Below are 57671 nucleotides of genomic sequence, written 5' to 3' on the forward strand. Positions count from 1 at the left end.
GCCCGTGTGACGCAGCCGGAATGGAACAGCTGATTTGAGAAACAGAGCGGCAAATGTTTGAGGGCAACAGCCCGAGTTTTTGCCGTTCCTCAAAGCAGCTGTGAAATGAAGGGAACCTGTAGGGCAAGGAGTTCGGGTGCCTTTTTCTGCTCACTCTGTTGTGGCATGACAAAAGAGTGAGGCGTCGGGCGGGGTCGCAACCCCGCGACCTGGTTGTTATCAAACTAGATCCCCGCGAAACCCTCAGAAAAGCGATGCAATATAAGCAAAGAGTCCCGACTCTTTAACCTTGGCATAAAGCACAATAGCGACCGCCAATGGTGTAATGTAACGAATCATAAAATGCCAGAGAGAGTAAACCCATGCCGGGCTAGCTGCCAGCATCTCTTTTTTATCCTGCTCATTTTTCCAAAACCATCCGACGTAGATCGAAATGAGCAACCCCGAAATGGGGAGCATATAATTGGAAGCAACAAGATCGATGGAATCGAAAAAAGCCCTATCCCCCAGTGGTGTCCAGCTTCCGAGCATGTTGTATGAGAGCGCTGACGGAATACCGACGATAAAGCAGAGGATTGCCAGAGTTGTCGTCGCCGCCTTACGGTTCCAGCCTCTTTCATCAATAAGATAAGCCACCTGTGCTTCCATCAGGGAAATGGTGCTCGTCAATGCAGCAAAGGCAATCAGGAGAAAAAAGAGAATGGCAAGAAAATAGCCACCGGGAATTTTGGAGAAAACAATCGGAATGGTCTTGAAAACCAATCCAGGGCCAGCCGCAGGCTGCATGCCGACGGCAAAAACAACAGAAAAGATAGCGAGACCGGCGATCAAGGCAATTGCGGTATCGAGCAATGCAACACGCAGGCTGGCACCGACGATATTTGATCCCTTGCTGAGGTAAGAGCCATAGGTCACAATGATCGCCATCCCAAGCGATAGCGTATAAAAAGAGTGTCCCATAGCTTCGAGAACGGAAACCGGGGTCAATTTGCTAAAATCAGGGTAAAACATGAAGTGCAGAGATTCAGCCGCCCCAGCACTAAGCATCCCGTTGATAAACAATAACAGCAACAGACCAAAAAGAATCGGCATCAAAATTTTACTCCAGCGCTCGATACCTTTATGGACTCCACCAATGACAATTCCCAGACTTAAAGCAATGAAGGCAAAGTGACAAATAACCTGTCGGGTTCCGTCACCAATCAGGCCACCGAACATCCCCTCAATCGCTTCTGGGGATTGTCCAACAAAGGCCCCCTGCAAGGCACGCCAGACATACTCAAGGGTCCAGCCAGCAACAACAGAATAATAGGACAAAATGATAAAGGCAGCAGCGACGCTGAACCAGCCGGCAAGTCTCCAGGGAGAACGTTTTCCTTCAAGGAAGGTAAAGGCACCGACGGCATCTTTCTGGGTGTGAGCACCAATCATCAGCTCTGAAATCATGATCGGCAAGCCGACAATAGCGATACAAAACAGATAAACCAAGACAAAGGCGCCACCACCATTTTGCCCCGCAATGTAAGGAAATTTCCAAATATTACCAAGTCCAACAGCGCTCCCTGCAGCTGCCAGAATAAAACCGATCCGCGTCGCCCATTGCCCACGCGGTTGTACGTTGTTCATGGTGCTTCCTTTCTTCTGTTCAGAGGTTCAATTTTCTTGTTGTTACAATCATTCAACGGGTTAATAGTGACACAGTGATAAAACTCAGGCCGCAAAAAAGGGGAGATAGTCTCCTCGTGCAAGACTGTCTCCCCCTGAAATACATGATGTGAAACAATACAACTCAAAAGCGGTAGGGTCAATTATAGAATTGTTTTCAAGGTAAGCATGATGGGGAACAGAAGTTTTTTGTCGTCAATTCCCGTGTGACGCAGCCGAAATGGAATAGCTGATTTGAGAAACAGAGCGGCAAATGTCTGAGGGCTTCAGCCCGAGTTTTTGCCGCTCCTCAAAGCAGCTGTGGAATGGAGGGTACCCGCAGGGCAAGGAGTTCAGGTGCCTTTTTTTGCTGACTTTTTTGTGGCACGACAAAAAAGCCAGGCGTCGGGCGGGGCCGCAACCCCGCGACCTTAAGGGGTATTATTTAAGAATCTAAGAAGAACCGGCGGGTCTCGTCCCGCCAGACGAGTGACTTTTCTATCACGACATAGAAAAGGCACCAAAAGAGGTCGCCCCAATACCAGCGCCTGCCAAGGCAGGTTCCTTCCGCTACGCAAACCAGCGATGCGCTCGCAAAACTCGGGGGTTTCACCCCCTCAAACATTCCTCGCTTATCTCATCGCTGTTTTGCTCCGCTCCAGCGCGGGCATCAGGGGGGAAATGCACTTTGGTAGTCAATTCCCGTGTGACACAGCCGGAATGGAACAGCTGATTTGAGAAGCAGAGCGGCAAATGTCTGAGGGCGACAGCCCGAGTTTTGCCGCTCTTCAAAGCAGCTGAGGAATGGAGGGAACCCATAGGGCAAGGAGCTCGGGTGCCTTTTTCTGCTCACTCTTTTGTGGCATGACAAAAGAGTGAGGCGTCGAGCGGGGTCGCAACCCCGCGACCTTAGAGGTTAGTTCTAGCGATCCAAGAGAACCGGCAGGGTTCGTCTCATCAAACGAGAGTCAAAACACAAACTTAATGCAAATCACACCATCTGCAGTTTTTTACTCTCCAAATCAATCTTGCGATAAAAACAGGTCTCACGGGTTTTTCCAGTTTCAGGATCTTTAGTGTGGCAGGAACCGCCACCTTGGGGAATAACTCGGTAAATAATCGCATCCTGATCACAATCGAGCAAAACTTCAACAATCTTGAGAAAATCCCCGGAAGTTTCCCCCTTGGTCCAGAGTGCGTTGCGTGAAGTCGACCAGAAGGTTGCCATCCTCTTTGACAACGAGGCCTCCAGTGCCAGCTCATTGACATAAGCCACCATCAAAATCCTGCCGTCAGCGACATCCTGAACCACGGCTGGTATCAGTCCACCCCGCTTTGCAAAATCAATCAGCAACTCTGTCCCCTCTTCCAACTCTTTGTTCGCCATTCTTCTCTCCAATATCTATTTACGCTTAAAAACGTTTGTTGTCGCCGTTCAGATGTGCGGCATTTTGCCAACTGGAGGGAGAAACATCAATAGCAGTTTTATCTTCGCCAAATAAAAAGGGCGCAAGACCCTAAGATCTTCCGCCCTTTGTTTATTTGAACAGGATATAACCGAATGATTAATTTCCAGCCATGATCGCAGCAACATCTTCTTTGACGTCACCAGTCGCCTTAATATCGAACTTCTCGACCAGCACTTTGGCAACATTTGGAGACAAGAATGCTGGCAATGTTGGCCCCAGGCGGATGTGTTTGACACCCAGTGCGAGGAGTGCGAGCAGAACGATCACCGCTTTTTGCTCATACCAGGCGATATCATAGGAAATCGGCAGGTCGTTGATATCATCCAGACCGAAAACTTCCTTCAATTGCAGCGCAATATATGCGAGTGAATAGGAATCGTTACATTGACCGGCATCAAGTACCCGTGGAATTCCACCAATATCGCCGAGATCCAGCTTGTTATAACGGAACTTGGCACAACCAGCTGTAAGGATAACGGTATCATCAGGGAGCTCTTTGGCAACGTCAGTAAAGTAATTCCGGCTGGCTTGACGACCATCACAACCGCCCATGACGACGAAGCGTTTCAGCGCACCGGACTTCACCGCGTCGACCACTTTATCAGCTAGCGCCATCACCTGAGCATGAGCGAAACCACCAACGATTTCACCTGTTTCAATTTCGACTGGGGGTTCACAGGTTTTAGCCTTCTCAATAATTTGCGAGAAATCCTTGTGGCCACCTTCAGGACGATCAGCAATATGGATAGCTCCTGGCCAACCAGCCATACCAGTCGTGTAGAAACGATCTTTGTAAGCTTCTTTAACCGGGGTAATACAGTTGGTTGTCATCAGAATCGGGCCATTAAATGAAGCAAATTCTTTATCTTGATGCCACCATGAATCACCGTAGTTACCAACAAAATGCTCATATTTTTTAAATTCTGGATAATAGTTAGCGGGCAACATTTCACAATGAGTATAAACGTCAACACCAGTGCCTTCAGTCTGCTTGAGCAGCTCTTCCATATCTTTCAGATCATGTCCGGAGATAAGGATTCCGGGATTTTTACCAACGCCAATATTCACTTTGGTAATTTCAGGATTACCATAGGTTGTCGTGTTAGCTTCATCCAGCAATGCCATCGCAGTGACAGCGGTTTCCCCACATTTCATCACCATGCCGACCATTTCATCAACACTCAGATCCTGTGTTGTTGACACCAGAGCATCCACCATAAAGTCATAAATTTCGCTCTTCTCAAAACCAAGCATCGCCGCATGATCGGTATAGGCAGCCATCCCCTTCAGACCGTAAATCAGCAATTCACGTAAGGAGCGAACATCTTCGTTAGGTTGTGACAAGACACCAACTTCTGCAGCTTTAGCAGCAAAATCAGCTTCAGCGCCATTCCAATTGGCGACATCGGCATCACTACTGAAACCAATCGCAGCTTTCAACCCGTCACGTTTGGCAATGGTGGCCTTAATCAATTCAACAAATCGGGCATTATCAAAGTTAGCATTGGTAATCGTTGCAAACAGTCCCTGGGAAATAAACAAACCGATCGATTTGTCCAATTTACCCTGCTTTTTAGCTTCGTCAGCAACAACGGCCAACCCTTTCAGGGTAAAAACCAAAAGATCCTGCAAATTAGCGGTATCCTCTTTTTTTCCACAGACGCCGGCAATAGTGCAGCCAGTATTTTTAGCCGTTTCCTGACACTGAAAACAAAACATACTCATGTTGGTTGACTCCTTTAGTTTGGGTGATTGGGACGCAATTTCTTTGTGCTGGAAAATGCCACAACCGCGACATTAAAAAATTGACGCAAATCAAAAAACAACAAAAATAGTCATGTTTCTTTCAATTGCCATTGAATTTCGAGTATAACAGGCAAACAAAAAGATGCCAGCATCCCCACTATTTAAATCAACAACCAGACAAAATAATCCCCGCACTCAATTGTTGATGATTTTAGTTATATTTATTGATTTGCATCAATTTATCTTGCGGCACTTTCAGTTATGCTCCGTTCCAGATAATCAATCGACACTCAAAACATGGAGAGACAATAATGACAACGGCCCTACTGAATAAAGATATGACGGTTAAGGACGTTCTTGATCGCTGGCCTGAAACCTTGGAAGTGTTTGTTGCCAATGGCTTTGCAAATTTTCGTGATGAGAAACAACGCAACGCTGTCGGTGCTTTTCTGAAACTGGAACGGGCCGCGCAGACGAAAAAGTATGATCTGGATAATTTTCTGAATCTGTTGCAAGCCAGAATCGATGAGGAGTTGCATCAGGTTGATGTCACTATGAAGACAACTGAGAAAGCTGACAGTCAGGTCAACGTCTCTGGCCTGCTCCCCTGCCCGGTACGGTTACCACTCCTGGAGGGGTTTGACGCTTTTATAGAGAAGTATACTGCAGAAACCGGCAATAGTGTCAGCTATAAGTTGGAAGCAGCATCGGTCGGTGCAAGCTGGATCGAAGAGAATATTCAGGGGATTGAAAACGTCAACGACCTCCCAGATATCTTCCTCTCTGCCGGATTTGAAACCTTCTTTGATCAGAAAACCATCGGTCGGTTCAAAGATCAGAAGGTCTTTACCGATATCACCGCGACAGCGGTTAATCCTGACTTTGCGGGCATTGATATTAAAGATCCGAAACAGGACTATTCAATTATTGCTGCGGTTCCTGCGGTATTTATGGTCAATCATGATGTCCTTGGTGATCTACCGATTCCACGCCGCTGGTCTGACTTATTGAAACCTGAATATCAAGAAAAAGTTGCCCTACCTGTGGGTGATTTCGACCTGTTTAACGCAATTCTTCTTGCTATTCATAAAGAACATGGGGATGCCGGGGTCAAAAAACTCGGCCGCTGTATGCTCAAGTCGATGCACCCATCACAGATGGTCAAGAATGCGCAGCGGGTTGCAGAAGAAAAACCCCTGATCACGATCATGCCTTACTTTTTCACTAAAATGGCACGTATGGTGAAGAGTTTAGAGATCATCTGGCCCGAAGATGGAGCGGTGGTCAGTCCTATTTTTATGCTGACCAAGCGTGATTGTCTAAATAAAGTCAGGCCCATTGCTGAATTTTTGTCCAGTAAAGCGGTTGGAGAAATTCTGGCACAAAAAGGGTTATTCCCCTCACTGCACCCTGATGTTGACAATCAACTCTCTGGCCAACACCCATGGAAGTGGATTGGCTGGGACTACATCTACCAAAATGACATTGGTGCCTTGATTCAGCGCACGACACAAATTTTTGAAGCTTCAATGAACGAACTATAAAGGAATTGACATGCGTTTTTTAACCATATCCGGTCCCCCATCATCGGGAAAGACATCTGTTATTTTAAGAGTGATTGAAGCGTTGCAAACGCGGCAGCAGAAGATTGGTGTGGTCAAGTTTGACTGCCTGCTGACAGACGATGACAAGCTCTACGCCAAGAAAGGGGTGCTGGTCAAAAAAGGACTTTCCGGCGCACTCTGCCCTGATCACTATTTTGTCAGCAATATCGAATCCTGCGTCACCTGGGGACACGAAAATGGCTGCGAATATCTGATCAGTGAAAGTGCTGGACTCTGTAATCGTTGTTCGCCACATATCAAAGAGATTACCGCTGTCTGTGTGATCGACAATCTCAGCGGCATCAATACCCCGAAAAAAATTGGGCCGATGTTAAAGTCAGCCGATATTGTTGTTATTACCAAAGGGGATATCGTCTCCCAAGCAGAACGGGAAGTTTTTGCCTCGCGGGTGAGACAGGTCAACCCCGGAGCCATTATTATGAATGTTAACGGAATCACCGGACAGGGCGCCTTTGAGCTGACCAGCCTGTTTGAGGATGCTTCAGATATTGAAACGTTGAAGGGTAAAGTCTTACGTTTTTCCATGCCTTCAGCGCTCTGCTCCTACTGTCTGGGGGAAACCCGGATCGGTGAAGAGCATCAGACAGGGAACATCCGCAAGATGGATCTCCAGGAAGGATCAGCCTGATGAAAGCCACAACATTATTGTCTCAACCGCTGACAGAAACCTTGGTTGAACATCCCTATATCGAAGATTTTATGACCTCCTTTGGTCTGGTGATCAAACCTGACAGCAACAGCTTACAACATTATCTTGATCACCTGGATCCTGATGCATTGGAGGATCTTGGCATCAGTAGCGAACAACTACGACAAAGTCTTGACAGTTTTCTTGCTGGCATGTTGGCGCTATCAGACCCGATGGATAAAGTTGAATCGCTGACAATTGTTGGCGGGGTTGATAAATCGGGAAAAGCGGAAAATCTGCAATTGACTTTGAAACCTGGCGAAGTCATCTGTATCGTCGGTCCGACTGGATCAGGGAAAAGCCGCCTGCTAGCTGACATTGAGTGGGTTGCCCAAGGCGACACTCCGACCAAAAGAAAAATTCTCATCAACGATCAGGTGCCTGATAGTAAATGGCGGTTTTCGACCGAGCATAAGTTGGTAGCCCAATTGTCACAGAATATGAACTTTGTGATGGATCTGTCAGCGGAAGAATTTATCCGCATGCATGCAGAGAGCCGCTTGGTCACTGACCCGGAAGCAAAAGTTGCCCAGATCCTGCTACAGGCCAACGAACTGGCCGGAGAGACATTTGCTCCTGATACGCCGGTGACATCTTTAAGCGGCGGGCAATCCCGTGCATTGATGATTGCCGATATGGCGATTCTGAGCAAATCACCGATTGCGTTGATTGATGAAATCGAGAACGCCGGAATTGATCGTAAAAAAGCCCTGGAGCTGCTCGTTCAAGAAGAAAAAATCATCCTCATGGCAACTCACGATCCAATTCTTGCCTTGATGGGCGATCGACGGGTGGTGATTAAAAACGGTGGTATTGAGAAGATTATTGAGTCGAGTGAAGCAGAACGCAAAAACCTGGTCACTTTGGAGGCCCTCGACAACAAACTACTCGCGCTAAGAAATAGAATCCGAACCGGGGATACCCTGGAAAATCTCTAAACCCACAAAAGGGAGACTGAAATGCACGACGGCTGTAGTGGAAGTTTTGGCAATGGTGAGCAAATTGTCAACAAATTAAGGCAGATGGGATTCAGCAGTTATGCTATGCCGATACCCATTGAGATTAAATGTACCAGCTGTGAGACAACTTTCACCATGGAAACAATGGAAGACAAGTGTGACAGTTGCGGCATGACCTATGGTGTCACACCCTGCCATGCAACAGATCCCGGAAGCATCCAACCGGCAGGTATCAACTATTAAGTCAATCGCGGGCGAACCGCTTCGTTCGCCCGCCTTGAACCACAATCGGGGCTACGACTCAAACTTTTCACAACAGCTCCTCGCTGGCAGAGGTAGAAATGTATTGCCATAACACGGCCCGATCAGCACTCTTCAGCGGGTAAAACTTAATCCCGACGTTATGTTTGGCATGCTGAGCCTCTTTAGCTTTTTCAGTCCAGCAAACCTGTCCGGTGACAAAAATAACACTTTCATCTCCCGGCAGAGAAAATTCCAGCGCGATCTCCTCCCGAACCTTTGGTAACGGGTTTGATCCCGGCACTTCCACCCGTGCACCCTCCATACTTAAGTTATAAAAGTTACAGCTGCAGGCGTTTTTGCCGTAACAAACTTCGACCCGAAAAGGGGTTGAAAACTGTAATCGAAAGTTGTCCCGAGCTCCGGTCATCATCCCTTGCAGAATCGTCAAAAACTGCTTGATGCTCTTCTTGCTTTCAGCCGAGCTACGACCATTTTCCGCCATCGAATTATTCTCGTCAATCACTTCATCGAGGAGTTTTCGATAGCGAAAAAAACGTTTCAGCAGATCCTGCCGGTCGAAAGTAAAACCGTTGGATGAAACCAGGACATTATTAACGGCAACTTCAGCGCCGCAGTGTTCGCATACAATTGTCTGAATTTCTGCCAACAGCGCAGATTTAATATATTTACTGCATTTTGGACATTTCATTATCAACATAACTGAGCCTCGTATTTGATCTTTAAGACTGTCCACGCTGTCGGCACGAAACGGTCATAACCTATTAATTATGATAGGTTTCTTCATCGAGATAACGTTCTTTAATTTCAAGAATTTCTGCCAAATTTTCAATGAACAGGTCAACCATGACAGGTTCGAAATGTTTACCCGATTCCGCTTTCAGCAAGGCGATAGTCTTTTCCACCGACCACGCTTTCTTATAGGGTCGTTCTGAGGTTAACGCATCAAAAACATCACTGATTGCCGCGATTCTGGCAGAAATAGGGATCTCCTCACCAGAAATTCCCCGCGGATATCCGCTCCCATCCCACTTTTCATGATGGTAAAGAGCGGTTTCACGAGCAAGAACAATCAACTTGGAATCATTATCACCAATGATCTTGGCCCCTATTTCTGGATGATGTTGCATGACTTTCCACTCTTCTGGAGAGAGCTTCCCAGGCTTAAGCAAAATACTGTCCGGGATACCAATCTTACCGACATCATGCATGGTACTGGCATAAAGCAACTGTTCGGCATAATCTTTTCCCAAGCCACGCTTAAGTGCCAAAAGACTGCAAGTGTGACTCATCCGATTGACATGGGCTCCGGTTTCATTATCGCGTAGTTCGCCGGCGGCTCCCAGACGCTTGACGATCTCAAACTGGGTCGCAAGGATTTCACGCGTCCGTTTACGTACCTCTTGTTCCAGAATATCAGCACGTACGACCTGACGAGTATAATACAAACGTGTCTGCAGGGTATTTTCGATCCGTAACAGGACTTCCCAATCTTCAAAGGGTTTGGTAATAAAGTCCTTGGCCCCAGCTTCCAACGCCTGCTGACGGGTTTCTTGATCGGTTTGAGCGGTCAGGACAATGACGGGTAGAAATTCGTCCCGAGTGACCTCTTTAAGTTGTTGTAAGACCTCAATCCCTGACATTTTCGGCATACGGATATCGAGCAGAAGCAAATCAAAGGTATGTTCCCGATACAAAGAAAGGACCTGGGTTGGATCCGTGGTAGAGTAAATATTCTCGTATTCTTCTTCGTCTAAAACCGCCTCAAGGAGAGCGACATTTGATGGGTTGTCGTCAACAATCAAAATCTTTGCATCGTGTATATCTGCGAGTGCAGAGCCCACAGAGAGATCGGTTAAATCAAGAGCCATGTTCATGTTCAATCCTTCAAAAGGTCCGTCATCGTTGTATAGAGTAAATCGACATCAATCGGTTTTGGTATATAGCTATTAAACCCTTGCGTATGGACCCTCTTAATAGTTTTCTCCATAGCATCAGCACTCACAGCAAGAACCGGAACACTTGTTAATTCAGGGTTTTTCTTTATCCGACGCAGCGCTTGAAAGCCATCGATATCGGGTAAATCAAGATCCATCAGAATCAAGTCTGGTCGATTTTCTGAGGCCATGGAAACACCCTCTTCGCCAGTAGAAGCCACGACTAAACGTAAGTTTTCTAACTCGAGAAAAAGGTCCTGCATAAAAATAATATTGGTTGGATCGTCTTCAACATACAATACCAGCTTCTGCTGTCGGCTGGCGACCGGTGTTGCCTCATTATTGCTGACCTCAAGACTGTTCACCCCTTTCACGATGAAACTTTCTTGATCCACCGGCAAAGTAAACCAGAAGAGGCTACCTTGATTCAACTCACTCTGAAAACCAATTTCTCCACCCATTTTTTCAACTAACTGCCTGGTAATCGTCATGCCAATCCCAGTTCCTTCAATCTTGCTGGCATTTTCTACAGCACGAGTAAACGGGACAAACAGATCTTTCTGTTTCTCTTGCGCAATACCAATGCCGGTATCTTCAATAACAAAACGCAAAAATTCAGGGTTCTCGGTTTCAATGTCTATAGTGACCGTGCCGCTCTCTCGGTTGTATTTGATCGCATTCGATAGAATATTTAACACAACTTGTTTCATCCGTGTCAGATCGGCCTTCACTAACGGCAGGTCTTTACCTGCATACCGACAGGTCATGGAAATCGATTTTTCGTTAGCCATAGCAGCCGTCAGAGATAGACAGTCGTCAATAACAATATGTGGTTCTAGCGACTCTAAAGCGAGGGCAAATTCTCCTGATTCTATCCGTGCCAAATCAAGAATTTCATTGATCAGTTGCAGCAAGTGTTGACCGGCAGTATGAATCTGCGCCGTCATATTCCGCTGTTTTTCATTTAAAGGATTCTTTTTACTCTTCAGCATCAGCTGAGAAAATCCATTAATGGCATTCAACGGCGTCCTTAGTTCGTGACTCATATGAGAGAGAAAGTTGGATTTAGCCTGATTGGCCATCTCTGCTTGTTCTTGCGCTTTCTTTAATTCGGTAATATTTTCTTTAACGGCAACGAAATGGGTTATCTCTTCCTGAGTGTTTCTTATCGGAATAACCAACACACTCTCATCATAGAGTTCTCCATTTTTTTTCTTATTGATAAACTCACCCTGCCAAATTTTACCCGCTTTGATCGTTGACCACAGCTGTTTAAAAAGCAACTTTGGAGTAAAACCCGATTGCAGAATCCGCGGATTCAATCCAACGGCCTCAGCAAAACTGTATCCAGTGATTTCCTCAAAGGCAGGGTTAACATATTCAATAATCCCATCAACGTCAGTAATAACGACACTACTGGGTGACTGCTCCACCACCATTTTTAATTTACGCGTCTCTTCCTCCGAGACTTTCCTGATGGTGATATCACGAGAAGAGAGGATATAAGCATCACGACCATCATCCTGTTGAAATTTCTGAATCAGTGATTCTATGACATGGATACTGCCCCTTCTATCTTTGAGTCGGTACTCCATGGGAACAGACCCTTTATAGGCTTCATATAGGGCAGAGATACCCAGGTGTTTTAAATCTTCGGGGAGAACTAAATCACTCACATGCATTCCGACCAATTTCTCCGCCGCGATCCCCAATAGTTTTTCTACCGCAGGACTGGTGTAGAGAATACGACCATCAACATCCAAGATGGTCATAATATCGGAAATATTTTCTATCAATCGCCGGAAATGTCTCTCACTCTTAATCAGCGTTAATTGGGCCTTCTTACGTTGTAGAATTTGTTCTTCAAGTTCCTTGGTCCGTCTTTCAACAGTCTCTTCGAGATGGGTATTGAGTTGTTTTAGAGCTTTTTCGGCGTTCCTTTTTGTGCTGATATCCTGCCGATATTCAATCATCTGGATCAGTTTCCCGTCACGATCAAAAACCGGATAGCCGTGCACCTCAATAGCAACCTCTTCACCCTGAAGGTTGATATAACTATGCTCAACAACGACAGGAGCTTGCGATTGCTTGACTTGCTGCAAAGCACAAGGAAGACCTGGACCCGTGCAAGGCTTGTCACGATCATGAGTGAGGGCATAGCAGGTTGTACAGGTGCGATTGGCACTGTTGCGAGCCGCCGAGTTTGCCAGCACGATTGCGTAATTTTCGACATCAATGACATAAAATGGGTGGACCAATGACTCAATAACATTGTTGAGAAAATCTGCGTCTTGCTTAATTTGCAGTTGCGCGCTTTTCCGCTCGGATATCTCTTGATTTAATGATGCTGTTCGCTGTTGGACAATCTTTTCCAGATTCTCGTTGGTATTTTGCAGTTCCTGTTGGTAGCTGTCTCGTTCGTGAAGAATTCTTTTGATCGATCGCAGAACCACCCACCCCATCAGCAAAATGAAAGCGACGACACAAAAGGATAAAATGCTTTCAACCCTGGTGTAGGTTTGGCTTAAACGGTTATAAATTCCCTGAATCCGCTCCATTTCTTTTTGACTTGAAAAGTGGATACGGTTGGAATTCTCCACAATTTGCGAAAAAAGAAGCTCAATACCCTTGAAATAGTCCCTGACCTCGCGATCGGACCCAACAATTTCAAAAAGATCTCTGTTTTGCAGGATGGCAATCTTCGTTGCCACAACAGCTTTAAAGTTAACAATAATCTGATCGAGATCTTCCAGCTTTGCCTTGAGTTCAATTATTTCGCGATCAATACGGAGGTGCCCCACATTGCTATAGTTCAACTTTTTTGAAGCGATTTCTTCATTGCCGAAGTTCACGGTATAGGTCAGGGTCTTTTCACCCTCCAATTCGAGCACCGCCAATATATTCAAAATTTCCTTCTGGTAACCATGCAAAAGAGTCAAAACAGTCTCTATCTCAGAAACAGATTCGGCATTTGACATCTGGTGAAGTTTAACATCGACTGCTAACAGGTTTTTTTGCAAAAGGTATGAAAGTTCTAATTTCTGCTGCTCATTATTCAACAATAAATGCAGATGATCACGACGCTGGTCGAGAAGACTGTGCCCAAACATCTGCACAGCGTAACTGACCAAAAGGAGACAGAGCAGAAGGGTAATCTGAGCAATAATATTGCGATGGAATAATTTGAGAATATTGCTCATTAACCTAAAAATCCATATTTACGGAAAACATTCTGACCAAAATCTAAGCTAGCCAACGGAAAAAACTTGCAGCCTAAATCATGATTTTACCTAAGATTGAAACTCTTCATGACCAAGGGTTATTTCTGACTGAATTCTGCTCCGAGCAAAATAAAGTCCATCATCTCATCATAAACACCAGTCTTAACGACAATATTCTCGCTCTCCCAACTCACAGCTACGACTTCAGCGAAACCAATAACATTTTAAACGTCAGAGCAAGATTGAACATTGCCACAATCATTGTCATGTCACTAGAAATAAAAATAGTGGAATTATCCTCATCTTCTGCTTCTAAATCTGCGTGCAAGTCACAGGCGCACAAAAAAAGAGGCTAAATGAAACCAATGAAAATTTTCATCTACCCCCCTTTTTCATTATTAGATATTATCAATTAATAATATGTCATACAATAAGATATTGCAAGTGTAATGATCAATAAAAGATGAGCGAACAAAAACATACCACACAATAACCGTCAAGATGCTTCCGGACAAACACAGTCTGAGGATGTCACGATCAATCAGGGCCGAAAATACGCTAGTGAAAGGATAGAGAAACTGGACAATTTCATGAGATTTGGACATCCATTATTTTATCGATGGGGACGAACAAGACAACTCTATGGGGAAATAGAGAGAGAAACGGACTTTAGATTGGGGCCATGACAACTTATGAAAAAATGTAAATAGGACGACAGATTCGACTCTATCGTCCTATTTTTGTCCCACAAAACATAAAAACTATGTAAATCTATGCTTCTTCTTCAGCAATAACAGTGACTTTCAATTCAGCAACAACACCAACATCTAACTTAACTGAAACAATATGTTCACCAAGAGACTTGATGGCTTCACCAAGTTGAATTTTCTTTCGATCAATATCGACACCGGCGTCTTTGAGCTTAGCTTCGAGATCCATAGAAGTCACCGAACCAAACAACTTACCTTCTTCACTGGCACGTTGAGTAAATTCACAACTAACTTTTTCAATCCGAGCCTTGATGCCTTCAGCATCCTTGGTCGCTTTTTCAAGTTTACGAGCTAATTGACGTTTCTGATGATCTAGCTCTTTGACATTTTTTTCATTGGCCGCGCTGGCCAAACCTTTGGGGATCAAGTAATTTCTGGCATAACCAGCCTTGACCGACACCACATCACCGATGATCCCAAGACCATCGATATTCTCTTTTAAAATAATGTTGTTATTCATGTCTCTCCTCCGTATTGGATCGAGTTTATATGTTCTTTTGTCTGGGGCGGCGAAAATCAATCCACAGATCAAAGACACCGGCACAGGTAATAATTATTGGTAATGGGTTCAATATCAACAAAAGAAAATAGATCAGCCCTTTTACCAGAGGTGGATAAGTTTTTTTCTGTAAAAAACTGTTCACGACTGCCATCCCCTGTAAAAAGTACAGGGGTAACAAGACCACCAACAGATTTCTACCAATCAGCGATACGGCCTCAAGCGGCAGTAGCAAGAAAAAACCTGCGACAATCAGCACCCAGATCAACCCAGGTGGCAAACGCCAACGTGAAAACGCTATTCCCGCAATATGGTAATGCTGCCCTTTTAACCGCTGTAACAACAACAAGCATAAGGACTGAATTGCCAGCAACGATGCAAAATAGAGCCCATAGAAGTTCTTGCCGATAAAATCACTCAGACCATCGACAACTTGTTGCATATTTTGCAGTTGGTCATCACTGAAGCCACTAGCGCGATAAACTTGCATAGCCTGATCAACTTCGGATTGCAGCATTTGATCAATCAGGGTCTGAAGGTTGACTCCACTAACGAGGACAGTGAACAGGATCATTAATGCCGTAGCGACTGCCGATCCTGCCGTTGCATACAAAACTGACCGATCCCAAGACCGCTGCTGGCGTAAAAAAAAGGGCAGTAATAGCGAACCAACACCAAAAACTCCTAAATAGGCAGCCAAAGTGTAAGTTGTTGCCAATTGTAGCAATAATGCGCTGGTAACAATAACGATGACTAAACTTGAGCGTAAACCAAAACGCATACCCAAGTATGCTGCAGCAAGGGGAGTTAAGAGATTCAGAAACCCACCGGCCGGACCTATCCAACTGACCCCAAGTAAGCAGATCAGAGTGGCTCCGATACCAACTACAGTATAAAGTGCCGACTGCCCTTTCATCTTTATATCAACAAAACCTCACCTTAAAGAGAGTGCGATGACGTATAGGGTAACAGTGCAACCTGCCGAGCATTTTTAATCGCTTCCGCAATTTGTCGCTGGTGCGCAGCGCAGGTCCCGGAAATACGTCGAGGAACGATTTTACCGCGTTCTGACAAGTAATATTTCAAGTTATTAACATCTTTGTAGTCGATCGTCTGTTTTTTATCTGCACAATAGCGACAAACTTTACGTCTGCCAAAGCGACGCCGTGGTGGTGCCGATGATGGACGAGATGGTCTTTCATAAGCCATAAATCATTCTCCTAAGTTGTCATCATCCGGAAGGTTCTGGACGGTGACCTGATAATTGTTATTTATTTTTCTTCGCTGATCTCTACGACTTCGGTCACGACTTCGGTCACGACTTCGGTCACGACTTCGGTCTCTTCAGTAGCAGTCTCTGTTGCCTCAACAACGGGTTCAGCTTCAACCACAGCAGGAAATTCACCTTCAAATCGAACCGTCAAAAACCGGAGGATTTGTTCATCGAGACGCAGACGTCGCTCAAATTCAGCGATAACTTTTGGCTCAGCAGAGAAGAGGGTCTGAACATAGTTGCCACGTTCAACCTTTTTAATCGGGTACGCTAGCTTCCGTGTTCCCCAGTTATCAACCTTGTTAATTTCAGCGGACTGATCTGTAAGTGCCGCCTTGAATTTTTCCACCTTAGCTGTCAGCTCTTCGCCAACGACATCAGGATGGATGATGTAGAGTGATTCGTAATTTCTCATCAATGGAACTCCTTTAGGATTAGCAGCCCCGGAACAACCCGGAGCAAGGATATGCTCAATCCCCCATGGAATTGAGCGAAACAATGGTTTCTATCATAGTCTAATGTTTGGTTCAAGTCTTTTCCCCAGAGCAACTGGAGATGAAACGAATATACGTAAAGATCGAATCGATCCTTCTACCGTGATGGAGAGCACCAAATTCATACCACTAAAGCCGCTATCAACCCGGACTAAACGTTAAACCGAAAATGCATAACATCACCATCAACGACGCGGTATTCTTTTCCCTCAAGTCGCAGCAGGCCTTTCTCTTTAGCGCCGGCTTCACCACCAGAGGAAACATAATCATCATAGGCGATAACTTCTGCGCGGATAAATCCTTTTTCAAAATCGGTATGAATGACTCCAGCAGCCTGAGGAGCGAGGGCACCATCGGTCACGGTCCATGCACGAACCTCTTTGGGGCCCGCAGTGAAGTACGTAATCAAGCCTAGCAAGCGGTAACCGGCATGGATCATCCGTTCAAGTCCAGCTTCCTCAAGACCCAATTCCTGCAAAAATTCTTTTTTTTCTTCACTGTCCAGTTCGGCGACTTCGGACTCTATCTTGCCACAGATGGTGACCATTTCAGCCCCTTCGGACAGGGCATGGTCTCGTACTTTCTGGACAAAAGGATGGGAGCCACCAAGATCATCCTCGGCAACATTAGCGACATAGAGAACTGGCTTCATTGTAATCAAGTGAACACCTGAGATCGCACTTAGTTCTTCTGCGTCAAGAGAGACAGCGCGCGCGGGCAGACCGTCATTGAGCGCAGTCGCTAATTTTTCCAGAACCCGAAGTTCTGCCTGTAACTGCTTATCACCACCCCGAACAAGCTTCTGACTACGAAGAATCCTCTTGTCGATACTGTCTAAATCGGCAAGGTTCAATTCTGTCTGGATCACCTCAATATCCCGGACAGGATCAACATTGCCATCGACATGAACCACATTTTCGTCTTCGAAACAACGAACAATATGGGCAATAGCATCGACCTGACGGATATGACCGAGAAACTGATTACCCAATCCTTCGCCCTGGCTGGCGCCACGAACCAATCCAGCAATATCTACAAATTCCATCGCCGTCGGCAGAATATCTTTGGGATGGACGAGACTGGCGAGAACTTCCATGCGCGAATCAGGGACCGAAACGACACCAACATTTGGTTCAATGGTGCAAAAAGGGTAGTTCGCTGACTCTGCCCCTGCCGAAGTAATAGCATTAAAGATAGTTGATTTCCCAACATTAGGAAGGCCGACTATTCCACACTTAAAACCCATAATTCACCCTGTAAAATAAAGATAGCCGGAGCATAAACTCCGGCTATCAGGTTAATCAAATTATGCTCCTAGCTATCAAACAAGTAGCGGAGCAATAACAAGTGCGACAACACTCATCAGCTTGATGAGGATATTCATTGCCGGACCAGAAGTATCTTTGAAGGGGTCACCAACAGTATCACCAATAACAGCAGCAGCGTGGGCATCGCCCCCTTTGCTTTCACCTTCAAGTTGACCGCTCTCAATATATTTTTTGGCATTATCCCAAGCACCACCACCATTTGACATCATCAAAGCAAGCAGTACCCCGGCAACAGTCGCTCCGGCAAGCATGCCACCCAAGGCTTCTTTGCCAAGCAATAATCCAATCAAAACGGGAGCGGCTACGGCGATGACACCGGGAAGAACCATCTCTCTCAAAGCAGCTTTTGCGGAGATATCAACACAGCGTTGGGAATCAGGCTTAACCCCTTCCCGTCCTTCCAATAATCCGGGAGTATCGCGGAATTGTCGACGAATCTCATCAACCATAGCTCCGGCAGCCTTGCCAACACTGGTCATAGTGAGAGCGCCCATAAAGAAAGGTAGCGCGCCACCGATCAACAGCCCGATAACAACCATTGGATTGATCAGGTTGATAACTTCCAGTTGAACCGTTGTTGCGTAAGCAGAGAACAGTGCCAGTGCAGTCAGAGCAGCTGAACCAATAGCAAAACCTTTACCAATTGCTGCAGTGGTATTGCCGATAGCATCCAGACCGTCGGTGATTTTTCTGACATCAGGCCCCAAGCCAGCCATCTCAGAGATACCACCCGCATTATCAGCAACAGGACCGTAAGCGTCGACGGTCATGGTAACCCCAACTGTTGCTAACATACCAACCGCTGCGATACCAATACCATAGAGACCAGCACAGTAATTCGCAATAAAGATACTGATACAAATAATAATAATAGGCAGTGCCGTTGACTCAAGACCAACAGCTAATCCGTGGATAATATTGGTCGCTGGTCCCGTTTTACTGGCTTCAGCAATCCTTGCGACAGGACCGTGAGCAGTATAGTATTCGGTGATTTGCCCGATAGCAATCCCGGCCAGAGTACCAGCGAGAATAGCCCAGAAAATTCCAGTATTTAACCCAGCAAATTGAATATAGATAAAGGCAGCAATCAAGAAACCACCGGCAGCGACAAAAGTCGTATAATGTAATGCCTTGGCAGGATCCATCCCTTTGAGCAGTTTCATCGAACCAATACCGATAAAGGAGAACAACAGCCCAATCATAGCCAGAGCTAAAGGCAACAACATCGTACTGGCTTGCACATCGGCACCCACGCCCAGTTTGGCCAACAGTTCAGGACCAGCAGCAGCAGCAATAGCAACGGTAGCGATAATAGATCCAACATAGGATTCAAAGATATCGGCACCCATCCCCGCAGTATCACCGACACAATCCCCAACATTATCAGCGATAACGCCTGGGTTGCGTGGATCATCTTCAGGGATACCAGCTTCAACCTTACCAACAAGGTCAGCGCCGACGTCAGCAGCTTTGGTATAAATACCGCCACCAACACGTGCAAACAAAGCGATTGAAGAAGCTCCCATGGCGAAACCATTGATATATTTAGCTGTTTCAGGATCACCACCAAAGAAAATATAGCCAACACCAACCCCGACTAATCCCAAAGATGCGACAGCCAGCCCCATAACAGCACCGCCGTTAAAAGAGACTTCCAACGCTTTAGCTTGCCCATGAGCCCTGGCAGCTTCGCAGGTTCTGACATTCGCACGGGTCGCGGCTTTCATGCCAATGAAACCACAGGTCATGGAGCAAATAGCACCACCCAGAAAGGCGAGTGCAGTCTGAATCGCCATAGCGGCTGCAATCAGAATAAATACGACAACAATGAAGATCGCTAACACTCGGTACTCGCGTCCGAGAAAAGCCATCGCTCCAGCATGAATATCATCTGAAATTTCACGCATTTTTTCATTTCCGACCGGTTGTGCCTTGACTACATTGTAGAGCACAATCGCGATCACAAATCCGATTACCCCTAAGATAGGAGCCCACATTTGCAGTTGCATTGGTTCTTCACCTCTCTGAGTTTGTGTTAGTGTTCATCTAGTAGGTTATAATTATTAAAAGTATTCATTGCTTCTGTGACACCACTTGAAAGAATTCTCTCAACGGCATCAGCTGCAGTAGCAATTAATTCAGGGAGCAATTGTTTTTCTTTCGGGGCAAAACCGCTCAACACATGGCTGGTGATATCACCTCGTTCTGGCCGACCGATACCAATTCGTAAACGGATAAATTCCTTACACCCTAATACGGCAATAATATCTCTCAGGCCGTTATGACCGCCATGGCCACCTTCGCCCTTAATCCGTAAACGCCCAAAAGGGAGATCGAGATCGTCGCAGATGACAATCAAATCCCCCGGGTCAATTCCGAGGGATCGATAAGCAGCGTTGACACTTGCACCGCTGCAATTCATATAAGTCTGAGGCAAAAGAATCGTCGCTTCACTGATTGCTATTCGACCCACTCCATAACAACCTTGATAACCTTTTTTCTTCAGCGTAATCCGTTGCCGTTGTGCAACTTGCTCTGCAACCTGAAAACCGATGTTGTGCCGTGTTCCAGTATATTTATCCCCAGGGTTCCCGAGGCCAACAACTAACTTCACGTTATATCCAGTCGCAGATCTTATTCAGCCGCAGCCTCATCACCTTCAGCAGCAACTGCACCTTCAACATCCTCGAGCTCTTCGTCTTCGCTAACCTCAACCTCTTCTTTAACGATATGTAAAGTCAACACCGTAAAGTTAACATCATGGACAAGCTCGACACCAGCAGGAACAGGAACTTGATCGATATGGACATTATCACCAATAGCAAGATCGGTGACATCAATATCGATGGACTGTGGAACCTGAGTCGGCAGACAAAGAACTTCTAATTCATTCCGTACCACTTGCAGTGTTCCGCCTTCTTTCTGACCAATAGCTGTGCCAACAACATTAACCGGCACCATAAAGAGGGCTTTTTCAGTAAGATTAATCGCATGAAAATCAGCGCTGATCATATCGCGACTCAATGGATGGATATCAGCATTTTTCAGAATCACAACCTTACCTGCAAGTTCTGCAGCACCTTTTAAGGTGATCAGGGTGTTCATTCCAGCTTCACCAGAGATAGCCGCTTCCAACTCTTTAGGATCAACAACAATAGCTGTTGACTCAAGGTCCTTACCATAAACAACGGCAGGCAATTTTCCCGCCATTCTCAGTTTACGAGCAACACCTTTGCCACTTTTCTCACGAACATCTACACTTAATTCCGCTTGTTCCATCTATCTATCCTCCATCAGTAAGGAAACTAATTTTTATACAAACAATGAGCTGACCGATTCAGCGTTATGAGTCCGGCGGATCGCTTCCGCCAACAGATGACTGACCGAAAGACTCTGTAAAGTACCACACTGGTTCTGTTTATCGTGTGTTGGAATCGTATCAGTAATAAAAACTTTTTTCAGCGGACTCTCAGAAATCCGTTGTAACGCAGGGCCAGAAAGCACACCATGAGTCGCACAGGCATAAATATCGATCGCACCTTGATCTTGCAATGCCGTCGCAGCGGCACAGAGAGTTCCCGCAGTATCAATCATATCATCAATGATGACACAGTTTTTTCCTTGAACATCACCGAGGATATGCATCACTTCGGCAACATTCGGTCCGCTACGGCGTTTGTCGATGATCGCCAGTCCAGCATTAAGTCGCTTAGCAAAAGCCCGTGCCCGCTCCGTACCACCAGCGTCAGGAGAGACAACCATCAAGTCGGTAATGTTCTGGCGCCTGATCTCATCAAGCATTACGGGGGCTGCATATAGGTGATCTACCGGGATGTCAAAAAACCCCTGAATCTGGCCCGCATGTAAATCCATTGTCAACAGACGATCAATTCCGGCCACAGACATCAAATCGGCGACAAGCTTGGCAGTAATCGGCGCCCGTGGGGCGACTTTACGGTCCTGACGAGCATATCCAAAATAGGGAACCACGGCATTAATCCGCGCAGCAGACGCCCGTTTAAGCGCATCGACCATAACCAGTAACTCCATCAGATTATCATTCGCTGGAGATGAGGTTGACTGAACCACGTAAGCATCACGTCCACGAACGTTTTCACCGATTTCGACTAATACTTCACCATCGGAAAAAGTCCTCACTTTTGCATCTCCCAAAGAGACATTGAGATGCTGACAAAGATCACGAGCCAATGGCTGGTTCGAGTTACCGGCAAAAATTTTAATCATCCCCACAGATCATACACCTTTTCTGGCTGGAAGAACGCAAAATGGCTGAATCATGCCAGCTGCACAACTCAACCAACCCATCTGCAGACTTATATGCGCTGATGCACCAGTGAATCAGCGTTCATTCCGCTTTGGTTCCCTTCAAAATTATGTATTTTATAAACTAAAATGATTGGCACAGGGAATCACCAAATTGTCTACTGACATTACGTCATCGCCTGCACTGTCTATCGTTTTCGCTGATGCGGACACCCCACTTACATTTTCCGACAAACAATGTCCGACAAGCACTGTCAGTACTGACTTCGCTTCGACTTTCGTTAAAGTCCAGCATCTATGTAAATGGCTGGGGCGCCAGGAATCGAACCTGGGAATGCCGGAATCAAAATCCGGTGCCTTACCGCTTGGCGACGCCCCATTAAGAATTCAAACCACAACTCATATCTAGCAAAAGTACCGAACCGGCAGGTTTTACCCAAGATACTTTCTTCTGTCAACAGGTTAATTCGAATTCAAAGTCGACTAAAGTGGATGAACAGGGAACACCAGCCAATCATCCTGAGCCGCGAAGACATCTCCTGCCCGTCTCGCTGTTTCAAAGTCGTCAAAAACACCAAAAACCGTTGACCCGCTGCCTGACATCAGCGCCCCAAGAGCCCCCGCTGCAAGGAGCCGCTGTTTAATCTCTGCAATCACCGGATATTGTTGCAAAGTCACTGACTCCAGATCGTTATACAATGCCTTCTGGAGATCAATTTTAGTCACGACAGAAAACCTCGGAAGGTTAGCCAGTTCCCCCCCTTTTGTCAACCGTAAACTTCGGTAAACATCAGCTGTCGAGACAGTTATTCTTGGATTTATCAGCAGGTAGGCAACGGCCGGCAAAACAGGAAGAGGCTCAAGAGTGGTCCCCACCCCTGTCGCCCATGCCGGTTGCCCAAAGACAAAGAAAGGAACGTCAGCACCAAGCTCACCACCTAACGCCAACAACTGCGCGACACTGGCGGGACAACCTAACATCTCATTCAAGCCAAGCAACACTGTCGCAGCATCTGAAGAGCCGCCTCCTAAGCCCGCCGCAACCGGTATTTTTTTATCAATACAAATATCAACGCCAACGTCAATACCGGCCAGATCTAACAGTGCCCGTGCAGCCCGCGCTGCTATGTTCTCACCACCTGCGGGAAGATCAACCCCGGCACACTCAACACGCACCCCAAGCTCGTTACCAACACGAATACTGATAGTATCGTAAAGATCAACCCTTTGCATCGCCATAGCAAGTTCATGATACCCACTGGGCAATCGCCCTAGAACATGCAAACAAAGATTAATTTTAGCTGGTGCCTTAAAAGTTTTTTGCAAAATTCAAATAACTCCTTTTTTTCAAGAACACTCTGGAATAAACGACAAAGACAGTCAAGCCCATAAAGAGACAATCCCTGCCAACATTTAAACTATCGATACCCCAGTATTTTGACCATTTTCCACCAAATATGGCCTTTTTCAGCCATATGTTGCGGCGATCCATGGATGATAAAAAACGAAAGAAATTGATTAAAAGGCAAACCCATGCTATTTATGTGCGTATTAAACAAACATCATTCTAAAATGGCATTGTTATTGCTGATACCTACGGCAATTGCATCACGCACATCAACTGCCATAATTCTTTAGAAAAGCGAGGATAAAATGGTTAACCTTAATTTCAAAACATCAGTATAAAATCATGATGTTTATTTTCTATAAAATCGACAAGTTACATTATTTATACGCTCCATAGCATCACTTTCCATTAACCGTACAAAAGGAGGTTGTAAGATGAAAAACATTGTTAGGTTTTTCTCACTATTAATCGTGGCGTCTTTCACATTGGCCGTTCCGGCGATCGCTAAAGACCGCATCGTTTTTGGTGGTGGTCCAGCCGGTGGGACCTTTCAGACCGTTGCTAATGCCATTCAGGTTTATGGTCCCGTAAAAGCAATGGACTTCAGCCTGAAAGCACAATCTTCAGCTGGCTCGGTTGAGAATCTACGTAAAACTAATGCTGGCAGAATGGATTTCAGTGTTGTTTATTCCGGTCATGCTTATCTTGGAGCAAACGGTCTGATGAAAAACGATGCCAATAAATATGAAGACATAAGGGCCGTTTCCTTCCTCTACGGTGCACCTGCTCAGTTGGTGGTCCGTAAGGATTCCGGTATCAAATCAACCAAAGATCTAGCTGGCAAGAAAGTCGGGGTTGGCAATGCTGGCTCTGGCGCCTTTGCTAACTGTGAACTCTTCTTCAATCACATGGGCATTTGGGACAATATCGAGCGTAACGCCATGGGCTACAACGATGCAGCTGCAGCATTTGGTAACAATCAACTCGATGCTTTCTGGATCTTCGCCGGTCACCCAGTTGGTGCCATCATTATGGCTGCCCAAACCAACGATATTGATCTAATCAACCTTGGGGCTGATGCTGAAGCCGCCAGTTTCTTTAAAAAATATCCCTACTTTTCAAAGCTCAACATCCCCGCAGGAACCTACAAAGGAGTCGATGTTGAAACGCCAACCTTTCAAGATTCAGCTCTTTGGGTAGCCAACAAAGATGTTCCTGATGAGGTTGTCTATCAACTCCTCTCTGCCATCTACACTGACGAAGGGTTAGCACACATGGTTGCCCAAAAGAAAACCTTTAAAACCATGTCTATAAAAAGTGGTGTTGACGGTATTGTTACCCCAATGCATCCAGGTGCTATTAAGTTCTGGAAAGAGAAAGGCGTTCTCTAACCCCCTGACTCCTTTTAGATTTTCAAGCCAGAGCTAAACGCTCTGGCTTGAACTTTTACCGTGCATTCTTTTTAAACTCAGGATCAGAGACAACAAATAGTCACGTTTAACAATATATACCGTATCACTGGATGGAATCATCAAACTCAAACTCAATTGAGGTCTCTTGTGTACAATGAATTAAATCGATTTGAGCAGATTATGTTTGACATCTGCGCCCTATCCTTGCTGTTGTTCTACTCCTATGCCGCCATAATCTCTCCGGCATCGACCCAACTCCATCGGGGTGTTTACGTCATCATCACTTATCTCCTGGTTTTCCTGATATATAAGAGTAAATCAGTCTTGATGCGTATTGTCGACTACATCCTGATGATTGCTTCGGCTACAACCATCACCTATTGGATACTTAATTTCGAGGCAATCAATTACCGAACCGGGGCCGAAACGACAACAGACACATACATTGCCATGGTTGGTGTGCTTATCAGTATTGAACTGGCAAGAAGGGTAGTCGGTAATGTTTTTGTCATTATTGGTATTGCTATGTTGGCCTATGGGGTTTATGGCGATATCATGCCCGACCTTTTCTCTCATGCCGGGGCAACGTTCCCAGAACTTTGTGTTTCGATTTTTTACAAAAGCGACGGTATCTTCGGGATCATGGCCAATGTTTTGGCCACCTATATCATCCTCTTTGTTTTATTTGGCGCCTTCCTGGAAAAAAGTGGCGCACAGAAATTCTTTATCGACTTCCCACTGGCAGCCGTGGGGCATAAGGTTGGTGGTCCCGGCAAGGTTGCTATCATTGCCTCTGGTCTCTTCGGCTCCATTTCAGGAAGTGCCATCGCAAACGTTGTCTCAACTGGCGCATTTACGATACCGATGATGAAAAAGGCAGGCTTCAAACCACATGTAGCTGGTGGCATTGAGCCGGCCGCTTCAATTGGCGGAATGTTTATGCCACCCATCATGGGCGCTGGCGGATTTATCATGGCTGAACTCACTGGACAACCCTATTCGAGAATCATGCTTGTCGCACTGTTTCCTGCATTCATGTATTTTTTCAGTGTTTTTGTCATGGTTCACTATGTCGCCAAAAAAGACAATGTCATTGGTGAGAAGTCAGAACACAGTGCCATGGAAATTTTCAAAAAAGAGTGGTTCTATACAATCCCCCTCATCACGATTACAATTTTTATGCTCTATGGTTATTCTCCGGGCTACTCTGCAATTCTTGGATTGATTTCTTGTATTGTCATCTCCTGGGTTCGAAAAGAGACACGTATTGGACCAAAGCAATTCCTGGAAGCTGCTCGCAAAGGAACAGAGAGTAGTCTCAAGATTGGTGCCACCGTCGGCGTTATTGGCATCATCATCGGGGTATTAACTTACAGCGGTCTCGTCTTAACATTTGCAGATATCGTCATTGGCCTTGCTGGAGGATCGCTACTTTTAACTATCGCTTTGATTGCCTTAGCTTCTCTGGTCTTAGGTATGGGGGTTCCGGTTACAGCAGCCTACCTGATTACAGCTGTGGTTGCCGTCCCAGCCCTCACCCATCTGGGGGTCAATGAACTTGCAGCACATATGATTGTTTATTGGCTTTCCCAGGATTCCAACATTACACCACCAGTTTGTATCGCTGCCTTCGCTGGAGCGACTATCGCTGGTGCCAACATGTGGAAAACAGCATTTTCAGCATTCAAATTTGCAAAATTTCTTTACCTTGGCCCGCTACTATTCGGTTATGTTCCTGGCTTCGCCCTTAATGGTTCAGCAACGGACATCATTAAAGCCTTTATTTTTATCATCATTGGTACCTGGCTCTATTCTTACATCCTTAGTGGTATCTGGTTAAAAACCTGGCTAAGTTTTGGCAAAAACGAGACCGCCTAGACGATCAGCATTAGAAAACCGAAGGACAGAACCTCTAATTCTACAAACGGTTCTGCCCTTCGGTTAATTTTCACACAATTCTAAAACACCATCCTGAAAACCATAAATAACAATAACAATAACCGTAAATATAAAAAATAACTCGGTTATGAAGCCATGCATCAACCGCAACAAATAGGCCATTTTTCGCCACAGAATGCTAAGAATAGCCAGAAGAACCCCACCAACAAAACCCAAGCTGATGGCATCTAATCCTTAAGAGGCCGTTTTTACACACTTACAAACATGATTTTAAAAATGGCACCATCATTGCTAATCGTCCACTCGTAGTCGATTTAAAATGGTATTTGAATTTCCATGTAATGAATTTTTAAAACCATTTCAAATGTCACCATGGTGGTGACAATGCAAACTAATTTTATTAAGGAGAGAGCAATGAAGAGAAACAAACTAGTCCTTGCAGGACTGCTAGTAGCAGTGGCCTTTATGGCATCCGTTACGATTGCATCGGCAGCACCGATTGTCATCAAGTTTTCCCACGTTGTTGCAGAAAATACCCCTAAAGGACAGATGGCTAACAAATTTAAGCAACTGGTTGATGAACGCTTGGCGGGCAAGGTTGTTGTCGAAGTCTTCCCTAACTCTCAACTCTTTGGTGACAACAATGTTCTTGAAGCCATGCTTCTTGGTGATGTTCAGCTAGCGGCTCCATCCTTATCTAAATTTGAAAAGTACACCAAGTCGCTACAAATTTTTGACCTTCCCTTCCTCTTCAAAGATATGGAAGCGGTTGAAACCTTCCAACAAGGCCCTATTGGCCAGAAAATGTTGTCATCAATCAAGAAAAAAGGGCTTGTTGGCCTCGGTTACCTGCATAACGGCATGAAGCAATTATCAGCCAGTGATCCTCTACGTGTTCCTGCCGATGCCAAGAATAAAAAATTCAGAATCATGACTTCAGATGTTCTTGCAGCACAGTTTGAAGCTGTTGATGCAATGCCGCTGAAAAAGCCATTCTCTGAAGTTTTTACTCTGCTTCAGACCAAAGCGATCGACGGTCAGGAAAACACTTGGTCAAACATCTATTCAAAAAAATTCTATGAAGTTCAGCCCTACATCACCGAGACGAACCACGGTGTCCTCGATTATCTGCTCGTGACTTCTGCTGAATTCTGGATGGGACTTCCTGACGACATCCGCACTGAAATCAAGAACGCATTGGACGAAGCGACCTTGTTCGGTAATGAAGTTTCAGCACAGAAAGCGATTGCTGACCGTCAGAAAATCATCGATTCTAAACGTTCAGAAGTTCTCGTGCTGACTGACGCTGAGCGCGCTCTTTGGGTCGAAGCGATGAAACCTGTTTGGAAAAAGTTTGAAGGTCCAATTGGTAAAGAATATATCGAAGCTGCCGCCGCTATTTCTTACTAATATCCAATCTCTTGTTTTACACGGGTTTTGGTGACAAAACCCGTGTCATTTTATTCGTATGGTTTGAATGAGGTTTTCATATGTTTAGTCGGATAATAAACAGCATAGAAGAATCGGTCATTGCCTTACTTCTAGCAACGATGACTCTACTGGTTTTTGTCGAGGTCATTTTACGCTTCGGTTTTGGCATTGGCCTAATGTGGTCTCAAGAATTAACTTTGACCATCTCTGCCTGGATGGTTCTTTTCGGAGTTTCATATGGCATCAAAGTAGGCTCTCACATTGGCGTTGATGCTCTGGTTAAAATCATGCCGCCCACGGCACGTCGAATTATCAGTGGTATCTCCGTTGTTGCCTGCTTGGCATACTGTTCACTTTTTATTAAAGGTGCCTGGGTCTATCTTGCAAAAATGCATCTGATTGGCATTGAACTTGAGGATATGCCAATTCCAAAATGGATTGCTCATAGCATCCTCCTGATAGGTATGATCATGATTGCAATACGTCTATTAATTTTACTCTGGAATATCGTTATCGGTAAAACTGACGGGTTTAAACTTGCTGATGAAGCCAAAGATAGCATGCATCTAGCTGAGGAAACTAAAGCTGCAACGACTCAGGGAGGTAAATCAGCATGACAACTGGAGCACTCTTTCTCATTCTTCTGCTTTGCCTGCTGACAGGCATGCCGATTGCGTTTGCATTAGGATTGTCAAGTATCACCACAATACTTATCTTTTCCAATGACTCATTGGCTTCAATCGCGTTGAAACTGTTTGCATCACAATCAGAACACTACACCTTGCTGGCTATTCCGTTTTTCATTCTTTCATCGACTTTTTTGTCAACGGGTGGTGTTGCCAACAGAATTATTAATTTTGCCATTGATTGCGTTGGCTGGATTCGTGGGGGTCTAGCAATGGCTTCCGTTATGGCCTGTATGATTTTTGCCGCTGTTTCAGGGTCATCTCCAGCAACCGTCGCCGCAATCGGCTCTATTGTTATTGTCGGCATGGTTAAGGCGGGTTACCCTGAATCACTCGCTGCTGGAGTCATCACCAACGCCGGAACCCTAGGCATACTGATCCCACCTTCTATCGTTATGCTGGTATATGCTGCCGCGACAGAAGAGTCTGCAGCCAGATTATTTATGGCAGGTCTGGTTCCCGGTCTGCTCATGGGCATAATGTTGATGATCATCATCTACATCGTTGCCCGGGTCAAAGGACTCCCCGCACAACCATGGGTCGGATTTAAAAATCTTGCCAGATCAAGCATGAGTGCCGGCTGGGGTCTGATGATGATTGTTATCGTTCTCGGCTCCATCTATGGTGGTATCTGTAGCCCGACTGAAGCAGCAGCTATTTCTGCGGTCTATGCATTTTTTATTGCTATGTTTATTTACCGTGACATGGGCCCACTCAAAGGGATTCCATGGAAAGAAAATCACAATGACTCTATCGCCAAGATGATCTTCCGCAACTTGCAGTTGTCAGTTGTCGCCCTGCCAAAATCAATTTTTGACAAGGACCTCCACAAAGTTTTCCGCGATGCGTCCAAAGTTTCCATCATGTTGCTGTTTATTATTGGCAATGCGATGCTTTTCGCTCATGTTTTGACAACGGAACGGATTCCTCATCACATCGCTGAAATCATCGTCGGTTGGGGTCTCCCAGCTTGGGGTTTCCTCGTCGTGGTTAATATCCTGCTGCTGATGGCAGGAAACTTTATGGAACCCTCCGCTATTTTATTAATCATGGCACCAATCCTGTTTCCAATTGCAGTCAAACTTGGAATCGACCCGATCCACCTTGGTATTATCATGGTCGTCAACATGGAAATTGGTATGATCACTCCACCGGTGGGATTGAATCTATTCGTGACTGCGGGGATTACAGGGCACAATATAACCTGGGTTCTCAAAGCAGCATTACCATGGTTATTGGTGCTCCTGACTTTCTTGATCATGATCACCTACATTCCACAGATTTCATTGTGGCTACCTGAGTATATCGATCATCTTAAAGGTTATTAATTCATCTCAGTAACCTCACCATAAAAAAAGACCTCTCGTTTTCGAGAGGTCTTTTTTTACACCGGTTATATCGTTAAGCTAAAAGAGAGGCGCTAATGTTCCGCTGCGTCCTCTTTCTCCTTTTCTTCCTGCTTACGCTTATTTTTTTCGTCCTTTTTAGCTTTTTTAGCAAGCTCTTTCTGCCGTTTTTCAAAGCCATAATTCGGTTTTTTGGCCATCAATAGATCCTTTTAAGCAATGAGTTAAATGCACATAAATACAATTTTAAGCAGTCAACACCAACCCCGTTAACGTCCTCGCCCACCGGCAACCTGTTTATTGCCCGTTCGCGAACGCGGTTTAGGTTTATTCTTTTGTAACTTATTGCGAGTTGCAGGTTGAGCTGGTCGTCGTTGCGGTTGTGCAACCCTTTTCGGTGCAGGGACATCGTAATCAAAACCTGCGATCTGATGGCGATCAATCGGGGTCCCAAGAATTCGCTCAATAGAACGAACCATCAACTTGTCATCGTTACTGACCAGGGTAAATGCCTTACCTGTACGCGCAGCACGACCAGTTCGGCCAATCCTGTGAATATAAGCATCGACAGTGTCAGGCACATCAAAGTTAATGACGTGCGAAATCAAAGAGACATCGATACCCCGAGCGGCAATATCGGTTGCAACCAGAATCCGAAACTTACCATCACGAAAGCCATCCAGAGCAGACTGACGCCGTGACTGAGACAGGTTCCCTTGCAGTGAAGCGGCCCGATAACCACACTTACTAAGCTTTTCTCCGAGTCTTTTAGCGCGATGTTTCGTCCGGGTAAAAATCAGAACGGACTCCGTCTCTGTCTGCTCCAGTATTTTCAATAACAAATTTGTCTTCAAATGTTGAGGGACAGGATATAACGCATGGCTGACAGTTTCTGCCGGGGCGACGGTATCCACCTGTATGGTTTCGGGATTAGTCAGGAGTTCATGCGCGAGAGTACGAATCTCCTTTGACATCGTCGCAGAAAAAAGCAATGTCTGCCGTTTTATTGGCAGTGACTTCACAATTCTGCGAATATCGGGTAAAAAGCCCATGTCAAACATGCGATCGGCCTCATCAAGGACAAGCAGATCTAATTGCCGCAGATTAATCGTCCCCTGTTTAATATGATCCAGTAAGCGGCCTGGACAGGCAACAACAATTTCAACACCATTCCGAAGTTTGGTCACCTGTGGTTTAATACCGACCCCACCATACACCGTAAGGCTGCGCAAGCCGGTCTGTTGACCAAGAAGGTCGAGTGAGTTGTGAATCTGTTCCGCAAGTTCACGGGTGGGGGCAATGATAAGAGCACGGACGCAACCACGAGGACCGTTCATCAGTTGGTGCAGAATAGGCAACCCGAACGCCGCCGTCTTCCCTGTCCCTGTTTGCGCCAACCCCAAGACATCGCAACGTTGCATGATTTTAGGGATGGCCCGCTCCTGAATCGGAGTCGGATGGGTAAATCCTGCAGCAACAACCCCTGCGGAAATGGTGGGATGAAAGTTAAAATCGGTGAAATTCATATATTCCTTTATAGACAAGCCGGTCCGAATTATTTTTTTGACTGTAACGAAAGAATCGACACTACGGACAGGCTCAGAATAAAAAAGGCCCCGGTATATCCCGGAGCCTTGAAGAATGTCTTTTTCAATCTTGGAACAGTGGTATTCAAATACCCTCCGCTAACCATCGTATAAAGATAACGGATTTTTAATATTAACTGATACACGCAACTAATGTCAAGTTTCAAACGGGGCAATTACCGCTTCAGCTCCCTCGTTGCTTCACCAACGGATATTTAACGGCTTTTTCTAAGCACCTATTGAGAACAATACTAACAATGACAGGTCCCTTCACCACAGACGCCACAACGTTGACAATCGGGTGTACAGGGAGACGTCAGTTTTTGCTGCAGTGCCCGCTGATATTCGTGCCAGAGGTAACCCTTCTTCACTCCCTGATCAAGAATATCCCAAGGAAAAACTTCATCAGCTCCCCTCTCACGCGTCACATAAAAATCGAGGGACAAGCCACTCTTCTTGCATAACTGCTTCAGATTATCTCCTGCAGTTAATCGTGGTAGTAACGGCCCAATACGTCGATCAGCCCGCGACAAAAAGGTCTGTAATATCGCTGAGCGTATTGACTCATTATTCATGCGAGTGTTGGGAATATGTGAAATCGCAGCCTGCAACCTACGAATCTTCTTTTTCAGGCTGGTCCCAGGTTCCATTCCTGCCCATTGGAATGGCGTGAACGGTTTGGGAATAAATGGATTAACACTCAACGTTAAATTGCCGAGTTGTCCACGGATGCGGCCAGCTTCTCGCCAAATAACCGCAATTTTTTCCGTTAGATCAACGATCGCATCAATATCACTCTGCTGTTCTTCGGGGAAGCCTATAATGAAATAGAGCTTAAGATTCTTAATACCACCATCCGCCAACAACTGTACTGCCGCCAATATCTGCTCTTCACTAATCCCCTTATTAATAAAATCACGCAACCTCTGACTTCCTGCTTCAGGAGCTATAGCGACCGACCGGTGTCCAGCTTGGTTGATAATGGCAACCTCTGCCGGGGTTAAGGCATCAAGTCTGAGACTCGACATGGAGATCTGCCCATCGCGCTCCATGATCCCTTTTTGTAAATTCTCGATCTCTGAATAATCAGAAACCGCTGCGGCAACAAGACCGATGCGTTCTCGTTGACAGAGACCGACCTCAACCTGCTCAATAAGATTGTCCAAGCTTCGTTCACGCGGAGGAAGGTAGACAAACCCGGCCGCACAAAACCGACAACCGCGTGAACAACCACGCGAGATCTCGGTTAAAGCCATCGTGCCAAACTCAGTGTCACTCGTCTGCACAAAACTGCGACTCGCAGACTGATCCAAATCGGCTAAAAACTGCCTTGCAACTCTCGCAGGAGCACCAGCCTCAACATCGACTTGCGTAATTTCTCCGGTATGAGCATAAATTGGATGATAAAATCTTGGAACATAAATCCCAGGTAACTGCGCCATCTTTTGCAAACAATCGTCACGATCAAGGGATCTTTCCAGCAAGAGGTCAATAAGTCCGGACAACAGGGGTTCTGCTTCTCCAATCGCCACCAGGTCAACAATGTCTGCCAAAGGTTCAGGGTTGATAAAAGCACAGACACCACCAAACAGGATCAGCGGCCAGGAAGGGTCACGATCGGCAGACATCATGGGGATACCAGCCAGGTTCAAGATAGTAGGCAAATTCAGGTAATCATTCTCAAAAGAGATCGAAAAGGCAAGCAGATCAAAATCGCTTAAAGGACGCCCTGACTCAAGGGAAACAAGAGAACATCCAGGTTGCGCCAACTCTTCCTTATCAGGCAGAAAAAACCGCTCACACAGACAATCGTTGCGCTGATTCAAGAGGTGATACACAGTTAAAAACCCGAGATTACTCATGCCATGATGATAAGTATTCGGATAGATGAGGGCCACGCGGAAGCGACTTTGTTGCCACGAATGGAAGACTGTCCCCGTTTCTGCTTCAAGTCTCATTGTCTTACTGTTGCTATTTTTCCTCAATTTAAATCCTCAAAAACTCACAACCACCGGAAAAAAGCACAACGGAAGAAAAAGAGTTCACAAAAAGATGATCTCATCAGACTACTTAAGCAGCTTAGAAATAATCTCCTGATATTTTGTTTCGATGACGTGACGCTTCTTTTTCAGGGTATTCGTTAACTCTTCCCCCATCTTGAATTCCTTGTCGAGAAAATGAATATTTTGCAGTTTCTCAAACGGCTTAAAACCATTCTTGGCATGCAGCAAATGATTAATTTCGGCTTTAATACGACTGATATTTTGTTTGTCCATGATCCACTTATCGGTGGACTCATCTCCGGTATCAAACTTACTGCTAATGAAGGTACGTAACTGGTCAAAGTCGGGAACAATCAGCGCCCCCAACCCTTTTTTATCTTGACCGACCAATACCGCATCACTGACAAAAGGTAATTTAGTGATTGCCGATTCAATCCGGCTAGGATCGATATTCTCACCGCTGGCTAATACAATAATTTCTTTAGAGCGACCGGTAATAACAAGTTCACCAGTGAGAGTCAATTTCCCCAGATCGCCGGTCCTGAAAAATCCATCAGCGGTAAATGCCTTTTCGTTTTCCTCGTCATTGTCATAATAACCGGGAAAAACCTGTTCACCGCGCACCTCAATTCCACCAACTTCTCCAGCCGGCAACGGTTGTCCATTCTCATCAACAATTCGTAATTCAGTATGTTGAGTCGGCGGGCCCAGAGTTCCAAAAACATCACACAACACCGAGCGCCCCGCAATAGCTGGAGCACATTCGGTCATCCCATAGGCATTCACAATTCGGATTCCTATGGCATCAATCCATTCATCCAGATAAGGGGGCAAACTGCCACCACCACTGATCGCTAGGCGCAGACAACCACCAAATTTTTCCTGCACAAGTCGCATTTTCTTTTGCGCGAATCGGTTTAACGGCGCCAATAGCAACAACAGAATGAACGCCTTAATTTTATGACCAAGGCGTTGCAAGAGGGGAACTTTTGCGAACAGTGGCAATTGATTCTTTAACACACGCTGCTGATATTTATAGCGGGCAGAAACATTAACCAGAAATTTAAACACCCGTGCCTTACGGGGATCCTGTTTTTCCAGCGTCTGATTAATCTTACTGTACATTGATTCCCACAGGCGTGGCACTGTTGCAACAATTGTCGGTTGATATTTTTCAAGATCAGCCGCAAAAGTCCTCACCGAGGAATAAAAGATCTTACAACCTTTAGAGAGAGCTATATACTCTGTCGCACGCTCAAAAATATGCCAACTTGGGAGGATTGAAACCCAACGATCACTTTCCTCCAAAGCAATGAGATCGGGCATATTTAACACATTATACATAATATTTTTATGGGTCAGCAGAACCCCTTTTGGCATTCCAGTTGTCCCTGACGTATAAATTAAAGTGAAGACATCATCTAACGTAATGGCATAACGACGCGCAATAAACTTTTCTGTGTCCTCCGAACTGATCACTCTATTTTTGAGAATATCATTATAACTATACGTAGAATCAAACCAGCGGTGAGTTTTTTCTCCTTCAATGACAAAGATAGCTTTTAACTTTTTCAGTTTTTTTAGCATCTCTTCATGAGCTTTTAACAGTTGCTCGGTTTCAATGATTAAAAAATCACATTCGGCATGCTGCAAAATATATTCGAGCTCCATGGTCGAGGTGTCACTACCTCGGGGGATGCTGATAGCTCCAAGAGAGATCAAGGCAAAATCAGAAACAATCCAACCATAACGGTTGTCAGAAAGGAGCATCACCTTGCTCCCCTTACAAACCTTATGAGACATGAATGCTTTAGAGAGAATCAGAGCATCTTCAAATAACTTTTCATAAGTAACCTCAAATTCGGTATTACTTGAACGATAAACAAAAGCTGTTTTTTGAGCATAGTCACTGCTGCTGTTCAACAACATGTCGAACAGTGTCCCTTTTTCTAAGATTGTATCTGGCATTTGCAATAATCCTGAGCAAGAAATTGTGGTCAAAAATTTTTATCTTAATGTAGCATTCTATGCATTTTAATTCGATATTTTCCTCAACCGACAAAGGAAATAGCGAATTTTTTCCACCCTGTGTACAGTTCAGTACTCAAGTCATGATGAAGTGCAATCACTCCACAGACACAAACAGTCATGATTGTAAGGCAAAAGTCGGCAGAGCAGCAAAACAAACACCATCAGAACACAAAAAGGCATGTCGAAAATGATTCGACATGCCTCTATTTTTCATCTTTGCTGTGCTGTTTTTCTTCAGAATCAACTGTTATTACAACCTGTTGGCATCTTCTCCAGTCTTCTGGTCACACATTTATTCTGATTCTTTTTTATCCGTCTCCGTATCAAGAAGCAAACCACCAGCCATACCAATCAAGGCAAAGTTCGTAACCCCTTTGAAAGTCGATTTGGCCAGACGTTCCATCAACAAACGCCGTGTATTGACATTCGCCACCGGCTTAGTCATCGGCGTACAGGTGCTGGTCAACAAAGACATATCTCTCTCATTGCCATAATAACTCACATTAGGGCCAATTTTGACCTCCTCTGATTCTAAACCGACAGCTCCTTTTTTAATATACTTAGATACCTCAGAATCAGGATCTGACAAATCACCAAAGATCCGAGCTCCGGCCAGACAAGTCTGAACACAGGCAGGTTCTTTGCCAACAGCCAGACGTTCGACACAAAAGGTGCACTTATCCGCTTTGGGTTCATCACCCTCTTCATTGATATAACGTGCCCCATACGGACAGGCATCGGCACAAGCGCCGCAGCCCCAACATCCCTCTTTGTTGATCTGAACCGTTCCATCAAAGGGGTCTTTCCACGTCGCTGCGACCTCCATCGTCACTTCTTTTCCGGTTTTCTTGTCGACAAAAGTCCGCTTTTCGAGATCGTAAGGACAAGCTTCGACGCAGGAAGGTTCATCGCAGTGATTACACAACCCGGGATAATAGGTGGATGACAAGCCATGCGGTGTTTTCGCAGGCCCGAGACGGTCGACCCAGCAACGATGTTGTTCACGACCTTCTGAATCCTTGCCAACGGGAACTTCCCATTCAGCGCGGCAAGCAACAGAGCAAGCGTGACAACCGATGCACTTTTCTAAATCAATAACCATGGCATATTGACTCATGATTCCTCCATCATGTTATGAAATAAACTTTATTGGCTAATTATGCGGGAATATCCAGTATTTTTCCTTCTTTCACAATACGGACAAAACTGTTGCGCATCCCGTGTGTACCTGTCTCTGGATCAATGGTACGATTACTGATCAGTGCATTATCATCAATTCCCACATTTGCACCGACACTCAGCTGTGGATTACGGCTACCGTAACCATGGGAAGTGTAAATCACGTCCTTACGGATGCCGGGCGTAGTTTTCAAAATTGAAGTACCAGCACTTACAATCCCAACATCATTGACCAGCGCAACCTCATCGCCATCTTTGAGCCCCAGATGAACAGCGATTTCGTCATTAACCCAGACAGGATTACGCGGGATCTCATTGTGCAACCAGGCATTATTTTGAGTCCGGTTAAAGGAGTGAACCGGCACCCGCCCATAAACTAATCGAGCATACCCTTTCGGTGGCTGTGGAACCGGGACATAAGTCGGCGCTCCAGGGAATCCAGCCTCTTCAACATTGCTGTTATAAAAATCAACATCAAACGACACACCGTATGGATCTTCACCCGGCTGGAGATGGATACCATCTTCCTGTTGCAGTTGTTTCAACGACAACTCGGCGCCAGCAAGAATGGTTTCCACCATCTCTTCTGCAGACTTAACCGGGATATGTTCCGCGCAATTCATCCGTTTAGCCAGCTCATTGGTAATCCATACCGAATCCTTGCGTTCATGGTCTGCCGATGTTGGTGAGACCAAAGGAACTCGAGCTGAAATGTATTGTTGATGCGGCTGTGAGTAATCCCACTGCGTTCCTCTTTTGACGTAATCATAGCGTTCCAGATAGCTGGTCTCCGGCAACAGGATATCGGCATACATGGTAATATCTGTCGGCATGACATCACACACCATGACAAAATCCATCTGCTCGATCATCTTGATTGTCAGCCCTGGGTCAGGAATTGTTTGCATCGGGTTCTGTCCCCAGGCAATCATCCCTTTGATTGGGTACGGGTCGCCTGACACGGCTGTTTCACGAATCAGATCAGTTGGTGTTCCTGGGGGAGAAAAGGGGTGCATTTCACCTTGATAGTGTAAAGACTCCTCATGGGGATTCACCACGCGTGGCCAACCACATCGGCCGACTTTGGGATTCTTAGGTTTCACAAAGCCACCTTTGACACCAATTGTCCCAAGCAGCCCTGTCAGACACGCCAATCCACGCTCACGTTGAAAGTCGTTACCATTCCAGGTCGTATGTCGACCGGGGTGAATGGAGACATGAGGAGCATTTGCAGCCAATAGATCCGCAACCTGTTTGATCTGCTTAGCAGGAACATCACAGATATTTGCAGCCCACTCTAGACTTGCGTGGGAAATGCCTTCGACAAAATCATCGAAACCATAACCATAATCATCAACATATTCTTTGTCGTATTTTTCTTCTTTGACCAGATAATTCATGATCGCCACCAAAAAGGCGGTATCGGTACCGGGCTTAATTTGCACCCAGATGTCCGCTTTGGCTGCAGAGGCAGAAAAACGGGGATCAACGACAACCAGCTTGGCGCCATTTTCCAACCCTTTAAGATACTTTTTCAGATGCGAGACATGGACGTTTTCACCAAGATGGGTGCCAAGCATAAAAATTGCTTTGGCATTTGGCATATCGACTTCTTCACCTGCTGGTGTCCCTAAAGTATGAATATAAGCCATATCACGTGAGCCGCGACATTGGAAGAATGATGCCTCAGAATTGTTTGGCGTACCAATGACATACTCAAAAAATTCCATAGGATACTTAGCCGATGATCCATGCGGGAAAATCGCCAGTGATTTTTCATCGTATTTATCTATAATCGCATTCATCCGCGATGCACATTCGTCCAACGCCTCATCCCAGGAGATCCGTTTCCATACCGGTGCTCCGCGCTTACCGATATTCTTCAACGGATATTTCAAGCGATCGGGATCATAAAGTAATTTCACTCCAGCATTACCACGGGCACAGATACTTTTGCCATTATCAATACTTTTAGGATTACCCTCTAATTTAACGAGCTTTCCATCCCTGACTTTACCGACCATTTGGCAGCGCCAGAAACACATGCCACAGATGCCACCGGTGACAGTTTTTGTCCCCGCAAAACTGCCAGGGGCGGTATAGGGTGTACGCACAAAGACGTCCTCTGCCTTGGCCATCCGGGCAAAAGGGATCGCTGCTGCGGCACAACCGGCAGATTGTAAAAATTTACGTCGGGTCAAATTAATTGTCATGCTCATTGTCCTCCTTTGTGAAAAAATGTATCAGCTCGGCCATAATTCGGAAATACGGGTGACGGGTATTTGTCACAACACGGTCATGAAACAATTGAAACCAGGGTCGAAAATATATCGCCATAAACTGCTCGGATTCACACAGCTTACCGTCTTGCAATAAGAGAGACAAAAACCGCAACTCATGGTTTAAATGATCCGGGATATCATTCGGGCCACGCAAGTCAAAGCCCTGCTGGTGATAAAACCTTTTTGTTTTCTCGGCACTGGGGCCAAACAGAATACCTTCGGAATCGGTATAGACAGATCCATAAGGAGGGGCAACGATATGGGGAATAGCGTTGATAAACATGCGAGTGTATTCCACCTGCAATTCTACCATTCCCAGTTCAGAGAGAATGTGATCCTGGTGTGGCAAGGCTTCAAGGGCCTCATTCCACCCCAGTTCGTCAAGGATCGAATAAAGCAACTGCAAATGATCAACCGTCAACCAGTCGGGTTGAGGGTATTCCATCGACTGAGCCATAAACTTGAGCCACCCAGCTAAACGCAAAGCGACGGCATCATGTGATTCTGCTGCGGCACGACATTGGGCCATAAATATTCCCTGATATGAGGATAACGGGTTATAATTCGACAATGATGAAAGAGCGATTGTTCTTTCTTGTATAGCATTTAAGTTTTCGATTAATCAAATCTGTTTTTTAAATATGATCCCTGGTAATAATTTAAATAAATAATGTGAAACTGAAACGGTGCAGACGCGGTGGTCAAAAGTTGTGTCGGTTTACAGGAAGGCTTCGTTATAGGTTGTTCTGTCTGACAGTATGGATGATCAGCATAAAAAAAAGGGACCACAAAGTGGTCCCAGTGACGAGGGAGTCGTCGGGAATACATAAAAAAGTACAGAAAGCTGTACATCTGCCGGGCGGAGAACCGGCTTGCATCACAACATAAACGCTATTAACAACCTGGTTGCAACTTACAATCCAGAGTTTTTAGGGACGAGAAATGGCTGTCAGTCTACCCGTCGACGGAGAAAAGTGGGTATATCAAACTGTTCATCATCAACAAACAAATCTCGTGTTGTACTCGACAGATCACGGTTTCTCCGATTCATGGAAGAAATGGGCTGTTGATTACGAATATGGGTTGGCACATCGAGATCCTCGATTTTAGTGCTGATCTGGGATAACGTTTGCGACCGTTGATCGACGGCATCGACAATATTGGGTTTTTCCTCAAAAGCTTCACCAAATCCGGTGGCAATTGCAGTGATTTTTATTTTATCACCCAGACTTTCATCAATCACCAAACCGACGATAATATTGGCATCTTCATGAACTTTTTCGTGGATAATGGTTGAAGCCTCTTCAAATTCTTCCATTGTCATACTCGATGAGCCTGAGATATTGACCAACACTCCCATGGCACCAGAGATATCAACCTCTTCGAGCAACGGACTACTAATAGCATTATGCGCGGCTTCAGCTGCACGACGTTCCCCCTCAGCGACACCGATCCCCATCATGGCCATACCGTGATTACTCATGACTGTCCGGACATCTGCAAAGTCGACATTGATCAAACCTTCAGTTGTGATCAAATCAGAAATCCCTTGGACGGCCTGACGAAGAACATCATCAGCGGGTTTAAATGCATCGAGAATACTCATATGCTTTCCGGCCAAACCCAGCAAACGATCGTTGGGAACAACCACAAGAGAATCAACAACTTCACGCAGCTCAGCAATACCAGCCTCAGCTCGCTTCATCCGTTGACGACCTTCTCGGGTAAATGGTTTTGTTACCACTCCGACAGTCAAGGCCCCTGCTTCTTTAGCCGCTGCGGCGATAATTGGTGCAGCTCCAGTTCCTGTGCCGCCTCCCATGCCAGCAGCGACAAAAATCATGTCAGCACCTTCAAACATCTCAACTAATCGCTGCTTATCTTCTTCTGCGGCCTGGCGACCGATTTCGGGATTGGCCCCGGCTCCTAAACCTTTGGTCAGGTGCCCACCGAGCTGAACCTTCATAGAGGCATCACTGCGTCGTAACGCCTGCGCATCAGTATTCGCGGTCAGAAATTCTACACCTTCAACGTTGTTACGGATCATTGTATTTACAGCGTTACCACCACCGCCACCAACACCGATCACCTTAATTTTTGCTGCTTGATCCAATTCGGCTTCAAACTGGAACATGACTCCCTCTTGATTAGGCATAATGCCCTCCCTGATGTTGCGTTTTCGACTTCTCCGCGAACTCGAAAACTAGTTATATTCAAGTATACACAATTTACCAAAATTTCCTATATTTAACAAGTAATTATTGCATAATTAACTATTAAAAAAACTCGCTGAACCACTCTTTCATACGCTGTGAAACCCGCTCAAATACGTTCTTCTCACCGATCTTAAAGCTCTGTACCTGGGTGTTCATACTTCCATACTTCACCAAGCCGACTCCTGTCGCGTAGATCGGCGAGTTTACAACATCAACCAATCCGCCGATTCCTACAGGATTTCCACGTCTTACCGGAAGATTAAACACTTGCTCTGCCAGTTCTGGCATCCCCGGCAAAATGGCGCTACCGCCGGTTATAACAACTCCTGATGCAATTAAATCGCCATAGCCACTCTTGGTAATTTCCCGATTCACCAGTGAAAAAATTTCTTCCACTCGCGGTTCAAGGATTTCTGCTAACAGTTGTCGCGATAATATTCGTGATTCGCGTCCGCCGACCGATGGCACTTCAATGGTCTCATCTTTTCCGACCATTGAGGTCAAACAACAGCCGTAAGCCTGTTTAATTTTTTCAGCCTCTGCCATCGGGGTCCTGAGCCCAACCGCGATGTCATTGGTTAAGTGATCACCGCCGATCGAAAGGACAGACGTGTGCTTTATTGCTCCTTCTGAAAAGATTGCAATATCAGCCGTTCCGCCACCTATATCGACGAGTGCAACTCCTAACTCTTTTTCATCGGATGACAAAACCGCTTCACTGCTGGCCAACTGCTCCAACACAATATCTGCAACATCAGCTCCCGCGCGATTACAGCTTTTAATGATATTCTGCGCGCTGGCAACTGCTCCGGTGACGATATGAACCTTTGCTTCTAAGCGCACTCCGCTCATTCCCAGAGGTTCACGAATCCCATCCTGATCATCGATGATAAATTCCTGCGGCAGGATGTGCATAACTTCACGATCCATTGGGATCGCAATCGCCTTCGCTGCGTCAATCACCCGCTGCAAGTCTTCACTGGTCACTTCACGATTTTTAATCGCAATCACCCCTTGCGAATTTAATCCCTTGATGTGACCACCCGCAATTCCGGCATACACCGATTTAATTTCGCATCCAGCCATCAACTCTGCTTCGCGGATCGCTTTTTGGATTGCCGAGACAGTGCTTTCAATATTAATCACGACCCCTTTACGCAACCCCTTTGATGGGCTGGTTCCAATACCGACAACATCGAGACCGTCCTCTGTCATATTGCCGACAATACAGCAGATTTTTGTGGTCCCGATATCTAGCCCGACAATTAAATTTTCAGTTCGTTTACTCATGACACCCCCTTGGTATCAGCTTTGGCCATTTTTTTTCAGCCGTTCAATTCGCACAATCACTTTTTCATTAACGTTCAGATCGATATAGTCGAGCACCTGCAGTTTCGGTTGCAGTTGCGCATATATTTTTTCTAGGCGGTCTAACTTTTTACTATGTCCGGTGTAACCCAGCTTGACCTCTACTCCACCGGCCAAGGTATAAATTGAAAGTTGCCCTCCTGCTTCGTGGTGGATCTCCGACACTTGATCAATGCTAAACAGTTGCCGGTTCTTCAAATCATCCAGAAGTGCCACAATCTGACGTAAATATTGGGCATACTCCGCGTCGTGTTGCTGCGCCTTTTCCTGGTTAAAACCGGTCACGATAGGAAAGTCCAGATTGTCACCAGCGCCCAGAACCTTAAAGATTTCCCCCTGACTATCCAGGTAGTAGAGGTAACCAAGATTCACAATGGCAACGGGTTCTCGCTCTTGAAGAGTTATCACCACCTGGCGCGGAAAGATTCTTTGCACTTGCACTTCTTTAACCCATGGGTTTTCCTCAATCTTCTGACCAATCAACTGCAAATCAAGATGAAAGGTATTGACACCCATCTCAATGTCCGACAATGCCTCAATCTGTTCTTCACTCAAGCGTTGATTTCCCTGAACCCGAATCTGATCAATTCGGAACAAGTCAGATGTTAACAACAGTTGAGTCACAAAAAAGCCACCAACAATAATCAGAACAGCGCTGAATACTGTGGTCCCGACACGCAACGTCCGGCGCAACAGCTTGCGCCAATTCAGTGGCTTAGCCTGTTTATTCAGCTTATTCTGGCGCACTTTCCTGCTTTGTTTCTGATTTTTTTTCAGATCACGCATCGGCAACTCATTTGTCTATATCGGCATCAAGCAAGATCATCTCGACTAATTGCGGGAAATCTATCCCTGCCACTTTAGCCGCTTGCGGCAATAAACTTGTTGCCGTCATTCCGGGAATCGTATTTACTTCAATACATTGGAAATCATCCTCGCGGCACATAAAGTCAACCCGGGCAGCGCCCCGGCAACCAAGGACGTGACACGCCTTTACCGCAGCTTGCTGAACCAGCTTATAAAGCGCGGGAGAGATCGGCGCCGGGATCAAATATTTTGTTGCTCCAGTCGTGTATTTAGACTGGTAATCATAGAAGCCACTTCGGGGAACAATCTGAATAACCGGAAAAGCCTCCCCATTAAGCACAGACACGGTCAATTCAATTCCGTCAATGTATTCTTCGACCAACACTGTCCCGTCCAAATCAGCCGCCCGTTGAATCCCTGCCGCTAGTTCAGTTTGATTTTTAACGATCGTAATCCCGATCGTTGATCCTTCGCGCGATGGCTTGACCACGACGGGTAAATCCTGACAACGGAGCAGCAGGTCTTTGGTTGAATCGCCGGGTCGCATGAAATCAAAGCGAGGAGTCGGCAACTGATGATAGGAGAATATTTGCTTGGTCATCACTTTATCAATCGCTATACTCGAGGCCATGACACCACTTCCGGTGTAAGGAATCTGCATCATTTCCAGGAGCCCCTGAACCCGACCATCTTCACCAAAACGACCATGGAGAGCAATAAAAGCGACCTCAATACCCGCCTGTAACAATTGTTGCGGCAGCCCCTTGTTGACATCAATCGCAACGACATCGTAGCCCAACTGTTGCAAAGCTGAGAGAGAAGCATTCCCCGTTTTCAGGGATATTTCCCGCTCCGCCGACAAGCCTCCGAGCAAAACCCCGATTTTTTTGGTTTTCATCTCTTCCCGGGTCATACGACTCATCCTTGCAACTCTTTCTGACGGAGTTTGTCTGCCAACAAATGGCAAACCTGATTGATACTTCCGGCACCAAGGGTCACCACCATATCTCCTGGCTCAACAATGTCAGCGAGGAACTCCGCGACCTCTTCCAGAGTATGCCGATAAGCCACGGCTTTATGTCCATGCTCGATAATCCCCTGAACCAATTGTTCTCCAGAGACCCCTTCAATGGCCGCCTCACCAGCGGCATAGATATCGGTAATCACAAGTTGATCAGCTTGATAAAAAGCCGTCAAAAAGTCCTCGTATAACGCTTTGGTGCGGCTGTAGCGATGGGGTTGAAAAGCGGCGATGACGCGCTTATTCCATCCACTTTTTGCGGCGTTAAGGGTGGCCTTTATTTCCGCTGGATGGTGGCCATAATCATCAATGATCATGATGTTATTAATTTCATCCCGCAGCTGAAAGCGCCGCTGCAACCCGCCAAAATTGCGAAACCCACCAATAACGGTTTGAAAAGGTATTTCCAGTTCATGGGCAACAGCGATGACCGACAGAGCATTGAGAACATTGTGACGCCCCGGCATTTTGAAGGAGATACGTCCTAACTCTTGGCCTTGATAAAAAGCGGTAAAGCTGGTTCGACCCTGACGATGCAGCACATCTTCAGCGTAGAAATCAGCCTGACTACTGAACCCATAAGTGGTAAAGCGTTTTTTAACAAAGGGGAGGATCGCCTGAATATTCTCGTCTTCCAGACAGAGGACTGCGCGGCCATAAAATGGAACTTTATTGATGAAATTGATAAAAATCTGTTTAATTTCTTCAATCCCGGAATAAAAATCCAGATGATCAGCGTCGATATTTGTAACCACCGCAATTGTCGGAGACAGATGCATAAAGGAGCCATCGGATTCATCGGCCTCCGCCACCAGGAACTTGCCACGACCCAATTTGGCATTGGAACCAAACGCATCCAGCTTTCCGCCAATCACCGCCGTCGGATCTACTCCGGCATGATGCAGCACGACCGACATCATGCTGGTGGTGGTGGTTTTACCATGAGTGCCAGCTATGGCAATGCCATATTTCATCCGCATCAACTCTGCTAGCATTTCGGCCCGTGGAATCACAGCAACATGCTGCCGTAACGCTTCAACAACCTCCGGATTGTCAGCTTTGACAGCCGTCGAAGTAACGACGACATCGACCGCAGTGATATTTTCTGCCCTGTGGCCAATAACAATTTCGCCGCCAAGCTCAGCCAGTCGCGCGGTCGTATCCGACTCGCGCAGATCGGAACCGGAGACCCGATAGCCTAGATTGAGCAGCAACTCTGCGATACCACTCATGCCGATACCACCGATGCCAACAAAATGTATTTTCTTTATATGTCCGTACATTTAATCTCCCTCAAGCGGGGCCATCTCGAGCACTCGGCGGCATTCGTTAAGAATCCGTCCGGCCGCACCGTGAAAACCAATTTGACGTCCCTGCTCTGCCATTCTTTTTAATTCTTCGCGATCCTCAAATAGCTCTTTCACCACTGCAGCAAGGCGATCAGCGGTTAGATCCGCTTGCGGGATCAATTTTGCAGCTCCAACTTTTTCCAGTGATCTGGCATTCGCAGTTTGATGATCTCCTGCGGCTTGAGGTAACGGGATCAATATTGCCGCCCGACCACAGGAGGTCAACTCCGCCAATGTTGTTGCTCCAGCACGACAGATCACCAAACTCGCCTGCGCATAAGCAGTCAACATATCGTCAATAAATGGGACCACTTGCTGGGGGTCAAATCCTGCCTGTCGATACGCCTGCTGAACTTGGTGAAAATCTGCTTCGCCGGTCTGGTGCAGAATTTCCGGCTTTGGCTCCCATGATTTGAGCAACGGCAGCATTTCAATCACCGTCTCATTTATGGCTCTCGCCCCCTGACTGCCGCCGAAAACTAACAACTTTCCTGGAACAGCGATCTCTGCGGTGATGTCTTCAAATCCTTGCCGCAGTGGATTTCCAGTGAGCACCGTTTTAGCCTCATTGAACCCAGCGTCACTATTAGCAACAGACAAACAAACGGCCTTTGCCCACCGCCCCAACAGGCGATTACTTAACCCCGGGATCGCATTCTGTTCGTGAATCAAGTAAGGAACACCCCGCATTTTTGCTGCCAGCAACACAGGCACAGAGGCATATCCACCGACACCAACAACCACATCTGGTTGAAAACTGGCCAATATCTTATTGGCTTGAAAAAGGCTCTTGAGTAATTTCGGGATCAATTCCAACCGACCTCGCCAACCACGCCCCACAACACCGACCATATCCACAGTTGCCAATGGTAATCCGAGCTTTGGCAGTAATCGCTGTTCTAAACCTCGTTCGGTCCCGACAAATTGTACTGCTGCGGTCTTATCCTGCTGGAGCAATAGCTGCGCAAGCGCGACTGCGGGGAATAGGTGTCCTCCGGTTCCACCACCTGCCAGCAGCAATTTCATTTTTTAGCTCCCAGCGTATTTGAAATATTCAACAAGATACCAACCGCGACTAGACTCACTACCAAGCTCGTTCCACCGTAGGAGATAAAGGGCAACGCCAAACCTTTCGTTGGCAGCAACCCCATACAGACTGCCAAGTTGACAAAAGCTTCCAAACCAAGCAACAAGCTCAACCCAAACGCCAGATTGCGCCCAAATGGTTCGGGACAATGCAGAGCAATCCTGATGCCACAGAGAACCAACATCAGGAAAAGTGCCGCAATCACCAGAACCCCGACCAAGCCAAGCTCTTCACCAATCACCGAAAAAATAAAATCGGTGTGCGCTTCCGGCAGATAAAATAACTTTTGCTCCCCGATCCCAAGCCCTTGCCCCAATATGCCCCCTTTGCCAAAAGCGACCATACTCTGGATGATCTGAAATCCCGTATCAAAAGGGTCTGCCCATGGATCCACAAAGGCCATAATCCGGCGACGGCGATACTCAACCTGCATCACCAGAAAATAGACAACGGGTAAAGTCAACAAGACAGTCAGAATGATATAGCGATAACGCACCCCGGCGACGAAAAGCATCGATAGAGCAACTCCGGCAATAATCATGGCGCTGCCCAAATCTGGTTGCAGGATCAACATCCCCAGCAATAAGCAGAGGACAATCATGTAGGGAAGATACCCTTTCAGTAACAACCGAACTTTTTCTTTTTTTCGCGTCAGTGAATGCGCCAGATAGAGAACCAGCGTCAATTTGACCAGCTCGGCCGGTTGCACTGTCAGCCCCGGAATTCGCAGCCAGCGCATGGCCCCCCCGACACGGACCCCGAGTCCGGGAATAAACAGCAAAGCCAGCAAGACAATGCTTCCGAGCAAGGAAATAACCGCTAACTTACGCCAATTGTTATAATTGAAGTAGGTGGCAACAGCCATCATGATAAATCCCACCAAAGCATAAAAAAGTTGCCTTTTGAGGAAGTAGAATCCATCGTTAAAGCGTTCTGCAGCCATAATAGCTGACGAGGAATAGACCATGACGACACCAATACAGGTCAGTGAAACCGTCAACAGAAGCAGAGTGGTATCGACATTTCGATGGAGAGTCATAGGGTCTCCCTCGCCGGTGAAAGTTGTTGGACCAAACGCTCAAATTCATCACCGCGGGCCTGAAAACTGGCAAACATGTCAAAACTGGAGCACGCGGGGGAAAGTAAGACCGTTCCGCCTGGCTTGGTTATGACAAACGCCTGCTGCACTGCCGCTTGCAGATCCGACACAATCCTGATTTCGCAACAACCGGACAACGCCGCCGCCATCTTCTGCGCTGCTTCACCAATTAAAATCAGACAACTGACTTTCTGCTCAAGTTGCGGCCGTAACAAAGTGTAATCACCACCCTTGTCCTTACCGCCGGCAATCAACGTCACTGCAGATGAAAATCCAGCCAAACTTTTCATCACGCTCCCGACATTGGTCCCTTTTGAGTCGTTATACCAATCCACCCCATCCAATTGCCGTACCCGTTGCATCCGATGTTTCAGGCCACCGAATGAACAGACAGCGTTCCAGGCGAGTTCGGCAGGGCAACCTTGCAACAGCGCAGGAATCATCGCCGCCATGGCGTTCTCAATATTGTGCTCGCCGGAGAGTTGCAAGGACGACAACGGGAGTTGGATATCAGCGCCAGACCAGTTCCACACCAGCCGGTCACCCAACCGGACCATTCCATCAACCATCCGTCCTTTGGCTGAGAACCACACTTTGGTCGCTGGCAAATCAGCGGTCAACCGGCACACCTCTGCATCGTCAGCATTTAAGACAACAAAATCAGCGGCTGTCATATTGCGGAAGACTTGCAACTTGGCGCGATAATAACTCTGCAGATCGGGGTAACGATCAAGATGGTCTGAACTTAAATTCAGGAGTAAGGCGATAGATGGGTGAAATTGATCAATCGTCTCCAATTGGAACGAGGAGAGTTCAACCACGACACCATCAATTGCAACTGCACATGCTTCGACCAGAGGGGTCCCTAGATTGCCACCAACAAAAACTTTTTTCCCCCAGGCCGCCATTATTTCTCCAATCAGGCTGGTCGTCGTGGACTTCCCATTGGTGCCAGTAACTCCAATAATCGGAACCCTGATTTCACGCGAGGCAATCTCAATTTCTCCGAGTAACGGGATAGCGCAGGAAGACGCCCGACGCAGTGGCTCGCAAGTCAGGGAGACGCCTGGACTCACAGCAATCAGATCAGCTTGCGCAAACAACTCCAGATCATGACCGCCCAGATCGAAACGGATTGGCAGCGTGCTCAACGAATCCAGACCAGCCAACTGTTTGCGCTCGCGCAGGTCAGATATCGCGACTGTCGCCCCGCGCTCGTAAAAATAACTTGCCAGCGCAATGCCACTCCGCCCAGCACCGATGACAACAATCTTTTTGCCGCTATAATTTATTTTCATCGCAGTTTCAACGTCGAGAGAGCAATAAGTGCCAGCACAATGCTGATAATCCAGAAACGAACAATGATCTTCGGCTCAGGCCACCCCTTCAATTCAAAATGGTGGTGGATTGGGGCCATCCTGAAAACCCTACGCCCCCAATAACGAAATGAAATCACTTGGACAATCACCGACAGCGCTTCGATAACAAAGATGCCACCGACGATCACCAGGACAAATTCATTCTTGGTAATCACTGCGATCGTCCCCAATGCGCCGCCAAGGGATAAACTGCCAACATCGCCCATGAATACCTGGGCAGGATAACTGTTAAACCACAAGAACCCGAGTCCAGCGCCAACCATAGCGCCGCAGAGGATGGCCAGTTCTCCGGCACCTTGAATCCCGGTAATTTGCAGATAATTTGCCAGCTTGGCATTACCAACAAGATAAGCCAGCAACAGAAACGTTCCCGAAGCTATGATCATCGGTCCGATGGCAAGACCATCGAGGCCATCGGTCAAGTTCACGGCGTTACTGGCCCCAACCATCACCAGAACAGCAAAGGGGATATAAAACGCACCGAGGTCAGGATTGATATTTTTAAAAAAGGGTAAACTCAAATGGGTATCAAAATCACCACTTTGATAGAGGATTAATGAAGCCCCGAGAGCAATCAAAATCTGCCAAAACATTTTCTGTCGTGCGGAGATTCCATCACTGTTTTTACGCACCACCTTGAGATAATCATCAGTAAAACCAATCGCGCCGTAACCACAAATCACCATCAATGTGACCCAGATGTAAGGATTCATCAGGTCAGCCCAGAGCAATGTCGGGAGGATAATCGCCAACAGGATCAGCGCGCCCCCCATGGTCGGCGTCCCCTCTTTGACGAAATGGGACTCGGGACCAACCTTACGGATCGTCTGCCCTATTTGCATCCGCTGTAACGTCGCGATCAACCAGGGACCAAGGATAAAAGAGATCAACAGGGCGGTAATTGTCGCGTAAATAGTCCGGAAGGTAATGTAGCGAAAGACATACAATACCGAATATTCTGTATGCAGAGGATATAAGAGGTGATATAGCAACTGCTAGTTTCCTTTCTTACCGTTGACAGAGGCCGCAACGGTTGCCTTTAATGCTGCTGCCAATTGTTCCAACCGCACCCCTCTTGAGCCCTTCACTAAGACCTTATCTCCAGAGCGTTGCTGTTTTTGTAGATATTCAATTGCAGCAGCGGTATCGGCTAATGCGACCATCTGCTCAGGGTTCATTCCAGCAGTCGCTGCCCCCTGGCATATTTGCGTCGCAAAGCCACCAACGGCAATCAACAGCTCGGTCTTTTCCGCCGCTTTTGCGCCAAGGTCAATATGCATTTTTGCTGATTTCTCACCGAGTTCGAGCATGTCGCCAAGGACGGCAACCCGTCTCCCCGGCCCTGGCAATGTCGCCAGGACATCAAGAGCAGCATAAGCTGATAACGGGTTGGAATTATAACTGTCATCCAGCAATAACCCACCACAGGGCAAAGGAGAAAGATTCATTCGCCCAGGGATCGCCCTAAACTTCGCCAACCCCGTCACAATCTCCGTCATAGGTACGCTCAATTCGCTGGCCGCAGCAGCTGCAGCCAAGGCATTCAAGACATTGTGTTTTCCGGGGAGTGCCAACTGTACCGCCGATTTCTGTCCTGCAATCAACAGCTCAAAACGGACGCCTATCCGGTCCTCTTCAATATTTTCAGCGCGCACCTGAGCATCGATCGAGAGGCCATAGGTGAGCTTCTTTACGCCGTTTGCTACCGGTAACCGAGCCACTCTGTAATCATCACGATTGAGAATGGCAGTCCCACCTTGCAGGCCAGCAAAAAGTTCGCCCTTTGCCCTTGAAACCCCATCGAGCCCCTGTAATGTCGCCAAATGTGCCGGGCCGATATTGGTAATAATGCCAACCGTTGGCCGAGCAATCTCTGTCAACCGTTCAATTTCGCCAATAGCGCTGGTTCCCATCTCCAGAACGGCCCACTGATGTTCTTTTTCCAGACGAAACAGAGTTAAAGGCAAGCCGATCAAGTTGTTAAAATTGCCAGCTGTTTTTAAACCTGGACCGACTTGTAACAAAATTGTGGCGAGCATCTCCTTGGTGGTGGTCTTACCCACCGAACCGGTGATGGCCACGAGCGGGCCGTTGAGTTGCAACCGGTATGCAGCAGCAATATCGCCAAGAGCCCGCAAGGTATCTGCAACCCGAACAACTGGAACACTCAAGCCAGCGACAACCTCTTCAGTCAGACACGCGGCAACCCCGTTTTTCACCGCTTGACTGAGGTAATCGTGGCCATCAAAGCGCTCTCCACGTAAAGGGACAAATAGCGACCCTGGAATCAAGTTACGGCTATCGGTCGAGATGCCGCTGAGCTGACAATTAACCTTCCGTCCAGAAAAATCGCCGTCAGTGATCCTTGCAATACGCTCCAGATCAAACATGTCGGTCATCTCCTGTCTCAGACGGTAATGCTTCTGAATTATTAGCCCCGTTCAAAACCCGATCCAGCTCCTCACGGTCATCAAAATGATTCTTTTTGGTGCCAACAATCTGATAATTCTCATGCCCCTTACCAGCGACCAACAGCATGTCCCCGGAATGAGCTAACATGCAGGCAAACTCAATCGCTTCCCGTCGATCCGGAATGACGATAAACCCATCCGCGTCAGCAGCCTGTGTCATATCCAGCTCCTGGCTACCAGCCGCTACAGCACCAGACTTCATTTGCACCAAAATTTCCAAGGGATCCTCTGTCCTGGGATTATCGGAGGTAAAAATTGCCAGATCAGAATATTTAACCGCAGCAGCAGCCATCATCGGTCGTTTGCCTTTATCACGGTCACCACCGCAACCAACCAGAGTTAACAGGCGCTTTGGTTGTAATTTTGATAACGTTTTTAAAGCCTGATCCAACGCTCCGGGCGTGTGAGAATAATCAACCAGAGCTAAGACATTTTTATCATTCTTGACCTTTTCGACTCGTCCTGGCACTTGCGGTGCCTGCGTGATCCCCTTGGAGATCGCGGCATTGCCAATCCCAAGTTGTTGTGCTGTGGCTACAGCACCGAGCAGATTGTAGACATTAAAATCCCCAATCATGCCGCTTTTAATCACAACATCCCCTTGCGGACTTGTAAATGTTGCGTCAATCTGGTCACGACCAACGGTGACGTGAAGAGGGTAAACATCCGCACGGTCATCCAGCCCAAACGCGATCCATTGAGGGTTTTCCTGCAACAGGTCGGCTCCCCAAGTGTCATCCCGATTGATCACCGCAATGCCTTCACCCAACAACTCTGTAAACAGCCGCCGCTTACTGGCAAAGTAGCGCTCAAAGGTTTCATGGTAGTCAAGATGATCTTGAGTCAGATTGGTAAACACCGCAGCATTAAATTCGATGCCGTCAACACGATGCTGCTCCAAAGCGTGGGAAGAGACCTCAAGGATCAGAACATCCGCACCTTTCTGTAGAAATTCAGCCATCATCTGCAGCAAATCAAGAGATTCCGGAGTTGTGATTGCGGCCTCATATTGGACATCACCAAAGCGGCACTCAATGGTTCCGAATACGGCTGGAGAAAATCCGGCTTGCTTAAAGATAGATTCCAGCAGATAGGTCGTCGTCGTTTTTCCGTTCGTTCCGGTAACACCGATAACCGGAACCTTAGCTGTAGGATGGCCATAATACGCTGCGGCAATGGCGGCCATAGCCTGTCGAGCATTTGCGACCTTGACATAGCAGACCCCTTCCACACAGACATCAGGAAGACGCTCCGCAACAACAGCGACCGCCCCAGCCTGTACAGCCTGAGGAAGGTAGTCAAAGCCATCGACCTTGGCACCAGGGAGGGCAAAAAACAGTGTGCCGGCCTGAACTTTCCGGGAATCACAAGCCAAGCCCGAGATAGCCATCGTCATTGAACCAACGACGTCAAGTGGCTGTGTCGCGACTAGCAACTGTTCCAAATTCATAAGCTGTCCTCGTTGATTAACCATAGGTTATGCTCCAAAACGGATCCAAGCTTGCTTGCCATACTCGATAACTTTTCCCGGCTCTGGATATTGCTTGACCGCCTGTCCACTGCCAGATAGTTTTAAGTTCAGCTTCTTTTTCTCCATGAGTTGTAAGACCTGCCGATAACTCATCCCGAAAAAGTTCGGCATCCTCAAACCGTTGCTGGACTCAACATCGGGAAGCAATGCGGCTAAATCGGGCAAAGGCTCTTCAGCTAATTGCTCCGGGGTCAACGCCACAACAGTCCCTTTAGGCAGAATATTTAAATGACTTAAGGTTTGGCCAGCAATCCGAGCAAATACTGGTGCTGCAACCAAACCACCGTAATCCTTCCCTTTCGGTTCATCGACAGTCACTGCTATAACAATGGCAGGATTCTCAGCCGGCACAAATCCAACAAAGGAGGAGACATGTTTATCCAGTGAATAGCCACCAGTCACCGTGTCGACTTTTTGAGCGGTGCCGGTCTTCCCTGCGATCTGATATCCAGGAACGGCAGCTCTGGTGCCAGTTCCCCCCGGTTCCGTCACCGATATCATCATATCTCTGACTTGCTGGGCGGTTTTTTCAGAAATGACCCGTCGTCGTACTTGAGGAAGGCGTTTTTGTATTTGCTGGCCTTCAGCGTCAGTTATTCTTTCAACCAGATAGGGCTCCATCAGCAAACCACCATTGGCAATTGCGGCTATGGCAGATGCCATTTGAATCGGCGTCACACTTAAGCCCTGACCGAAAGAAATTGCCGCAAGATCGATCTCAAACCAGTTAGACGGTTCACGTAACATCCCGCTCACTTCTCCGGGCAAGTCCAGCCCCGACTTTTCGCCAAAACCGAAATCTCGAATATAGGAGTAAAACTTCTCGCGCTCCAGCGCTTTACCCAACTTGGCAGAACCAATATTGCTGCTGAACTTAAGAACTTCTTGCAAGGTGAGTTGTTGAAATTTGACATGGTCACGAATCGTCTTTCCACCGACAGAATATCGTCCATTTTCACAATAGATTTTCTGCCCCGGCCGAACTAAGCCCTCCTCTAAAACCCCTGCCATCAAAAAGGTTTTAAAGGTTGATCCAGGCTCATACATATCACAAACAGCGCGGTTACGCCGATTTCCGGCAGGTGATTGCCCGGCAAGATTGGGGTTGTAGTCCGGCTGGCTTGCCATGGCAAGGACGCGACCACTTGCCGGTTCGAGCATCACCACAGTGCCACCGACAGCGCCGGTCTCACGCACGACTCGCGCTAACTCTTTTTCGGCTACATACTGCAATGATCGATCTAAGGTCAGGAAAAGGTTGTGGCCAGCGACACCGCCCTGAACCAACTGATCGGCGGAAGACAGCCCCCGTCCTCGAGCATCACGAAGTGAGACGAGCCGCCCCGATTCACCTTGCAACTGTCGATCATACTCAAGCTCAAGACCTTCAAGCCCTTTGGGATCTAATCCGATAAAGCCGAGGACGTGTGCAGCGGTACTTGTCTGTGGATAATAGCGCTTCCGTTCGGTAACAAACTGCAACCCATCAATCTTTAGAGCACGCACCTGCTTCGCAACATCAGGATCAAGTTTTCGTTGCAACCACACAAATCTTTTCGGGGCTGACAACAACCGGGTGAGTTCTTTTTCGGAAACTTTAAGGATTTCTTTCAGTCGTTTAGCGACTGCCTTGGGATTTTTGACTTGTTTCGGATCTGCAAAGAGGGACTCAGCGGCCAAACTCACCGCCAGAGGGTCACCATTCCGGTCGAAGATACTTCCCCGTTGTGGCGCTAATTTGACAACGCGTTGACGCTGTTGATCGGCTCGCTGTTGCAGATCAGGAGCTTGGACAACTTGCAAATAATAAGCGCGCCCGGCAATCGTCAGGAAAGCCAGGATAAATAAAAACCCGTAGATGCGGATGCGAATTTGAACTCCGCGTTCCGATAATGCCATATCACTCCACCCTGATAATTTGTCCGGGAGAAGGGGTACGCAACCCCAGGGTTTTTCTTGCCAAACCTTCAATACGCTCATCTCGGGCAAGAAATGCGGCTTCGGTCTTCAGCTCTTTTATTTGCTGTTCGTAACCACGAATGTCACGTTGCAGTGCAGAAATATCGTATTCAAGATTGATCGCATGTATCCGTGACCAGACAAACAACAGAGACAAAAGAGAAACGAATAAAATCGCCACAAACACCGAAGAGATCCGGGGGCGATAAAACGAAAACCCAGTAATTTTGACTGCTACTTGTGAGACGGTCTCTGACATTTACAATCCCTTCTTCTCTATGAACCTGATCAACAACGCTCAACGGCCCTTAAAACTGCGCTGCGAGAGCGGGCATTCTGTTCCACTTCAGCAGCACTTGCCTTAATCCCTCTACGTGTCAGAACTTTTACATCTGGAGTGTTGTTGCACTGACAAACGGGTAAACGAGGTGGGCAAATACACCCCCTGGCTTTCTCCCGAAATAAATGCTTAACGATTCTGTCTTCTAACGAGTGAAAACTGATCACCACCAGTCGCCCACCGGGCTTTAACAGCGAAATCCCGGATTCGACCCCCCGCTTCACCTGTCCCAGTTCATCGTTGATATAGATTCTTAATGCCTGAAAAACTCTGGTAGCCGGATGGATTTTATCGGGTCGATGCCCGCCAGGAACAGCATCACGAACCAATTCAGCCAGCTCCCCTGTGCTCAACAATGGCGACTCTTGCCGTTTAGCAATAATCCGTCGCACGATCCGCCGACTGTAGCGTTCTTCACCATATTCAAAAAAGATACGGACAAGTTCTGCCTCCTCAGCCTGATTGACAACATCAGCAGCCGTTTCCACTGCAGTGGTATCCATACGCATATCAAGAGGAGCGTCATAACGAAAAGAGAAGCCCCGCTCCGGGGTATCAAGTTGGTAGGAGGAGACGCCAAGATCAAGTAACATCCCATCAAGACCATCGACATCAAGAGACATCAAAACCTGATCCGCCCGGTCAAAAGTCGCATGATGAAGACTGACCCGATCGCCATAAGGGGAGAGGACTTCAGCCGCTTTCTGCAATGCAGCTGGATCTCGGTCCAGTCCAATTAAACGGCTACCTGCAGCACCTTCGAGGATCAGCTGTGAATGCCCGGCTCCACCGAGGGTTCCATCCAGATAGATGCCGCCAGCCACAGGCTGGAGCCAGTGGAGAACTTCCTCCGGCATCACCGACAAATGCTCAAAGGGAGCTGATGACATCTTTAAAATCCCAAATCTGCTTGCCCTTGAGCATCTTCATCCAACATGGACTCAGATTCAGCAGCAATCAAGGTATGAGCGATCTGACTCCAAATTTCAATTTTCTCAAACATGCCGACAACAACAACGTCCTTATCCAAGCCAGCATGCTCTCGTAAAGATTGGGGAATTTGAATCCGTCCTTGAGCGTTGAATGAACACTCTTTTGCTGGCGCGATTCGACTACGAATATTAGCCTCACGCTTCGGTCCGGGAGGCATCGAAAAAACGTTGGCACAGATTTCTTCCCAACGAGGAGGTGGGTAAGCAACCAGACCATTTTTATAACGGGTGACGACTAGCCCCACAGAATCATATTTTTGACGTAGCTCGTCCCTGAATGAAGCGGGAATACTGACTCGCCCCTTCAGATCGATACTAACTTTATGTTCACCCGAAAATTTCATATTGACACCACTTGACACTATTTGACACTAGGTTAGTGAAAATATAGCGATGGCATCTATAACTGTCAAGCAGAAATGCTGGTTTCTGGAGATTACTTGGTCTGGAAAATCTTGCTATGACGGGGACTTGGCTCTAATGATAAGTGAAAAACGGAAAGTTATCTGAAAGTTGACAGCTATCAACTTGTTTTTTGGTCAAAAACATTCAGAATAACTCTCAAAAAATGAAGAACAAAGATCGTCGTCTTTGCGGCAGAACCCCGCAGAATTCCACTACATTACTCCCCTATCAGGGGCTCAAGATCAC

At 46.7% G+C, this 57671-nt stretch carries 47 protein-coding genes and 1 tRNA gene; 9 read left to right on the forward strand and 39 right to left on the reverse strand.

Translation table 11 applies throughout. From position 1 onward, the window contains the following. Positions 1-243 precede the first annotated feature (243 nt). The 3 genes from BLU87_RS07390 to hcp form a co-directional block, all read right to left on the reverse strand. Positions 244-1626, reverse strand: coding sequence for a sodium-dependent transporter (locus tag BLU87_RS07390; protein ID WP_092346278.1), 1383 nt, complete (start codon positions 1624-1626; stop codon positions 244-246). A gap of 1009 nt (positions 1627-2635) precedes the next feature. Next, complete coding sequence (locus BLU87_RS07395; protein ID WP_092346280.1) at positions 2636-3031, reverse strand: phosphoribosyl-AMP cyclohydrolase; 396 nt, start codon at positions 3029-3031, stop codon at positions 2636-2638. A 178-nt stretch (positions 3032-3209) separates the two neighbouring features. Continuing rightward, the gene (gene hcp, locus BLU87_RS07400) at positions 3210-4832 is read right to left on the reverse strand and encodes a hydroxylamine reductase (protein ID WP_092347017.1); all 1623 of its coding nucleotides are present in this window, start codon (positions 4830-4832) and stop codon (positions 3210-3212) included. A 338-nt stretch (positions 4833-5170) separates the two neighbouring features. On the opposite strand from hcp, the gene BLU87_RS07405 reads away from it, so the two are divergent. Genes BLU87_RS07405 through BLU87_RS07420 form a run of 4 tightly spaced genes read left to right on the forward strand, consistent with a single transcriptional unit; the run spans position 5171 to position 8374 of the window. After that, positions 5171-6403 carry an ABC transporter substrate-binding protein gene (locus tag BLU87_RS07405; RefSeq protein WP_092346282.1) on the forward strand — a complete coding sequence of 411 codons (1233 nt, stop codon included), beginning with the start codon at positions 5171-5173 and terminating at the stop codon, positions 6401-6403. Between the two features lie 10 nt (positions 6404-6413). Further along, complete coding sequence (locus BLU87_RS07410) at positions 6414-7112, forward strand: GTP-binding protein (protein WP_092346284.1); 699 nt, start codon at positions 6414-6416, stop codon at positions 7110-7112. Further along, the gene (locus tag BLU87_RS07415; protein ID WP_092346286.1) at positions 7112-8110 is read left to right on the forward strand and encodes an ATP-binding cassette domain-containing protein; all 999 of its coding nucleotides are present in this window, start codon (positions 7112-7114) and stop codon (positions 8108-8110) included. The genes BLU87_RS07410 and BLU87_RS07415 overlap by 1 nt, the downstream gene beginning before the upstream one ends. A 21-nt stretch (positions 8111-8131) precedes the next feature. After that, the gene (locus tag BLU87_RS07420) at positions 8132-8374 is read left to right on the forward strand and encodes a hypothetical protein (protein ID WP_092346288.1); all 243 of its coding nucleotides are present in this window, start codon (positions 8132-8134) and stop codon (positions 8372-8374) included. A gap of 67 nt (positions 8375-8441) precedes the next feature. Here the strand turns inward: BLU87_RS07420 and BLU87_RS07425 are convergent, their stop codons facing one another. From BLU87_RS07425 to ispE, 14 genes are all read right to left on the reverse strand, one after another. Next, on the reverse strand, positions 8442-9092 hold the full coding sequence (locus BLU87_RS07425) for a PilZ domain-containing protein (protein WP_092346290.1): 651 nt from the start codon (positions 9090-9092) through the stop codon (positions 8442-8444). 64 nt (positions 9093-9156) lie between these two features. Further along, positions 9157-10269: an HD domain-containing phosphohydrolase gene (locus tag BLU87_RS07430; protein WP_245706414.1), complete on the reverse strand. Its 1113-nt coding sequence runs from the start codon at positions 10267-10269 to the stop codon at positions 9157-9159. 2 nt (positions 10270-10271) lie between these two features. Continuing rightward, a complete protein-coding gene (locus BLU87_RS07435; RefSeq protein WP_092346292.1) occupies positions 10272-13529 on the reverse strand; it encodes a hybrid sensor histidine kinase/response regulator in 3258 nt (1085 codons plus the stop codon). A 792-nt stretch (positions 13530-14321) separates the two neighbouring features. Next, positions 14322-14780 carry a 50S ribosomal protein L9 gene (rplI, locus tag BLU87_RS07440; RefSeq protein ID WP_092346294.1) on the reverse strand — a complete coding sequence of 153 codons (459 nt, stop codon included), beginning with the start codon at positions 14778-14780 and terminating at the stop codon, positions 14322-14324. 25 nt (positions 14781-14805) lie between these two features. Then, positions 14806-15735 carry a DUF2232 domain-containing protein gene (locus BLU87_RS07445; protein ID WP_092346296.1) on the reverse strand — a complete coding sequence of 310 codons (930 nt, stop codon included), beginning with the start codon at positions 15733-15735 and terminating at the stop codon, positions 14806-14808. A 23-nt stretch (positions 15736-15758) separates the two neighbouring features. Then, complete coding sequence (rpsR, locus tag BLU87_RS07450) at positions 15759-16028, reverse strand: 30S ribosomal protein S18 (RefSeq protein WP_092346298.1); 270 nt, start codon at positions 16026-16028, stop codon at positions 15759-15761. A 62-nt stretch (positions 16029-16090) separates the two neighbouring features. Further along, positions 16091-16507 carry a 30S ribosomal protein S6 gene (rpsF, locus tag BLU87_RS07455; RefSeq protein ID WP_092346300.1) on the reverse strand — a complete coding sequence of 139 codons (417 nt, stop codon included), beginning with the start codon at positions 16505-16507 and terminating at the stop codon, positions 16091-16093. A 230-nt stretch (positions 16508-16737) separates the two neighbouring features. Continuing rightward, positions 16738-17832, reverse strand: a complete 1095-nt coding sequence (gene ychF, locus BLU87_RS07460; protein WP_092346302.1) for a redox-regulated ATPase YchF — start codon at positions 17830-17832, stop codon at positions 16738-16740. 75 nt (positions 17833-17907) lie between these two features. After that, positions 17908-19923, reverse strand: coding sequence for a sodium-translocating pyrophosphatase (locus tag BLU87_RS07465; protein ID WP_092346304.1), 2016 nt, complete (start codon positions 19921-19923; stop codon positions 17908-17910). A gap of 26 nt (positions 19924-19949) precedes the next feature. Further along, complete coding sequence (pth, locus tag BLU87_RS07470; protein ID WP_092346306.1) at positions 19950-20528, reverse strand: aminoacyl-tRNA hydrolase; 579 nt, start codon at positions 20526-20528, stop codon at positions 19950-19952. A 20-nt stretch (positions 20529-20548) separates the two neighbouring features. Continuing rightward, positions 20549-21193 carry a 50S ribosomal protein L25 gene (locus BLU87_RS07475; RefSeq protein ID WP_092346308.1) on the reverse strand — a complete coding sequence of 215 codons (645 nt, stop codon included), beginning with the start codon at positions 21191-21193 and terminating at the stop codon, positions 20549-20551. 33 nt (positions 21194-21226) lie between these two features. Then, the gene (locus BLU87_RS07480; RefSeq protein ID WP_092347022.1) at positions 21227-22159 is read right to left on the reverse strand and encodes a ribose-phosphate pyrophosphokinase; all 933 of its coding nucleotides are present in this window, start codon (positions 22157-22159) and stop codon (positions 21227-21229) included. Positions 22160-22502: 343 nt separating this feature from the next. Continuing rightward, a tRNA-Gln gene (locus tag BLU87_RS07485) sits at positions 22503-22577 on the reverse strand. Between the two features lie 104 nt (positions 22578-22681). Further along, complete coding sequence (gene ispE, locus BLU87_RS07490; RefSeq protein ID WP_092346310.1) at positions 22682-23527, reverse strand: 4-(cytidine 5'-diphospho)-2-C-methyl-D-erythritol kinase; 846 nt, start codon at positions 23525-23527, stop codon at positions 22682-22684. A gap of 453 nt (positions 23528-23980) precedes the next feature. On the opposite strand from ispE, the gene BLU87_RS07495 reads away from it, so the two are divergent. From BLU87_RS07495 to BLU87_RS07515, 5 genes are all read left to right on the forward strand, one after another. Continuing rightward, positions 23981-24937: a TAXI family TRAP transporter solute-binding subunit gene (locus BLU87_RS07495; RefSeq protein WP_092346312.1), complete on the forward strand. Its 957-nt coding sequence runs from the start codon at positions 23981-23983 to the stop codon at positions 24935-24937. A 168-nt stretch (positions 24938-25105) separates the two neighbouring features. Next, the gene (locus BLU87_RS07500) at positions 25106-26836 is read left to right on the forward strand and encodes a TRAP transporter permease (RefSeq protein ID WP_092346314.1); all 1731 of its coding nucleotides are present in this window, start codon (positions 25106-25108) and stop codon (positions 26834-26836) included. A 486-nt stretch (positions 26837-27322) separates the two neighbouring features. After that, entirely contained in the window at positions 27323-28267 is a 945-nt protein-coding gene (locus BLU87_RS07505; RefSeq protein WP_092347025.1) for a DctP family TRAP transporter solute-binding subunit, read from the forward strand. 80 nt (positions 28268-28347) lie between these two features. After that, on the forward strand, positions 28348-28905 hold the full coding sequence (locus BLU87_RS07510; RefSeq protein ID WP_092346316.1) for a TRAP transporter small permease: 558 nt from the start codon (positions 28348-28350) through the stop codon (positions 28903-28905). Then, positions 28902-30302, forward strand: coding sequence for a TRAP transporter large permease (locus tag BLU87_RS07515; RefSeq protein ID WP_092346318.1), 1401 nt, complete (start codon positions 28902-28904; stop codon positions 30300-30302). Before BLU87_RS07510 ends, BLU87_RS07515 begins: the two co-directional genes overlap by 4 nt. A gap of 92 nt (positions 30303-30394) precedes the next feature. Here the strand turns inward: BLU87_RS07515 and BLU87_RS17790 are convergent, their stop codons facing one another. The 22 genes from BLU87_RS17790 to mraZ form a co-directional block, all read right to left on the reverse strand. Further along, entirely contained in the window at positions 30395-30520 is a 126-nt protein-coding gene (locus tag BLU87_RS17790; RefSeq protein WP_281242519.1) for a hypothetical protein, read from the reverse strand. A 69-nt stretch (positions 30521-30589) separates the two neighbouring features. Beyond that, on the reverse strand, positions 30590-31846 hold the full coding sequence (locus BLU87_RS07520) for a DEAD/DEAH box helicase (protein ID WP_092346320.1): 1257 nt from the start codon (positions 31844-31846) through the stop codon (positions 30590-30592). Between the two features lie 311 nt (positions 31847-32157). Continuing rightward, the gene (locus BLU87_RS07530; protein WP_092346324.1) at positions 32158-33864 is read right to left on the reverse strand and encodes a radical SAM protein; all 1707 of its coding nucleotides are present in this window, start codon (positions 33862-33864) and stop codon (positions 32158-32160) included. A gap of 108 nt (positions 33865-33972) precedes the next feature. After that, positions 33973-35877, reverse strand: a complete 1905-nt coding sequence (locus tag BLU87_RS07535; protein WP_092346326.1) for an AMP-dependent synthetase/ligase — start codon at positions 35875-35877, stop codon at positions 33973-33975. Between the two features lie 355 nt (positions 35878-36232). After that, a complete protein-coding gene (locus BLU87_RS07540) occupies positions 36233-37057 on the reverse strand; it encodes a 4Fe-4S dicluster domain-containing protein (protein WP_092346328.1) in 825 nt (274 codons plus the stop codon). Between the two features lie 40 nt (positions 37058-37097). After that, positions 37098-39332, reverse strand: a complete 2235-nt coding sequence (locus BLU87_RS07545; protein WP_092346330.1) for a molybdopterin-containing oxidoreductase family protein — start codon at positions 39330-39332, stop codon at positions 37098-37100. Further along, positions 39322-39930 carry a TorD/DmsD family molecular chaperone gene (locus tag BLU87_RS07550; protein ID WP_092346331.1) on the reverse strand — a complete coding sequence of 203 codons (609 nt, stop codon included), beginning with the start codon at positions 39928-39930 and terminating at the stop codon, positions 39322-39324. Before BLU87_RS07550 ends, BLU87_RS07545 begins: the two co-directional genes overlap by 11 nt. Before the next feature lie 420 nt (positions 39931-40350). Continuing rightward, positions 40351-41535 (reverse strand): cell division protein FtsZ, encoded by a 1185-nt coding sequence (gene ftsZ, locus BLU87_RS07555; protein ID WP_092347028.1) that lies wholly within the window; start codon positions 41533-41535, stop codon positions 40351-40353. 142 nt (positions 41536-41677) lie between these two features. Next, the gene (gene ftsA, locus BLU87_RS07560) at positions 41678-42907 is read right to left on the reverse strand and encodes a cell division protein FtsA (protein WP_092346332.1); all 1230 of its coding nucleotides are present in this window, start codon (positions 42905-42907) and stop codon (positions 41678-41680) included. A 15-nt stretch (positions 42908-42922) separates the two neighbouring features. Further along, on the reverse strand, positions 42923-43771 hold the full coding sequence (locus BLU87_RS07565) for a cell division protein FtsQ/DivIB (protein WP_092346334.1): 849 nt from the start codon (positions 43769-43771) through the stop codon (positions 42923-42925). A 7-nt stretch (positions 43772-43778) separates the two neighbouring features. Further along, the gene (locus BLU87_RS07570; protein WP_092346336.1) at positions 43779-44714 is read right to left on the reverse strand and encodes a D-alanine--D-alanine ligase; all 936 of its coding nucleotides are present in this window, start codon (positions 44712-44714) and stop codon (positions 43779-43781) included. Continuing rightward, entirely contained in the window at positions 44711-46096 is a 1386-nt protein-coding gene (murC, locus tag BLU87_RS07575) for a UDP-N-acetylmuramate--L-alanine ligase (RefSeq protein ID WP_092346338.1), read from the reverse strand. The genes BLU87_RS07570 and murC overlap by 4 nt, the downstream gene beginning before the upstream one ends. Beyond that, positions 46097-47188, reverse strand: coding sequence for an undecaprenyldiphospho-muramoylpentapeptide beta-N-acetylglucosaminyltransferase (gene murG, locus BLU87_RS07580; RefSeq protein ID WP_092346340.1), 1092 nt, complete (start codon positions 47186-47188; stop codon positions 46097-46099). Further along, positions 47185-48288 carry a putative lipid II flippase FtsW gene (gene ftsW, locus BLU87_RS07585; protein WP_092346342.1) on the reverse strand — a complete coding sequence of 368 codons (1104 nt, stop codon included), beginning with the start codon at positions 48286-48288 and terminating at the stop codon, positions 47185-47187. The genes murG and ftsW overlap by 4 nt, the downstream gene beginning before the upstream one ends. Then, positions 48285-49646: a UDP-N-acetylmuramoyl-L-alanine--D-glutamate ligase gene (gene murD, locus BLU87_RS07590; protein ID WP_092346344.1), complete on the reverse strand. Its 1362-nt coding sequence runs from the start codon at positions 49644-49646 to the stop codon at positions 48285-48287. The genes ftsW and murD overlap by 4 nt, the downstream gene beginning before the upstream one ends. Further along, positions 49643-50719, reverse strand: coding sequence for a phospho-N-acetylmuramoyl-pentapeptide-transferase (gene mraY, locus BLU87_RS07595; RefSeq protein ID WP_092346346.1), 1077 nt, complete (start codon positions 50717-50719; stop codon positions 49643-49645). Before mraY ends, murD begins: the two co-directional genes overlap by 4 nt. Positions 50720-50722: 3 nt before the next feature. Next, positions 50723-52117 (reverse strand): UDP-N-acetylmuramoyl-tripeptide--D-alanyl-D-alanine ligase, encoded by a 1395-nt coding sequence (locus BLU87_RS07600; RefSeq protein WP_092346348.1) that lies wholly within the window; start codon positions 52115-52117, stop codon positions 50723-50725. Next, positions 52110-53672 (reverse strand): UDP-N-acetylmuramoyl-L-alanyl-D-glutamate--2,6-diaminopimelate ligase, encoded by a 1563-nt coding sequence (locus tag BLU87_RS07605; protein ID WP_281242524.1) that lies wholly within the window; start codon positions 53670-53672, stop codon positions 52110-52112. Before BLU87_RS07605 ends, BLU87_RS07600 begins: the two co-directional genes overlap by 8 nt. Positions 53673-53675: 3 nt before the next feature. After that, a complete protein-coding gene (locus tag BLU87_RS07610; RefSeq protein ID WP_092346350.1) occupies positions 53676-55628 on the reverse strand; it encodes a penicillin-binding protein in 1953 nt (650 codons plus the stop codon). 1 nt (position 55629) lies between these two features. Next, a complete protein-coding gene (locus BLU87_RS07615; RefSeq protein WP_092346352.1) occupies positions 55630-55947 on the reverse strand; it encodes an FtsL-like putative cell division protein in 318 nt (105 codons plus the stop codon). A 29-nt stretch (positions 55948-55976) separates the two neighbouring features. Continuing rightward, positions 55977-56918 carry a 16S rRNA (cytosine(1402)-N(4))-methyltransferase RsmH gene (gene rsmH / locus BLU87_RS07620; RefSeq protein ID WP_092346354.1) on the reverse strand — a complete coding sequence of 314 codons (942 nt, stop codon included), beginning with the start codon at positions 56916-56918 and terminating at the stop codon, positions 55977-55979. Between the two features lie 2 nt (positions 56919-56920). After that, positions 56921-57364, reverse strand: a complete 444-nt coding sequence (mraZ, locus tag BLU87_RS07625; RefSeq protein WP_092346356.1) for a division/cell wall cluster transcriptional repressor MraZ — start codon at positions 57362-57364, stop codon at positions 56921-56923. Positions 57365-57671 lie beyond the last annotated feature (307 nt).

Origin of the sequence: Desulfuromusa kysingii (assembly GCF_900107645.1) — a bacterium.
GTDB lineage: Bacteria > Desulfobacterota > Desulfuromonadia > Desulfuromonadales > Geopsychrobacteraceae > Desulfuromusa > Desulfuromusa kysingii.

Coding starts and splice junctions, on each gene's coding strand:
- BLU87_RS07540 (WP_092346328.1), bottom strand. CDS start 37,057: ATGAGTCAATATGCCATGGTTATTGATTTAGAAAAGTGCATCGGTTGT.
- BLU87_RS07395 (WP_092346280.1), bottom strand. CDS start 3,031: ATGGCGAACAAAGAGTTGGAAGAGGGGACAGAGTTGCTGATTGATTTT.
- BLU87_RS07605 (WP_281242524.1), bottom strand. CDS start 53,672: ATGGTTAATCAACGAGGACAGCTTATGAATTTGGAACAGTTGCTAGTC.
- BLU87_RS07425 (WP_092346290.1), bottom strand. CDS start 9,092: ATGTTGATAATGAAATGTCCAAAATGCAGTAAATATATTAAATCTGCG.
- BLU87_RS07390 (WP_092346278.1), bottom strand. CDS start 1,626: ATGAACAACGTACAACCGCGTGGGCAATGGGCGACGCGGATCGGTTTT.
- ychF (WP_092346302.1), bottom strand. CDS start 17,832: ATGGGTTTTAAGTGTGGAATAGTCGGCCTTCCTAATGTTGGGAAATCA.
- hcp (WP_092347017.1), bottom strand. CDS start 4,832: ATGTTTTGTTTTCAGTGTCAGGAAACGGCTAAAAATACTGGCTGCACT.
- BLU87_RS17790 (WP_281242519.1), bottom strand. CDS start 30,520: ATGGCCAAAAAACCGAATTATGGCTTTGAAAAACGGCAGAAAGAGCTT.
- BLU87_RS07465 (WP_092346304.1), bottom strand. CDS start 19,923: ATGCAACTGCAAATGTGGGCTCCTATCTTAGGGGTAATCGGATTTGTG.
- ftsW (WP_092346342.1), bottom strand. CDS start 48,288: ATGACTCTCCATCGAAATGTCGATACCACTCTGCTTCTGTTGACGGTT.
- BLU87_RS07565 (WP_092346334.1), bottom strand. CDS start 43,771: ATGCGTGATCTGAAAAAAAATCAGAAACAAAGCAGGAAAGTGCGCCAG.
- BLU87_RS07505 (WP_092347025.1), top strand. CDS start 27,323: ATGGCATCCGTTACGATTGCATCGGCAGCACCGATTGTCATCAAGTTT.
- BLU87_RS07415 (WP_092346286.1), top strand. CDS start 7,112: ATGAAAGCCACAACATTATTGTCTCAACCGCTGACAGAAACCTTGGTT.
- BLU87_RS07520 (WP_092346320.1), bottom strand. CDS start 31,846: ATGAATTTCACCGATTTTAACTTTCATCCCACCATTTCCGCAGGGGTT.
- BLU87_RS07535 (WP_092346326.1), bottom strand. CDS start 35,877: ATGCCAGATACAATCTTAGAAAAAGGGACACTGTTCGACATGTTGTTG.
- BLU87_RS07570 (WP_092346336.1), bottom strand. CDS start 44,714: ATGAGTCGTATGACCCGGGAAGAGATGAAAACCAAAAAAATCGGGGTT.
- BLU87_RS07495 (WP_092346312.1), top strand. CDS start 23,981: ATGAAAAACATTGTTAGGTTTTTCTCACTATTAATCGTGGCGTCTTTC.
- BLU87_RS07545 (WP_092346330.1), bottom strand. CDS start 39,332: ATGACAATTAATTTGACCCGACGTAAATTTTTACAATCTGCCGGTTGT.
- murG (WP_092346340.1), bottom strand. CDS start 47,188: ATGAAATTGCTGCTGGCAGGTGGTGGAACCGGAGGACACCTATTCCCC.
- rsmH (WP_092346354.1), bottom strand. CDS start 56,918: ATGTCATCAGCTCCCTTTGAGCATTTGTCGGTGATGCCGGAGGAAGTT.
- BLU87_RS07550 (WP_092346331.1), bottom strand. CDS start 39,930: ATGGCCCAATGTCGTGCCGCAGCAGAATCACATGATGCCGTCGCTTTG.
- BLU87_RS07405 (WP_092346282.1), top strand. CDS start 5,171: ATGACAACGGCCCTACTGAATAAAGATATGACGGTTAAGGACGTTCTT.
- BLU87_RS07475 (WP_092346308.1), bottom strand. CDS start 21,193: ATGGAACAAGCGGAATTAAGTGTAGATGTTCGTGAGAAAAGTGGCAAA.
- BLU87_RS07600 (WP_092346348.1), bottom strand. CDS start 52,117: ATGTTTGATCTGGAGCGTATTGCAAGGATCACTGACGGCGATTTTTCT.
- BLU87_RS07445 (WP_092346296.1), bottom strand. CDS start 15,735: ATGAAAGGGCAGTCGGCACTTTATACTGTAGTTGGTATCGGAGCCACT.
- murC (WP_092346338.1), bottom strand. CDS start 46,096: ATGTACGGACATATAAAGAAAATACATTTTGTTGGCATCGGTGGTATC.
- BLU87_RS07615 (WP_092346352.1), bottom strand. CDS start 55,947: ATGTCAGAGACCGTCTCACAAGTAGCAGTCAAAATTACTGGGTTTTCG.
- BLU87_RS07480 (WP_092347022.1), bottom strand. CDS start 22,159: ATGATTAAAATTTTTGCCGGTAACTCGAACCAGCCATTGGCTCGTGAT.
- ftsA (WP_092346332.1), bottom strand. CDS start 42,907: ATGAGTAAACGAACTGAAAATTTAATTGTCGGGCTAGATATCGGGACC.
- BLU87_RS07410 (WP_092346284.1), top strand. CDS start 6,414: ATGCGTTTTTTAACCATATCCGGTCCCCCATCATCGGGAAAGACATCT.
- BLU87_RS07435 (WP_092346292.1), bottom strand. CDS start 13,529: ATGAGCAATATTCTCAAATTATTCCATCGCAATATTATTGCTCAGATT.
- murD (WP_092346344.1), bottom strand. CDS start 49,646: ATGAAAATAAATTATAGCGGCAAAAAGATTGTTGTCATCGGTGCTGGG.
- BLU87_RS07610 (WP_092346350.1), bottom strand. CDS start 55,628: ATGGCATTATCGGAACGCGGAGTTCAAATTCGCATCCGCATCTACGGG.
- BLU87_RS07430 (WP_245706414.1), bottom strand. CDS start 10,269: ATGAACATGGCTCTTGATTTAACCGATCTCTCTGTGGGCTCTGCACTC.
- BLU87_RS07515 (WP_092346318.1), top strand. CDS start 28,902: ATGACAACTGGAGCACTCTTTCTCATTCTTCTGCTTTGCCTGCTGACA.
- BLU87_RS07420 (WP_092346288.1), top strand. CDS start 8,132: ATGCACGACGGCTGTAGTGGAAGTTTTGGCAATGGTGAGCAAATTGTC.
- rplI (WP_092346294.1), bottom strand. CDS start 14,780: ATGAATAACAACATTATTTTAAAAGAGAATATCGATGGTCTTGGGATC.
- rpsF (WP_092346300.1), bottom strand. CDS start 16,507: ATGAGAAATTACGAATCACTCTACATCATCCATCCTGATGTCGTTGGC.
- BLU87_RS07510 (WP_092346316.1), top strand. CDS start 28,348: ATGTTTAGTCGGATAATAAACAGCATAGAAGAATCGGTCATTGCCTTA.
- ftsZ (WP_092347028.1), bottom strand. CDS start 41,535: ATGTTCCAGTTTGAAGCCGAATTGGATCAAGCAGCAAAAATTAAGGTG.
- BLU87_RS07530 (WP_092346324.1), bottom strand. CDS start 33,864: ATGAGACTTGAAGCAGAAACGGGGACAGTCTTCCATTCGTGGCAACAA.
- mraZ (WP_092346356.1), bottom strand. CDS start 57,364: ATGAAATTTTCGGGTGAACATAAAGTTAGTATCGATCTGAAGGGGCGA.
- rpsR (WP_092346298.1), bottom strand. CDS start 16,028: ATGGCTTATGAAAGACCATCTCGTCCATCATCGGCACCACCACGGCGT.